Genomic DNA, 42,575 nt, shown 5'->3' with positions numbered 1-42,575 from the left:
AAAACTGAATTTAAATGGAATGAGCCCGACGGAATATCGGGCTCATTATAACAAATCTAATAATTAAATTTGTCTAACTTTTTGGGGGCAGTCCAAATCTAACAGCCCTTTTTGAAATATATTCTGGAGACGCTTACTGTGCGTTAATCACATCAATGGTAAAATCAAGAACAGAGTTCGCAGGTAAACCTCCTCCGCCATTTCCATAGCCTAAACCAGATGGAATGATTAATCTGATTCTGCCGCCTGGCTGGATCAAAGGAATTCCAATTTGCCAGCCTTGAATCAGGCCACCCAATGGAAACGTTACAGCTGTACCTGCAGTCGTATCGAAAATTGTTCCGTTTAATAGTTTTCCGGTATAATTAACGGTTACCTTTGTAGATCCCGAATAGCTCACACTTCCTGTTCCAGGAGTAATAATCTGGTAGAATATTCCAGATTTAGCATCTTTAACTGCAGGAATTTTATTGGCTACTACAAAAGCTCTGATCGCTGTAGTATCAGTCGTAAATTGTGCTGAAGCATCGAAATTATCTTTGCTGTTTTTCTTACAGGCTGTAAATCCTATTGCTGTACAAACCAGTAGTAATAAAAAGTGTCTAGTTTTCATCATAGGCAGCAAATGTAATTTTATTTTTCGAATTTCCAGGCCACCACATTCCATAACTCCTTTTCATCCTGATAAGTACCAATTATCTCAAAACCCATCCGCTGATGAACTTTTAAAGATTTAGCATTTCTGGTCGAAATCTCAGTAACACATAATTGATATCCCTTCCCTATTCTTTCCCTGGTTTCATGATATAAACTACTGAGTAATCCAAGCCCTCTGAAATCATGATGTACACAAACCTGCCCACCTACTATATAATTGTATGCTGCCAAAGGCTTATTATTGTATTTACATTGATCAAATTCACTAAACATAGGAATCAGGCTGGGCAATTCATTTCTCATTGAGGACGGCATAGCCAGATTGTATCCAACTACTTTCTCTTCACTGATTGCAATAACCTGTGGTAAATGAACAGCCATTTTTTTTAACAATTCCAGGTTATGTTCAGCAAATACAAATCCCTGCTGTGCCTGTTGCTCCACACTGATTAAACTATACAGGTTTTCTTTTTGCAATTGTAAAATCTGGTTAAAATGCTGATCAGTTGTTGCAACCTCTAAAACGATGTCCCTTACTGTTAACTTTTCATTCATATTTTATTCTTTTTTCTTCAAATCTCCTACTTTTACACTAACCAGTACAGATACAGTTTAGTCTATTTTCACCATAACAGTTACAAACATGCATCAACCGGACTCTAAAATAAAAATACATTTATACGAAAAAATAGCCACTGATTTAAGTCAGCAGATCTATTCAGGGGTACTGGTTTCCGGTGATAAAATTCCTTCAGTAAGAGAGACATGCCAGCAATATCAGGTAAGCATGAGTACTGTATTACAGGCTTATTACCAATTGGAGAGCAAAAGCCTGATTCGTTCAGTTCCGCAATCGGGCTATTATGTAAGTCACAGACTGCAGACCAGCGGACTGCCAAACAAAAGCAATCCATCCATACACCTAAGCAATGAAGATACCTCTGATATTGTCAGTAAAGTTTACGACGGGATCAGTTCTGATCATATGATGCTTTCGCTGGGTGTGCCTTCAGCAAAATTATTACCGCTTTCCAAGTTAAACAAAGCTTTAAACCATGCTTTACATAGCCTGCCTGAATACGGCTCCGCTTATGAACATGTACTGGGAAACCCCAAACTCCGCCGCCAGATTGCAAGGTTATCGGCTACCTGGGGTGGTCAACTGACTGAGGATGATATTTTGACTACTGCCGGCTGCAGTGGAGCAATGACTCAGGCTATTATCGCTCTGACTCAAAGAGGAGATACTATTGCCGTCGAAAGCCCAGTGTATTTTGGCATTTTACAACTGGCCTTAAGTTTAGGCTTAAAAGTATTGGAACTCCCTACTCATCCCGAAACGGGAATTGAGCTGGAAGCTCTGAAAGCAGCATTCGTCAAAAACAAAATAAAGCTGTGTTTATTCATCAGTAATTTCAGTAATCCAATGGGTGGTACTATGTCTGTTGAGCATAAAAAAGAACTGGTCAGACTCCTTGAGTACTATCATATTCCACTGATTGAAAATGATATGTATGGGGACCTGTATTTTGGGCCTGCCAGACCTACAAACTGCAAAACTTATGATGAGAGCGGCCTGGTCCTTTTATGTAGTTCTATATCTAAAACGCTCGCTCCCGGATACCGGGTCGGCTGGCTTACACCTGGCATATTTACAGAGCAGATCAGAAGGGTGAAATTTGCCACTACTATCTCTTCTGCTACAATTACACAGGAAGCAGTGGCTGATTTCCTTGAAAAAGGTCGTTATGAAAGTCATTTAAAAAAACTAAGAAATACCTTACAAAGCAACTGCCTGAATTATACTGAAGCTGTCAGGACCTGGTTCCCGGAGGGAACAAAAATAAGCAGGCCCCAGGGAGGTTTTATGTTATGGGTAGAACTCGATCCTAAGATTAACACTGCAGCACTATATAATCAAACGATAAAAAGGAAGGTGAGTTTTGCACCTGGAAGAATGTTTACACTGCAGAACCAGTTTAATAATTGTTTACGTCTGAGTTATGGCTTGCCTTGGACGGAGCAGGTCAAAACAGCCATTAAAACCATCGGGACACTGGCTAAATATCAGGAAACATATTAAGATTAATAATCATATGTATATCTTCCGGCTCTTTATGATAAAGTTCTTCGTCCACCTTTTCTGTCAGCAGACTTCCATTTTTTTGATAAAAAGTGACTGCTGATTTTGTTTCAGCCGATGAAATATATAAATACGCAGCTCCTCTTTTTTTAGCTTCGGCGCTGATCATGTTGAGCAGAACTGTTCCTATTCCCTGTCTTCTGAAATTAGCGGATACATACATTAAATCAACATGCAGATGGTCCTGTTTTTCGGCCATAAACCTATTTCCAAGAACCCCAAAGCCAACCAATAGCTCTTCCTGAAATGCTCCAAAAGCCATCCCTCCCTGATTCAGTTCCTGCTTATATTGTTGTTGAATTTGCTTTAGTTCACCAGTATTCCAGCCCAAACTATCCAGTTCAGCAGGAAGCTCTTCCAATTTCCCTTCTTTCAGCTGAAAGGTTGCGTCTATAAATTCTGAACGGTCAATATGGCCAAGCAGATCAGCCATTGCGATTGTCATGGGCTGATAAATAATTTCTTTTTTCATTCAGATTCGTTTATTGGATTTATCAATCCGGAAATTCAAATTACTGCAAAATCCTGCTATCTTTAAGTAAATTAGCCTATATGTTTACAGAGCAACAATTGAAAGCTGCCCATGCCAAAGTTAAAACAGGAACAGACTTTCCTGCCTATATACAGGAAATCAAAAAAGCAGGACTGACTTTCTATGAATTCTGGGTAAAAGACGGACATACCACCTATCATGGATCCGCAGGTCACCGCATCGAATCTGCACCTGTCTATGATCCCCTTAAAATTTCAAACACTTCTTCCGTATCCGCCCTAAAACACACTATTGCAATACATCAGCTAGGCCAGACAGATTTCTCAACTTTTTGTTTTCAGGCTGCATCTGCCGGCGTAGAAAAGTGGGTAATTGATACAGATCATATGATCTGTACTTATTATGACAGAAACGGAGCCAGTCTGGTGGCCGAACCTATTCCTGATGCCGGGTATTAACCTGATTCAGAAAGTCTTCTACAACTGCATTAAATAATTCAGGAGCTTCCATATTTGGCATATGGCCCGTCTGAGGAATACAGGAAATCGAGGCCCCGGGAATCAGATCACTCATCAACTTAGCTATAGGCATAGGAGTAAAATAATCTTCCGAACCTACTATGATCAATGCCTTAACCTTAATCTCAGCTAATACAGAGAGGTGATCCCTGCGCTCTGCCCTGCCCCGATGTGCAGCTGCCGCGCCCTCATCACTGGTTGTTGTCATCATCTGGTATAAATGATGGTAAACCTCCTGGTTATCCCTGGAAACAGGAGCTAAATAATGAAGGATGTGATCATCTGTATATTTTTTAATTCCTTCTTTACTGATCAGTTCAGCCAAGTCAATCCTCTTCTGGTAGCTTTCGGGATTCTCCCCGCGCGCATCAGAATCTGCAATAATGATAGCCTTTACCCTTTCCGGAAACAATCTGTAAAAGTCAAGCAGGATTTGTCCACCCATAGACAATCCGCAGAAGATTGCTTTTTCTATATTCAGTTCGTCCAGTAAATAAGCAATATCCAAAGCCATCTCATCGAGCATTACCTTTGAACCACCCAGATCTGTTTCTCCATATCCACGCAGATCCGGCAGGATCAAGCGATAATTTTGCGCAAAATGTACTGTCTGATACTTCCACATCGAACGGTTGAACGGATGTCCATGTATAAACACTATGGGTTCGCCCGAACCCAGGTCATCATAAGCTATATTTATTCCTCTGATCTTTTTAACGGCCATTTTTTGCTTTCAAAGCTACAGGAATGAGTAGAACAAAAACAGATGCAGACGTTACTATTCTGAGCATAGCAGATGTGTCATCCGGGCCATTCAAAACGCCTTTAACTTATCCTTACATAGCCGAATAATGAATTAATATTTGCCTGTTTTAAAGTAATTATTACCTTTGCGGCCATCAATTGTTATTTAGACTAGCAATAAATAACAATTCAGGATCCATTCCAGATCGCTGATTCAGCATAATAAAATGCCACATAAATTTAAATAAAGCCGGTTATATACACCAGCTAAGGGAGACCAATTAAACACACATATGATTAAATTTTTCACCATTTTAGGAATAGCCATGACGCTTTGCTGCACACTCAGCGCTCAGGTTATCAAAGGAACAGTCTATGATAAAAACACTAAGGAAACTATTATCGGAGCAAGTATCTCCATCCAGGAAAAACCAGGAAAAGGTATAATCGCCGATTCACAGGGTCAATTTAAACTGCAACTGCAACCTGGTGAAACTATAATCGTCAGCATGATCGGTTACAAACAGTTTAAAAAACAATATCCAACAGTTAAAGACGGACAGCAAATCGACATCTTTATGGATCATGGTCTGGAACTGCAAGAAGTTATGGTAACGGCCAGTCTGGCAAATTCGAGAAGCAAAAAGGCTATCGGAACAAATATTGACCATATCAATGCTGCCGCTGTTGTAGCGACAAGTAACCCTTCTTCGCTGGCTGATATAGTGAATGGCAGGATCAGCGGAGCCCAGGTCTACAATACCAACGGTAAAGTAGGTATGCCTATCCGCTTTGACATTCGTTCTTCAGCGACATTCAGTATGGAACGTGATCCTCTGATTTTTATAGATGGTGTACGTTATGGCAGCAGTAATACTTCGGATATTAACTCTTCGCAGGAAGCGATGAGTGCATTGAATGACCTGCCGCTAAATGATATCGAATCTATAGATGTTATCAAAGGCCCTGCAGCTGCTGCATCTTATGGGGCTGAGGCAGCGAATGGTGTTGTGGTTATCCAGACCAAACGCGGATTAAATGGCAAAAAAGGGATAGCAGTTAATGTGAAATATACAGCTGGTTTTAGTGAACTGGCCAGAAAATATGATCAGTTTGTTAACAATGATCCTTTAAATGATTTCTTCAGAAAAGGGGCTGAACAACAATTGTACGCAAACCTTACGTCACAGATCGATGCAAACAACAGCATTTTTCTATCCGCGAATACCACTAAAAATGCAGGAATTGTACCTGGAAACCAGGATAACAGACAAACTATCCGTACCGGGTATGATTTTGTTAAAGACCGTTTTAAATTATCCCTGACAGCAGGTTATGTCAAAGGGAAGCTCAGTATTCCACAATCGGCTTCAGGACGCGATGACGCTATCTGGAACCTGATGCGTGACCGCACACCATGGCCGTTTATCGCCGAAGAAAGCTGGAGAGCGATTCAGAAAGAGTATCAGAATGACCGCTTTACCGGAAGTTTAAAAGTGGCCTATACTTTTCCTTTCGAAATTAAAGCAGAAAGTTTGGTGGGGCTCGACCTCAACCATATTGACGGGTTGAATTATCTTCCTTATGGTTATTTACAGGGAACAAACAATACTGGAAGCAAACAGATCAGTAACCGCCGTAACCAGAATATGAACTGGGATTTTAAACTATCCCGTAATTTTGTCTTTAACCCGAAATGGCAGTTAAACCTATCCTTCCTTTCACAGCTTACACAAGCTTCTGAAAAAGTAAACGGGATCAGTGTAAGGAATTTTGCGGTACCAGGAATCAGTAATATTGCTTCGGCCGCTGAGATACTGGGTGTAACAGATAATACCTTTGAGAAACGTACTCACGGTTTATATGGAGAAGCTTTTTTAAGCTATGATAACAAATTATTTATCAATGCCGGGCTCAGACGTGATGTTTCCAACATGATTGGCAGAAATGTGGCCAGTATCTGGTACCCGACTGTAAGTGTGGCCTATAATATCGCCGATCTGGATTTTCTGAAAGGGAAAGTAGAGGAATGGAAAATCAGAACTGCTTATGGAGAATCCGGCCGTCTGCCTTATCCTGGTGATGCACAAACTGCTTATCTGGTAGAAAACTCCTCTTTCGGAACCATTGTAAAGCCGCTGAGAAAAGGAAATCCAGATATCAAACCTGAACGTACCGGAGAATTTGAAATAGGAACAGACATCAAATTATTTAATCAGAAATTCAGCTTCACCTATTACAGACAATACACCCGTGATGCAATTGTCTATACCACACTCCTTCCTTCATTAGGCTGGCCCTCGAGTTTAAGTGGTGATTATCCTGAAAATATCGGAAAAATACAGGGACAAGGTCTGGAAATCTCTTACAATAGCCGCGTATTTACCAGCAGCAATAAAAAACATAGTCTGGATATTTATGCCATTTTCAATCAGCAATCTAACAAAGTGATCAATTCGGGTGGCAAAGATATCCTCAGTTCAGTGAACCTGATCCGTGCCGGTCTGCCTGCCTTTGCTTTTTATTCTACAGTTTCTGAAGGCCCCCTTTTTGACGCTAAAGGAGTTTATACAGGAGCAAAAGAAAGCTCTCTGCAGGAATTGGGTAAACCCTTCCCTACTTATAATGGTTCATTTGGTTTTGCCTTGCAGTTGTATAACAACTTCCGTTTACAATCTCTTTTCACCTATTCAAAAGGGGCAAAAGTCTACAATATATCGGCAAGAAATGTAGCTTCTCAGGGTAATAACTACGCCGCTAAAGAAACACTGAAAGCGCAGTTAGCTACATTGAGCCCTGGAACTACTGATTATATCTCAACCGCTACAGAACTTTCTAAAGTTGAAGGAGTGAGAGGAGATTTTATTCAGAAAGCAGATTTCATCAGACTGAGCAATCTGACCCTTTCTTATGACCTGGGAGACTGGGCAAAGAAATATACTAAAGGTGTGCTGAAACGCTGCGTAGTTTCCTTAACAGGAAATAACCTGTGGCTGACGACTAACTATGGTGGTGCTGAACCACAGATTGATTCACAGGGAGGTAGCAAAAGAACCAAAGGGATCAGCTACTTATCCTCAGACTGGACAGCTGTTCCTGCTCCGCGTACTTATGCATTTAGTTTAAATATTGGATTTTAATTCAGAAGGTCTCTTCTATTAGATAAGAAAATGATGTTAAAAAAGATAAAAGGATTTTCAGGACTGACAGCGATATTGTTCGCTTTAACTTTTTCTTCCTGCAATAAATGGGTAAATGAACCTAAATCACCAGATAGCACAGTGGATGAATCTCAACTGACGACACTTGAAATGCTGGGCCGTATAGATAAAGGAATCTATGTCAACGGGCCTGTCATAGCAGGGGTATGGCGCGCCGGCGCTACAGCTTCATCAGATTTACTGGTTGCCTCTGGAGCCATTGCCGATGAAATTACTTCTACGGCAGTTCCCAATTCACCATTCTACAAAGAGCTGGACGAAGATAAACTGAGTCCGGATAATACTTCACTTTTCAGTACCTGGTCAAATATCCAGAATTACCGGGCACGTGCAGAAGATGCGATCCGCCTGGCTGATCAACAGCAATCTGCTGAGCCAGACAAAATCAAGATTAAACAAGGTGCATTATTGAATGCCCGTTTACACGCAGGTTATGCCTGGATGCTGCTGGCAGATTATTTCACTGTCAGTGAAACCAACCATGCTGTTTACACCAATCACAACCTGATCAGCCATGAACAGGCTTATCTTAAAGCACAACGCTACTGGGAAGAAGCTTTAACTTTAGCCAATGAACAGGAAAAAAGGTTATTACATTCTTTATTAACCAAACTGGGTATTCATACGCAGAACTATGCATTGGCCATAGCACACGTGAATCAGTCCTTCAATCCACTGGAGAATTTCGCATTCCTGAATACGGTGGGTACTACAAGCAATGCCTTCTTCTCTGCTTTGAGTATTAATGTCAGAGATGCTGCTGTAGATCCGACATTGGTGGCTGTTTTAAAAACCACGGCAGATCAGGTACGTAATCCTGTAGTAAAAGCCCCTAAAGGTCACTGGTCATTAACGCTTTTCAAAGAAAGGGATCTCCTGCTGATCAGTGATTTTGACGAGATGCAATTGATCAGGGCAGAACTGGCTGTCCGGGGCTTATTGCCTGGAAATGCAGTAGATTTTGTCAATACTGTAATTGTAAAATATGACCCGACAGGTAAATCTAATCTTCCGGCTTCGGCTATCCTTACCTTAACAGATATTACTGCGCTGCGCAGAATCTATTTATCATGGAGAGGAACACGTCTAATTGATCTGAGAAGATTTAATATAGACGGTGACCTGAACCCAGGCTTTACCAAAAGAAAATACCACTGGATCGGAGTTCCGGAAATTGAAACCAGATAACCAGACAAAGCGCTTTTCCATCATCAAAGGAAAGCGCTTTTTTTGTTCAGAAATTTGTAATCAGAGTGTCATAGCTTAAATACACATTATTTAGAAAGATTATAAATAAATACCTTTACCAGATAGCCTATAACAATGAGTGAAACAGAAAATGCAAGACCTTCCATTATCCGTGCTGTACTGGAAGTAAAACAGAAAACATATATTACACCGCATTATATCCGGGTTACCTTAACAGGAGATGATGTCCCTGCATTCGCGGATACTACACCAGGAGTGAATAACAAGATTTTCATTCCTCCTGCAGGCGTAAACGATATCCATTTTCCTGATTTCAATTATGAAACAGGCGAATGGACACATCCACCGGAACATTTAAGGCCTACAGTACGCACTTATACCCACAGAGGAATGGATCTGGATCAAAAGGAAATGTACATCGATTTTGTTGCTCATGGAGAAAGTGGCCCTGCCTCGGCCTGGGCAATTAATGCCAAACCGGGCGACCTGCTGGGTGTGGCCATGAAAGCTAAAGAGACTGTCTTATATCCAAAAGCAGACTGGTATCTGCTGGCAGCTGATGCAACAGGAATACCTGTCATTTCAGCTATACTGGAAACCCTTCCTTCAACAGCAACTGGTGTAGTTTATCTGGAAGTCCCATCCATGCAAGATGTACAGGAGCTAAAAACTAAAGCCGACATACAAATCAACTGGATTCCTAATACAAATCCAGGAGAAAACACATTGTTGTCGGACGCAGTCCGGAATACATCCCTGCCAGACCAGGGTACCAATACCCGTTTTGGTTATGTTGCAGCCGAGTTTAGCAGTGTAAAAGATATCCGCCAGTTTCTGCGTAAAGAACAGGGATGGGAACAAACTGAACTCTATGCCTACTCTTACTGGAAATTTGGTGTCAACGAGGACGGATCAGTCACTGACCGTCACCAGGAACAAAAAAGTAATTAACAGCTATTTTTTACCATAGGTAATACCCTTCCAGTCATCGGTTCTGAATGGTGAAGCAGGAAGCCCCGCACTATTATATAAATTACCCTCCGGGTTATTTCCCCAGTCGTAACGAACAGCGACCGGAGAGATAACCTGTTTACAACTTACAATAATCTCTTTGCCTTTAATTACCGCATCTGCCCAGTAAAATTGCTGATCAGCCCCTGCAATGGCGAAACCTTTTAAAGTTTGTCCATCTTTGGTTTGAAGACCAGAATCAGCAAACTTAAAGCTTAATCTGATTTTGCCTTTCTCAATTTTCTGATTTTGCATCAATGGCCCACTATAAATCACAGGCTGATGATAGGTCTGCGCCAGGGCTATCAGGGCAAGCCGGCGGCCAACCTCCTGTTTGTTTTTGGGATGAATATCATCGGCTAAACCAACATCAATGATAGTCGCCATCCCAGTATGCGGTAATGCCAGTGTTTTAAGTTGTGCTTCCCTAAGCTCAGCCCACGCTGAGGCAGCTGGTTTTTCATCCTTTTTCTTGAAATTGGCCAACTGAACAAAATAAAACGGAAAATCTCCGATAGCCCATTTTTCTCTCCAGTTTTTAATCATTGCCGGAAATAGCTCACGGTATTGATAAGCCCTGTCTGCATTAGATTCTCCCTGGTACCAGATGGCCCCACGAATAGAGAATTGAATAAATGGATAAATCATCGCATTATATAAAACCGATGGACGATTAGGGTTCTTTTGCTGAGCTGGTGTAGGTGCTGAATCTTCAACGGCCAAAACCGCCGTTTTAAAATCAGGCATTGTCTTTAATACCGAGGCACTCATCCAGGCTTCAGCAATAGTACCTCCCCAGGAAGTATGAATCAGTCCGATCGGGATTTTTGTCTTCCTGTTCACTTCTAGCGCAAAAAAATAGGCTGTAGCAGAAAACTCTGCAATAATTGCAGGTTTACAGGCTGTCCAACCCCCATTTGCTACACTAACAGCAGCATCAGGTTGATTGGCTGTCATCTGCTTCACTTGTAACAGACGAATTCCAGGTACATCCGCCTTTGCGATTTCCTGTTCATAGTTATCTATCTTTCCCCAGCCTGCCAGAGGCATTTCCATATTGGACTGTCCGGAACAAATCCAGACATCTCCAATCAGGATATCCTTTAACACCAGCAACTCACCATCAGAAATTTTAATATCATAAGGGCCACCATAGGAAGGAGTCGATACACCGATCTTCCAGTTTCCATCAGTATCAGCAATACCCGTATACTTTTTTTCATTCCAGCCAGTACTAATACTGATTTTCATTCCTGGAAGCGCTTTTCCCCAGATGGCTGCGTTGGTTTTCTGCTGCAATACCATATGATCACTGAATACAGCAGGTAAAACAACCTTAGCCTTCACAGACTGAAAAGCACCCGAAAGAACGACTAAGAGCGCAAGGATATAGCGGTTTTTAAACATAATGGATTTATTTTACTTCTTCTAATTTTAAGACAACACTGGTTCTGGATGCATTTACATCGGGATTAAACCCTATTTTCATTAAAAAATCGCCGGTATACTGTTTCGCTCCGTCAATGGTAGACTTTGTTCCCGGATACAGGTTAATTTCAGTGATTTTATATTGTTTGGCTGCATCCAGTCCTTTTAATAAAACCGGCTGTTTACTATTCTCGTCATACCTGTAGTTCACCAGGTAATTAAAAATCACTCCAGTCGATTTATCTTCCGTAAGATACAACATGGAAGCGACAACAGATTCACGTGGATTAGCTAAACGATACTGATCCCCTTGCCATATAATCGATTTAACAGCATTATACTGCTGTATAGCTTCCTGACAGAATTTAAGATCTGATTCAGGTAAATGACTAACTACAATATCAAAACCCAGTTTGCCCATCATCGCTACATCTGTCCGGAATTTAATGGGCTGTTTCCCCCAGTCAGTGACATGATTGGAGCTGGCAATAGCCGGATAAAAATAAGAATACTCCCATTGCATAAAGATACGTTCCAGAGGATCCGTATTATCACTAGGCCAGAACTCCGTAAAATACTGGAGGGCTCCATAATCTATTCTTCCACCGCCGCCAGAACATAACATCATGGGTACTGTCGGATACTTAGCTCTGATCCGTTGCAGGACTTTGTACAAACCCTGTACATAATCCACATAAAAATGTGACTGATCTTTGAGTGTAGCAGAGTGCGCATTATAGATTACCGCATTGCAATCCCATTTGATATAGGCCAGCTCCGGGTTTTTCGTAAAAAGTCCATCAACTATACCAAATACAAAGTCCTGAACTTTAGGATTAGTCAGATCCAGCACCAGCTGATTCCTGAAATAATATTCATCACGCTCCGGTTGTTTAACCACCCAGTCCGGATGTTTGTCATACAATTCGCTTTTTGGATTTACCATCTCAGGTTCTATCCAGATTCCAAATTTTACGCCATTTTCGCGAGCTTCCTTAACCAGGGAAGTGATCCCATTTGGCAATTTCTTCTTGTTTTCCTGCCAGTCTCCTAAACCAGCCACATCACCATTACGGGGATATTTATTACCAAACCAGCCGTCATCGAGTAAAAACAGATCTACGCCCAATTTTTTAGTATCCTTCAGTAAACCCGCGAGTTTATTTTCATTAAAATCGAAATAAGTTGCCTCCCAGTTATTCAATAAAGTTAAACGGGTTCCCTTTCCATCAAGTAATTTATAGTTTCTTGCCCATTGCTGTAAATTCCGGCTGGCTTTACCTTTACCCTGAGTCGAAAGGGTATATAAAAACGCAGGGGTCCTGAGTTCTTCACCTGGCTTTAAAGTATAAGCAGATGCATAATTATTGATCCCTGAAATAATCCTCAGATTATCCTGATTATCTATTTCCAGGTCTGTACGGAAATTTCCGCTCCATTCCAGCCCACCAAACAACACCTCACCTTCGTCTTCTGTTGCTGGTTTATTCAGCGAAACCATAAAAACAGAAGGCTGGAACAGATTCGCCCGGGTACCTAATTTAGAATCCAGAGTTTTAATTCCATGGGTCAGTCTGGATTCTTCAGGCTGCATTTCTTTTGCCCAGTCACCATGATATTGATTTAACCAATAACTTCCACCCCGTAGGTGCAGATTGGCAGAAGCAAATTTATGCAGCGTAACATTCCCTTTTTCCTGCTGCCTGATAGTACACCATTGCTCAATGACATCCTCTTTAAAGTAGGATTTATAATACAATGTCACTTCAAAATTATATACTTTGTCTTTTAAAACAACAGTCAGCAAGGAGACCTGTTCATCCAGTTTTTTTAACGAGGACCTGATATATCTCAGGTCTAGTGAATTATTGCCGTCCGCGTGGGTTACTGTAATTGCAGGCTCGACCAGGTTTCTGGAACCCGAAGGCGTATAAGCCGAATTGAGCAGGCCAGTATAATCAGCGGACTGCTTATACTGGCTGGCTATACTGGTATATTCCTGACTATGCTCCAGCTTTCTGCCCAGGTAAATCATACTCAGGTTTTTCTTTGCATCGACCTGTAAAACCATTGCATTATTTTGTGTTTCAACAGGGAGAACAGTTTGTGCACTGACCGATAAAACAAATCCAAGATTCAGTGCAAACAAAGAGAGAAAACGAAAAGGAGGTAACCAGCTTAAATTCATATTGATAATCTGTTGCTATTCAATTGAATCATGAATATATGATTTAATATTCTACCTTATAATCTTTTTTCACCTCTCCTCCGCTCCAGGCTTTAACAGCGGTCCATGGCGCAGCAGGAGCAGCCCAGAATTCATTATCTGCTGGCAGTCCGAGTGTCAGAAAACCCAGCGTAGCCATATATAAACTGCCAGTAGAAGTATAAACATCGGCCATAGCGGGCTGATGCCCATTAAAGCCCAATACCAACCAGCCATTCTGATCAAAATTCTGGTTGCCCTGATACATGTTCCGGAAAACCTGGGTCAAAGCGCAGCGAACTTGTGCTGGTTTTACATATTCAGGCAATTTCTCAAGCAATGCAGTTTGTGCCAGAGCCTGAAAGGCCGCAGTCCGGTAGGTTACCGAGCGTCCATAAGCCGGATAGGTCCCTTCAGGTGAAATTATTCTTTCGAGATATTCAGCATAACGCACCATGCGTTTCAGGGCCTGATCATAATCAGCTGGCTGTGCTTTTTGATGCGTTGAAAGAATCTTCAGTAAATCGACCATCATTGGATGAATCACATAAGAATTATAATAATCCATACTGAATTTTTCCCCGTCACTATACCAGCTGTCCCCTACATACCATTCTTTCATTTTATTCACGGCAAACTGGACTCTGGCCGGGTCATATTGTTCACCAATACTCAACAAAAAACCCTCTGTCAGACCCGAAAACAGTAACCAGTTATTATAAGCCCCGCTTCTGGTTCTCAAAGATTTGAATTCTTCTATAAAACGGGCTTTTGTTACGGCATCCAAAGGCTCCCATAAAGCCCTTGGTGCGCGGATAAATGCCTGAGCAACATAAGCTGCATCTACAATCGGCTGGCTTTCAATTCTGAAATTCAAATAATCGGGATGTTCAGGATTAACCGCATTCACTAATCCTTTTAAAAGCATATCGCGCATTTCTCTCCGCATTTTACCTTCCTCAGTCTGGTCATCAGGAAGAGCCAGCCAGGGTGCCAGACCAGCCATGGTCCTGCCTACAGCTTCCAGATAAGTTACTCTTTTAAGATTTAATCCATAACTGGCATTAGTTTCGAGTGGCATATTTTTCTTTAGAGTCCCTTCTGCCATATTGTGAACTACCGGATAAGCAATCCGGTATAAAGCTTTTACCCAAACTTGTCTGTCCTGTGCCCCCGTTGTTGTCTTCTTTGGCTGTGCAAAAACAGGAGCAGTAATAACCAGCAGGAAAGCTAATAACAAAGAGGTTTTTATATTTAATATAGTCATATGGTTTTATTTTTATTCAGCGGTTACAAATACCATTTTTTATACCTGGACAATGCTTCCAGGTAGTAATAATCAGCATAAATTAAAGGTACATCGATTTCACTGTCCAGAGGCAGTGCCCCGGTGCTGTGCAATAATAAAAATCCACCGTTTTCACCTAATTTCGCCCGGTATGCCGGAGTCGCCAAAGACCTGAGCATAGTTTCTGCCGAAGAAACAAACTCAGTTTTTTCTTTTCCTTTACTGTATTGTGCCAGTTCGAGCAGTGCAGATGCAGTTATTGCAGCAGCGGAAGCATCCCGTTTAGCATAGGGGATTTTCGGTGCATCGAAATCCCAGAAAGGGACTTTATCAGCCGGCAGATTAGGATGATTCAGAATAAAATGGGCTATTCCCATTGCCTGATCAAGATACTTCTGATCTTTGGTAGAGCGATACATTGCCGTAAAGCCATACAATGCCCAGGCTTGTCCGCGTGACCAGGCCGAACAGTTTGCTGCTCCCTGCCAGGTCGCTTTGCGATATACCTTCCCGGTTGTCAGGTCATAATCTACCACATGATAAGAACTAAAATCAGGCCTGAAATGGTTCTTTAGTGTCGTATTCGCATGTTTAATGGCTATTTCTTTATACCTGGCATCTCCACCATGGTCACTGACCCAGTCGAGCATCTCGAGGTTCATCATATTGTCAATGATCACCGGGCATTTCCAGTATTTACTTTTATCCCAGGACTGGATAGATTCAATTTCCGGGCGGTAACGCGTCGCCAGAGAGGCAGCTGAAGAATTAATCACCTCTTTATAAGCGGGATCTCCTGTCAGTCTATAGGCATTCCCAAAACTACAAAACATCATGAAACCAAGATCATGGTTACCAGTAAATGTTTTATTCGGCTCGATTACTTTTAATGCTTTTTCAGCAGTTTTCCTGATTTCTTTATTTTTAGTCTGCTCATAGATATACCATAAAGAGCCACTGTAAAAGCCACTGCACCACCACTTGATATCATAGGCAATTAATTTATCCTTTTTGGCATCATAACTCTGAGGGGTTAGTCCGGCTGGTATACGTTGATCCAGTACCTTGTATTGTTCAGCTGCAAAATTAAATTGTTCATCAATAAGCTGACTCATCGGCTGAGTTACAGTTTGCTGAGCAAAAGAAGTCGTCCCCGTTAAAAAAAGTAGTCCTGCAATTAAGTTTATTCGTTTCATCGTCTTGTTGTTCTATTATTTTCTGGCTTATTCATTTATGATCATTTTTAACGTAGAACCTGAAAGTGGCCCACCGGGCATTACACAATTCATCTTTTTTACCTTTTTTAATCCCGGTAAGTAGAATTGCAATTGTATCTGACTGTTTTCCTGTGCCGGATCGGCTATATAGATTACCGGAGTTTTAGTGTACAGGCCACGAATCAGAATAGTACAGGCTTTATCCGACTGCATGGTCAAATCACTTGTTTTCAAGACCCCTGGTTTATAGAAAACCAATTGCAAAATATCTGCATCCCGGTTAGCTACAGCCTGGAGGTCTTCCGTATTTTCCAGGATCTGTATTTTAGACAACTCATAACCTTTCCTCATATCAGCTTCTTTCAAACCCGGTACAACGACATAGGCATAATGCCCATTAACAGGCTGATTCCCATGACTTAAAGAAAGCTTAAACACTTGATCCTTCAGCTCGTCCTTTGGCTGAAACTGATTGATGCGGTACCAACTGCCGGTTTGTACCTGACTACTAATGGTTAAATTACCACCAAATGGAAAGAAATAACCTATAGCATCATGCCATACCCATAAAGGATCTGTATTTTTCTGTTCAGCATTTTCTACTGTTTTAATTCCACCTCCCGCAGAAGCTACAATCACCTTCCCGTTTAACCAGCTCTGATTTAAAGTAGTCTTAACTTCCTCTTCAGCAGCACTCTTTATACCAGCGCCCAGACAGACTATTTCCCGGTCAAAAAAGAACCAGGCTTTTTTAGCTCCGACCTGATCATAGGATTGGTCATAAACAGACAACCCGTATAATCCGTCACTGACCCCACCGACAAATGCTGTCGTACCTGGTATGCCCCAGTCCTGTTTAATCGTTGCCCCTTCATCATCAGGATAATCTCTGCAGGTCACTCCAGGGATTTTATCCCATTCCCAGACCGGCATCAGGTTAGCATATTCGTTCCCGCGCAACTGAATGTTAGTTGCCCCGTCTGGCAGAAACTTACCTAAAATATTTTCATTGTTTCCTCTTTCGGTTCTCAGTGTCCTTGAAGAAGCAGTTTGTACACTGAAAGTATAACCAGGACGGATATGCAGTGTATAACCGCTTTTCCAGTACATCCTGTTTGATGGCGTGATCCCATAAGCCGGGGCTTCGGTCTCGGTGATCCGTTTTTCTGCTGCCAGCCAGTAAACTGCATTTTCAGGACTCAGAATTTTTACTTTATCCAGTATTCCACCTGCACTGCCTTTTAAAGAATCTTTACGGCTGATCCCACGTCCCCGAACGTTAAAATCAAAAAAGGATGCTCTCAGGGTATGCAGAAAGGTATCCTTGATATAATTAATCAGGATCTTCAACTGATCATCAGGCATTGCATAACCTGTGCCTCTTAAATAGAATGCTGCATTCACCGAATTACCGGCAAATACAGCTCCATATGTTGCAATTGCCTGCTGTTTTCCATGCTGGAAATAGCTGTTATCCACCTGTACCCCTTCCTTTCCGTCAATAACAGAAACCGGCTCGAATAAATACTTTGAGGCAGAGTCCAGCGTAGATTGACGTTCTGTCAGACAGGCCCTGTACAAATAATGCAGGGCTTCATCCGAAGTATTTGCATAATCTCCCGTTTTTAATTTACGGGTCATCCGAATAATCAATGCTTTTTCCAGACTCACCGGCAAGGGTGTTTTAGCATAACGCATCAGGATCAGAATTTCACCGATTGCTTTAGGATAAAAAATATCATTATACCACCAGTTCTTATTTTTAGGGTTCCGGTCCAGCCAGTACTGAAGTGATTTAACGATAGCTGCATAAGTACGGCTATCGTTATATAATTTATTATTTATCCCACTGTACGCTGTCGCCATCAGCTTAATTCTACCCAGGGGATCATAGTTGGGATTGGAATAATCAATATCCGCCCAGCTGCCATCTTCTCTGAGCAGAGCTACCTGCCCGGAAACCTGTGTCTGGAGTGTTACCTCATTCAGTCCATGATGCAGATCCGCATTGATACGGTCCATAATGAGCTGGTAAGGATCTGCCGCGGCCTTCGCCCCAAAACTGAACAAACACACCACCAGAAATGCAAAAATCTTTAAGCCGGCCTTATTCATAGACCCGAACATAATCCAGTTCATATCTTAGAGGCAGAATCCTGTTATCCAGAGGCCCACCCAAATTACCCTGTTTACCCAGAGCCAGGTTAAGCAGCAGATAAAATGGTTTATTAAAAATTGTTCCCGGATCATAGGCTGCTTTTTTATAGTCAAAAACAAAGTAGAGCAGCTGATCATAGTAAAAGGAGATATTGTCTTTATTCCATTCTATGGCATATATATGAAATCCATCATCAGGAGAACCAACGACTGGCTTTTCACCTTTATAATGATATTTCCCGGTCGTATCAGCATAATGCACAGTACCATAGACCTGAGTAGAATCTTTACCTACATATTCCATAATATCAATTTCACCGCAGTTCGGCCATTTAACCTGCTGACGGTTTTCTCCAAGCATCCATATTGCTGGCCAGCTGCCCAGTCCTTTGGGAACTTTCGCCCGCACCTCTATACGCCCGTACTTAAAATGTTTTTTACCCAGGGTGATCAGACTCGCCGAAGTATATGCTGCTCCTTTATAGTCTTCTTTCCTGGCTTCAATAATCAGATGTCCGTTTTCCACCCTGGCATTTTCCAGACGCTTAACAGTATAATACTGAGGCTCCTGATTACGTACCAAACCACTTTCATAAGTCCATTTGGTACTATCAGGAAGCCCTTTATAATTGAACTCATCAGAAAAGATCAATTTACGTCCGGATCTGTCTTTTCCAGTTTTTTTAACTTGCTGTGCATCAGCATAACTTACGATAACCAGCATCCCCAAAGAAAAGAAACAGGCCTTCACAAAAAATTGTAGTTTCATCTAATGACAATTAATAATCAATATTTAAAATATCTTAATAAAATTAATTAATCCAACCCGGATTCTGTTTAAGATTTGGATTTCTTTCCAGTTCAACCTGCGGTATTGCCCAGGTATAGATATAATCTCCCTTAAATGAATAAGGATAGACAGTATTTCCCCAGATTTGCTTTACACCATTTCCTGTATAAAAAACTTTATCCTTCCAGCTTTTCCAACGCAGTTCATCAAAATAGTTAATCCCTTCATTTGGAAACTCTACACGACGTTCATTTCTGATCCGCTCTCTCATGTCTGTCTGACCTGCCACATAAGTACCCAACGTGCTATTGCCCATTTGCAGCAATGCCGCTCCTGCCCTGCTTCTGACTTCATTAACTTTAGCCAGTGCATCCGAAGTCATTCCCTGTTCATTTAAAGCTTCAGCCCACATTAATAAGACATCGGCATATCTGAGAATCGGAAAATCAGTCGGACCATAAGCCCTGCCCAATGTCTCTGAAGCACCTTCATAAACAAATTTCCTGTATAAATAATAGAAATAACTCTGTGTATCAGTACGTAAATCACCATTTAATGCAGCTTCGGCACGATATGGCCATCTTGAAGTTACTGTCGCATTGATCCCATTATAAACACCGACATAAGTAGAATAAGGAGTAATGACATTGGCGGCTAATCTTGGATCACGATTGGCATAAGCCTGTAAAATACGGGCCTCATTACCGGTTGGAAGATACAGACTCATTTTTGCCCCTCTGGTCGTGGCCGCAGCGATTTCGGCAGCTGTCAGGTTATTCCTTAAAAAATAAACCTCACGTTCAGCTACTGATAAGGCTGAATATCCCTGAATTATACTTTCCCAGCTAAATTTAGAACCATCTGCATTTTCATATAAATCAACCAGGTTCGGAGAGACATGATAAGTATTCCAGCAAGAACCAAATGAAGATCTGCTACCGCAGAAAAACTGTGTGGTTGATCCTGAACCGGCAATGCCGATATTCTGAATCGAGAATATCATCTCACTGCTTTGTTCATTGGCAGTTTTAAACAAAGTGGTATAATTTGGGAACAAGCTATAACCGGCATCTTTAACCTTACTGAAATCGGCCGCTGCCAGTGCCCATTTTTGCTGATAGAGATAGGCTTTACCACGTAAAGCATAGGCTGCTCCTTTAGTCACATGTCCGTATGAAGCATTACCGGCAGGATATCTGTCCGGCAGATTAGGTTCGGCAATACAGGCAGTCAGATCAGCAATAACCTGTGTCCAGACCTCATCTTCGGTTGAACGCGCTTTGGTGGCCTGATCAGCTGTAAAAGGCTCCAAATAAATTGGGACTCCTTTATACAACTGATTTAATCTCAGATAGAAATAAGCCCGCAGAAATTTAGATTCTGCAATATAACGGCTTTTCTTCGTGTCGGCAGAAGGAGATTTCAAAGGGATATTTTTGATCGCATCATTTGCGCGTTGTATCCCTTCATACATATTTTGCCAGGTATTACTGAAGTTTCCGTCGCCAGTAGTAATTGTACCGGTCATCATCGATTCTGCTCCGGTTGTCTGCCCTGTAAAAGCATAGCGGTCCATCTGATATAGTTCGAGTCCAGATGCGCCACTGGTATTAATTCCTAAACGCAGTGCAGTATAAACCCCGCTGATTCCCTGATCAGTCAGATTATCTGTCGTCCACATTTTATCTGATGCCACTGATGAATAAGGTGCAGTGTCCAGATAGTTCTTTTTACATCCCGTCAGGACTGCGAGAGCTGATATAATTATTAAAATCCTCTTCATGTTTTCTAACCTTTAAAATGTCACATTTAAACCCAATGAATACTGGCGCAGCGTCGGATAACTCACCCCTGCTGTTGCATTTGTTGCTCCCAACTCAGGATCAAGTCCCGGATACTTGGTAATTGTCCATAAATTCTCTCCGGAAAGGTATATTCTGGCTCTGCTGATAGCTGCTTTTTTGGTTAGCCTGCCCGGGATAGTATAGCCGATCTGTAAGTTTTTCAATTTTAAGTACGAGGCATTATACAAATAGAAATCACTGGCTACCCCTGCATTCTGAACATCAGTAGTATTTTTCAGCCTTGGATAATGAGCTGTTATATTATTCGCAGGATCAGAAGGATTGGCATCATTGTAATAGTAATGATCATTAGCAATCAGTGTACTTACTGCATTTCCCAGGGATACAATAGAGTTGTTATAACCAGTAACGTTCCAGTAATATTTCATTCCGGCACTTCCGGCCCATAACATAAACAGGTCAAATCCTTTGTAGGCAAAGTTCAGCTGCAAACCGAAATTGTATTTTGGTGTTGAAGAGGCCTTGGTAAAGGACTGGTCATAGGTATTCCCATAGATCCCATCTCCATTATTATCCGCATAGATTAAATCACCATAATAAAGTTTGTTTTTGGCTACTCCGCCAGCCGGCATAAATGTGTATCCTGCGGCGATCATACTTTGTACCCAGGCCATATCCTGTGGTGTACGGATCATTCCGTCCTTAGGCCCACCTTTGATATTCACACTCCCATCGGGATTTGTATAAGTACCGCTGCCCTTGTACACATTATACAGATAGTACTCATTTGCAGTATGTCCTTCGATAATACGGATGACTGTACCATTGGAAACACTACCCAGATTTGAACTGTAAACAGGGTTACCATTTACATCTGTGGTATAGCCCTGTTGTAATGCACCTTTATATTTCTCTACCCGGTTAAAATTATAAGCAAAATTTACCGTCGCACCATATTTGAAATCACCCGATTTCCCATTATAACCCAGGGTGAGTTCTAACCCTTTGTTAGATATCTCTGCAATATTTTTGGTTGCCGCTGTGGCTGTACCAACAGTCAGCGGAATAGTAGGAATGTATAAAATACCATTCGTATACTTGTTGTATAAATCCAGTTCGAAATTAACTGCTCCTTTAAACAGCATCCCGTCCAGACCAATATTAGATAAAGTGGTAGTTTCCCATTTCAGGTCACTATTAGCGAATTTCGACTGGATTAGTCCATTCACCGGCAAACCATTAAAAGAATAGGCCGATGATCCATAAGAGGCCTGATAATCGTAATTACCTCTTGAAGGATCGATATTCATAACGTTATTCCCTGTTTTCCCCCAGGAAGCCCTCAATTTCAGATTGCTGACATAATTGTTCAGCTTTTCCATAAAAGGTTCCTGTGAAATACGCCAGCCGGCCGAGAAGGCAGGAAAGAAACCCCAGCGGTTTGAAGGAGCGAATTTTGAAGAACCATCGTAACGGAAAACCCCCTCCAGCAGATACTTGCTATTAAAAGCATAGTTTAAACGGCCAAAATAAGAACGAATGCTATAATCATAAGCATCTCCATTGATGGATGTCATCGTTGTGGCCGATCCCAAAGTGGTGATCGACTGATCTATTAACCCTGTTTTGGTCGCATCAAAAGTATAATAGTTGTAATAGTTCTGGTTATACCCCAGTAAAATACCAATATCATGTTTTTCGGCAATAGTGGTGTTATACCTTAAAACATTATCGATAGTCGTGCTGTAGTTTTTATTAAAGGCATAAGAAGTACTTAACTGATCTGGCGTTGTTGCCGGAACTTTCAACGTATTTGTGGCAAAGTTCCATTTTTCGAAAGTATTGCTATGCGCATTTTTCTCTTCAAAACGAGTCTGATAATTAAACCTGGTTTCAAAACTCAATCCTTTATAAATATCAAGTTTCGCAAAAACAGTAGTATTGAATCTGGACTCCTGATCTTTTCCACCGGAACTGTATAAATAAGTTAAGATATTATTTGCTGTAGCTGATTCTTCGGCCGCAGAAGGAAAACCATACAATCCATTGTAAACCGGGTAAACTCCTGGTGTGGTCTGACGAAGAAAGTTAAATGCATTGTCTGTGCTGGCTGGTCCGTAATCCTGCAAAGAGGCAAAGGTCTGTGTACCTAGTGTCAGGAACTTAGTGACTTTAGACTGTAAATTAATCCTTAACTGATAGCGATCAGAACCCGTATTAGCCATCACACCCGGATTGTTTAAATAACCTGCCGAAAGTAAAAACTGTGTATTTTCATTTCCACCACTCACTGAAAGATTATGCTGCTGAACAAGGTTATTTTCAAATATTGTTTTTCCCCAGTCAGTATTGGGATAAGCTACCGAATTGGGAATCCCCTGTGCAGTCAATCCGTTTGGGTTTGCATTTGCAGCTGCCCAGAGTGCTATAGTCGCATCAGTATAGACCGGTGTCTGCCCCAGGTTACTATAACCCTGGTTAACCAGTCTCATGTGCGTAATATAATCTGAAACAAATGTCGGGATACTCCCTGGTCTGGCCGAAGAAAACAAGCTGGAATAATTAATATTGAGCTTGTTATTTGACCCTTTTTTCGTTGTAATCAGAATTACACCATTTGCCGCCAGGGAGCCGTAAATTGAAGCTGCTGCTGCATCCTTAAGTAAGGACATACTCTCTACATCATTTGGATTAACCGCATCCATCGTACCGGAAATACCATCTATAATCACTAAAGGGTTATTGTTATTCAGCGTTCCTGATCCCCTGATCCTGATTGTAGCTCCATCAGATCCTGGTTTGCCCGAAGTCTGATTCACTGCTACCCCGGCACTTAAACCGGCAAGTCCGGATGACAAATTAGTAATTGGTCTGTTTTCGAGTGATTTTGCACTGATCGTAGAGATAGATCCGATTACATTTACTTTCTTTTGGGTACCATAGCCCACCACCACAATTTCATTCAACCCTGTACTGGCAATTGATAACCTGACGTCGACCTGTCCGCCAGCTCCTGCCGGTACAGTTTGTGTAGTAAATCCGATAGCTGTAAAAACAAGTTCCGAATTGGCTTCGGCCTGAATTTTATACTTACCGCTACCATCGGTTTGTGTAGATCGTTTAGTTCCTTTAACCACAACAGATACACCAGGAACCGGTAGTTGTTTTTCGTCAGTGACGGTTCCCGAAATTACTTTGCTTTGTGCAAATAAAGAAGAGGGTGTCAACAAGATTAAAGTGCTACAAAAAAACACTATAAACATTAAGTTACCCCTCATAAAATCAAGGTATAGTTTCTTCATAATTAATAATTATTTGGTTAGGTTCTTATGCCCCCTTCTATGCCGAAAAGCGTGGAGGACATAAAACAAACATATACGTCAGGGCGAATTGAGAGGGGGTAATTTTATAATTATATAGGGGTAATTTTATAAAAATTAAGCTTATAATTGCGTAACGAGGCTGTTTATCAAATAATTTACCGGGAAATACCAAAACCATGCACATCAAACTTATCGGGCCAGGCCGCTTCTTCATTTGCTGGCTATTTTTTTGTTTCGTTTGTGGTAACATTCATGCCCAGCAGCCGGTTTTATTTGATCATCTGAACATTGAAAAAGGATTGTCTCATAATGGAGTACTTTCCATTACACAAGACCGGGATGGTTTCATCTGGTTAGGTACTGGCCATGGCTTAAACCGCTATGATGGTTATGGTTTTAAGGTATTCCTGAACAACCCTTCGGACAGCAGCAGTTTAAATGATAATTATATCAATGCACTATACAATGACCGGAAAGGAACGCTCTGGGTAGGTACAGATGCAGGTCTGCAAAAATATAATAACAGTAAGGAGTCTTTTGAACCTATACAGGATAACAGCAGAGTTAAACATCCGGGTGAAAGAAAAATCATTTGTATCTCTGAGGATAAAGCAGGTAATTTATGGGTTGGAACCGAATACGGTTTAAAAATGCTCGATATCAAAAATCGGAAGGCATTTAAAATGTCAGTATATGCTGGTAAAAATCAACTTCCTTCCAATAATATCCGGAGCATATACCAGGACACAAAAGGTGCATTGTGGATTGGTTCAACCAAGGGGCTAACCAGAATTATCTTTTCTAAAGGCAAACCAGTTTTTGAAAATTTCAGCTCCCATGGCTATCCAGGTGACATCAGTGACAACTTTATTACCTGTATAACCGAAGATAAAAATCACGTTTTATGGATCGGGACACAAAACGGAGGGATTAACCGCTATAATCGTCAGGCCAATAATTTCACCTCTTTTAATCATAACGCTGATCCGAAAAGTATAGTCAGCAACGTGATCCGGACAATTATTTCCGATCCTACTGGTAAACTCTGGATCGGAAGCCTGGAAGGGGTCAGTGTCATGGATCCCCAAACCGGCACAGCCATCTCTTATCAGAATGCGTCCGAAAACAGGAAAAGTTTAAGTCAGAATTCGGTTTACAGTATGTTCAGGGATCAAAATGAATCGATCTGGATCGGCACTTATTTTGGTGGTGTTAATATTGCCCATCCTTATATTACCCACTTCATCTCTTATCAGAAAAACAAATATGAATCCAGTATTAGCAACAACGTAATCAGCTCCATTCTCGAAGACCAGAAAAAAAACCTGTGGATAGGAACTGAAGGCGGTGGCGTGAATTACTATAACCGGAAAACGGGCCATTATACAGCTTATTTAAATAATAACATGGACATTTCCAGTTTAGGCTCAAATCTGGTAAAATCTATTTATGAGGATAAAAAAGGTAATATCTGGATAGGCACACACGGTGGGGGCCTTGATCTGTTTAAAGCGGAAACCCAGTCCTTTAAACGTTACTTATATTATCCGGAAACCCCAATCCCGGATGAGATTCATGCGATTACCGAGGATGAAAAACAAAGATTATGGATAGGCACGCAAAGAAGCGGCATAATACTCTCCAACCCACAGAAAACTCGGTTTTATCCACTTAACCTCCCTTATGTTAACCAAAAACTAAAGAACAGGTCTATCAATGTCTTCCTGACTGACAAAGAACGAAATACCTGGATCGGTACTTCAGACGGACTGTTTTTCTTAGACAGATCACGTAAACTCCTGGTGACCTTTAAAACTGGCCTGACCAAAAGTTTAAAATCCAGCAACATTCATTGTCTGATGGAAACCAAAAAGGGTAAAATATGGGTTGGAACCTATTTTGGCGGGATCAGTTATTATGATAAAGCAAACAATCGTTTTATCACTTATACTGAAAAAGATGGCTTACCTAATAACAATGTATTTGGCATCCTGGAAGACGAAGCTGAAAATTTATGGATCAGTACAGATAATGGTTTATCGATGTTTAATCCGGCATCAAAAACATTTAAGAATTATAATGTCAGTGATGGTCTTCCCGGAAACCAGTTTAATCAGAATGCCTTTCTAAAAAGCACTGATGGCGAACTGTTTTTTGGTGGCTATAATGGTTTTACGGGTTTCTTTACCGATAAGATCCAAACCAATATCAAACCTGCCAGAATTGTATTAACCGACTTCAAATTAGAGAACCAATCTGTCGGGATAAACGATAAAAATGAATTACTCCAAAAGAATATCAGTCTGACAGACGAACTTGTTCTGGAACATAATCAAAATACGATCACTATCAATTTTGCTCTTTTAAACTACATCAAACCCGAGAAAAACAGATACAGTTATAAACTGGAAGGTTTTGAAAAAAACTGGAATTCCGTTCATACGCCAGCTGCTACCTATACCAATCTGCCTCCCGGAAATTATGTTTTTTTAGTCAGGGGGTCAAATAATGACGGGGTACAAAGTCTGAATACCAGAAAACTAAAGATTAGTGTACTACCTCCTTTTTACTTAACCTGGTGGGCTTATTTGTTTTATGCCTGTCTGATAGCGGGAATTATCATTCTAGCTTTACGTTATCTGCTAATCAGGGCAGTCCTTAAAAATGAAAAAGAAAACAATGCACATAAACTGGAGTTTTTCACCAATATATCTCATGAGATAAGGACTCCTTTAACTCTAATCATAGGCCCTCTCGAGAAAATTATAGAAGAGACCAGAGCGCAGCCTAATTTGAATAAAGAGTTATTTCTGATTAAAAATAATGCTGACCGGCTGATGCGGCTGACTACCGAATTACTGGATTTCAGAAAAGCAGAAAGTGGTAAAATGGTTTTACAGGCCAGTCCCGGAAATGTGGTTAAATTTTGCAGGGAGATATTTCTGGTTTTTCAGAATATGGCTATTGCTGAACAGATCAGTTATAGTTTTCACACCACACAGGAAGACATCCAGTTATACTTTGATAAAGTTCAGCTGGAAAAAGTATTGTTTAACCTCCTTTCCAATGCCTTTAAATTTACACCAGAAAATGGCCAGATCAGCTTAAAACTGAAAGCCGGACAGGAAACGGTTAAAATTGAAGTCCATAATAGTGGGAAAGGTATTCCTCTTGAAAACCAGCCAAACCTGTTCAATAGTTTTTACCAGGTAGCTCCGATGGGTAATATCGGAACCGGGCTGGGGCTTTCCTTTTCAAAAAGCATCATGGCCCTGCATCATGGAGAAATTTATTTTGAAAGTAAGCCAGACCCGCTGGGGAAACACGGACTTACCTGTTTTACAATAGAACTTAAAACAGGTAAGGATCATTTTAAACCAGCAGAACTGATTACTGATTATATCTATTATGATGATACTTCCAATTATAGTGTTCCTTCACCGGGCACAATCCCTTTAGCCTTAACCGGTGAACAGGATGATACTGAAAAAAAGTACACTATACTACTTGCCGAGGATAATGCGGAAATCAGGGGTTTTGTCAAAGAAGCACTTTCCGCAAAATATAAGATCTATGAATGTGAAGATGGGGCGGACGGATGGGAAATGGCTCCAGACCTGATTCCTGACCTGATTATAAGTGATGTGATGATGCCAGAGGTAGATGGTCTGGAGTTTTGCAGAAGGATAAAAACAGATGAAAGGACAAGCCATATCCCTGTGATCCTGCTCACAGCAAGGTCAGCTTATATCCATCAGGTAAATGGTCTGGAAACTGGTGCTGATGCCTATATTATCAAACCATTTAATATCAGGCTATTGCAGTTAACCATAGATAATTTACTGAATGCCAGAGAAAAACTGCGTCTGAAATATGGACAAACTGTTACCCTGGAACCTCAGAACCTAATCATCAATACAACCGAACAATTTTTTCTTCAGAACCTGATCAGAATCATTGAGAGCCATTTGGGAGATACCGAATTTGGCGTACCTGACCTGGCCGCAGAAATCGGGATGAGCCAGCCTGTATTGTATAAGAAAATCAGGTCATTAACCGGACTGTCGGTAAATGATTTCATTAAATCTTTCCGGCTTAAACAGGCTGCAAGATTACTTAAAACCGGAGGGCTGTCCATTTCTGAAATTGCTTACAGTGTAGGTTTTAACGATAGAAAATACTTTAGTCTGGAGTTTAAAAAGCAATTCGGGATCAGTCCGACTGATTACATACAATCGGAGACTACAGATCGGTAATTGCCTTATACTTTGGCACCAAAGATTTCATGATTATCCATGCCAGAATATAGGATACCGCACAGATAGTAAACATAATAGTATAGCCTGTCTGTGTATGTCCGAGCCCTTTATAATAGTCAAAAAGTGAACCTCCCAGTTTAGACATAAATACACCACCTAAACCTCCGGCCATTCCGCCAATACCAATGACCGATCCTATTGATTTTTTTGGAAACATATCTGATACTGTGGTAAAGATATTTGCCGACCATGCCTGATGAGCAGAAGCACCAATTCCTATTAAAATAACCGGGATCCATACACTGATATGGCCTAATGGCTGGGCTGCCAGTACAACCAGAGGGAAAACAGCAATAATCAGCATCGCTCTCATTCTCGCGTCATAAGCAGCATATCCCCTCTTGATAAAATACATCGGGAACCATCCACCCCCTACACTTCCGATCATGGTCATGCTATATAATACCGCCAGGGGAATCATAATGGCTGTATCATCCATACCATATTGTACTTTTAAATAAGATGGCAGCCAGAACAGGAAAAACCACCATACGCCGTCAGTCATAAATTTTCCCAGGCTAAAAGCCCAGGTTTGTCTGTATCCAAGTAAGCTAAACCAGGACACTTTTTCGGCAGAATCATTCTCTGGTGAAGGAACCATTTTATGCTGATCCGGATCACATAAAATGTAATCGAGTTCGGCTTTAGATAAACGTTTTTGCTTTTCTGGCTTCTCATAAAATATAAACCAGAAAATAAGCCAGAAAAAACCCGCAGCACCAATAATTAAGAATGCGGATTCCCAACCCCAGTGATGCGCAATCCAGGGAACAGTCAATGGTGCTAATACCGCACCTACGTTTGCCCCTGAATTAAAGATCCCTGTAGCCAGTGATCTTTCTTTTTTAGGAAAATATTCGGCAGTTGCTTTAATAGCAGCAGGAAAATTCCCGGATTCACCAAAACCCAGGACTGCCCTTGAGAAGATAAATCCCAGCACAGAAACAGAGACTCCTGTAATGCCAATCACTCCTAACATGGAAGCCAGGCCATGTCCTATGGGAATAGCCTTAGCATGCAGAATAGCACCCAGCGACCAGACTATTAAAGCTACTGCATAGCCCCATTTTGTACCTAACCTGTCCACTATTCTACCGGCAAAAAGCATAGAAATGGCATAAACCAATTGAAAAGCTGAAGTGATATTAGCATAATCGCTGTTGGTCCAGTTAAACTCTGTTTCCAGTCTGGAATGTAACAGGCTCAGTACCTGACGATCAAGATAATTAACCGTTGTCGCAAAAAACAACAAGGCGCATACCGTCCATCGGTAATTGCTCATACTAGTCACTTTCATTCTATTTGGTTTTTGGTTGGTTTAGGTTTTTTTTCAGGGGATTATACTCCTCCGAAAACGGAGAAGCCACCATCTACACATATCATGGCTCCAGTCACGAATTGTGAAGCGTCGCTCAGCAGCCAGATCAATGCACCTTTCAATTCATCCGGGTGTCCGAAACGTTTAAATGGTGTTTGTCTGATCACTAAACCTCCGCGATCGGTATAACTACCATCTTCTTTGGTCAGCAGAGTCCGGTTTTGTTCAGTCAGGAAGAACCCCGGAGCTATCGCATTCATTCGGATGGCCCCTCCATGACGGTTCGCCATTTCTACAGCAAACCATTGGTTATAATAATCAACTCCCGCTTTTCCCAGGTTATATCCGAGTACTTTTGTAATAGCTCTTTTAGAATTCATCGAAGATATATTCACAATACTCCCCTTTCCGGTTGCTGCAATGGATGATCCAAAAACCTGGGTCGGGATAACTGTTCCCCATAAATTCAGATCCATTACTTGTTTCATACCTGCGATATTCATTTTGAAGATATCTTCTTCTGGTTGTAACACACCTTCTGGCTGATTACCACCCGCAGCATTGACCAAACCATCGATCCGGCCGAACTCTGCCAATACCTGCTCCCTGCAGCTGATCAGCTGGTTTTCGTCCATCACATCGGCAACCAGGGCCAGTGCTTTACCTCCAGCTTTATTAATCGCATCAGCACGTTCGTTTGCGATCTTTGCATTTCGGCCCAATATCCCAACCGAAGCACCAGCTTCTACTACCGCATCTACAAAAGCACCGCCTAAAATCCCGGTACCTCCGGTCACCACGATGACCTTACCTTTTAAAGAAAATAGTTCTTCCATTATCTGATATCTTGAATTGCAACCGGATCCATATCTGTGTAATCGAGGTTTTCACCTCCCATACCCCAGATAAAACTATAATTTTTCGTACCACTTCCAGAGTGAATACTCCATGGAGGAGACACAACAGCTTCGTGATTCCCCATCAGCAGATGACGGGTCTGTTGAGGTTCTCCCATCAGATGAAACACCCTTTGATTATCCTCTACATCAAAATAGAAATAGGCTTCCATTCTTCTGTCGTGCGTATGGGCCGGCATCGTATTCCAGACACTTCCATTGGCCAGGATAGTGAGCCCCATCACTAACTGACAGCTCTGTATTCCATCCCTGTGAATGTATTTGATAATCCTGCGCTCATTCGCTGTATCAAGACTTCCCATAACCGCAGAAATTGCGTCAGCATGAACCAGCAAACTAGTAGGATAATTTTGGTGGGCCGGTGTCGACAAACAGTAAAACACAGCGGGGTTGGTTGGGTCTGTACTTTCAAACGCTACCTCTTTAACCCCTTTGCCCAGGTATAGGGCATCCAGTTTATTTACCTGATAAGAGGTTCCATCTGCTACGATTATACCAGGTCCGCCAACGTTAATTATTCCGATTTCTCTTCTTTCGAGGAAGTAATCAGCACGCAGATTTGAATAGTTAGCTAATATCACTTTTTCAGTAACCGGGTGAACCAGTCCTATGATCATCCTGTCATAGTGTGAATAAGTAAAGTTGGCCTTATTTTTTTCTTTTAAATCAGTCAGCAAAAAACGTGATCTGATCTTCTCTGTATCATAAGTTTTAAAATCATCCGGATGTACCGCATGTAATGCTTTCATAGCTTTCATCTGTTTATATCTATTGTTTTTCATTTGTCAGATGGAGCCTTTGATGATTAAAATAATCATTGCCCTGCGTGCTTAATGATTATTTTAATCATGTCGGGTTCATCTGTTTATATCTATTGTTTTTTAGCTGTTATTTTTTCCTGGCAGGGATCAATCCCGAAATCCAGTTGACCAGATCAGCACCCGCTTTAAAATTATCGTATGCAGCCGGGAGTCTTCTGCCATCTACATATTCATTATATAACCAGGGATCACCGACAACTATAACTGCTCCTCCACCCAATTTTGACAGTGCAACGACGATATTCCCATCCTTATCTTTCAAAACAGGCTTTGCCGGAGAGGTTATAGCCAAACTACTAAATTCCTTAATAAATAATTGTCTGGCTGTTTTAAAAACAGGATCACCGGCTGGTATCCTAATTTTACCCATGTCAAACTGATCGTCGGTAACCGTCCCCTTACTATCCAGATTAAACTGAATCCCGAAAACTTTAGCCAGTTTATTGGTATGTTCCAGTTCGGCATTACCTATATCGTTGCCCATCAAAACCAGTACCCCTCCTGCTTTTACCCAATCGGTAATGACCTGAATATGATCAGCCTGTATAAATTTAGGATCACTGCTTTCTTTTTCTGTATCAGGGTCGACGATAATATAAACCGAAGAGCCATTTAAACTTTCTGCTGTTGGTGCGGTATAAAGTGTCGAAGTCCGGAACCCTGCATGATTGAACTGTCCTCCCCAGAAAGAAAATCCACCATTAGAACGCTCGTCCCATTTATAATGCCAGGACACCTTGTTTCCACTTTGGTCTTTCCTGCTTTCATCATTAAAATAAGAATCGAGCATCACTGTTTTTCCGGTTCCTGTTTTAGCCATTGCTGCGATTTCCATTTCATTACAGGCTAATAAATAAGCCCCGGTAGCTTCAGCGTCTTTTGAAAATGTATGACGCTGAAGTCCTTTAAAAATATGCTTTGCCAGTTCCATTTCCTTTGGTGAAACGTATCCTTTACGGGCAGCTTTTGCCATGACATAAACAAACATAGCTGAAACAGCAGGTTCCTCTCCTTTTAACTTGCTCATGGAGCCTGTTAACTGATTTAGGCTGGTCAGCAATGTACTTCTTTTGGAATGTTCCGCTGGAAAATAATCCAGTACATCGACCAGGGCAATTCCCAGTCTTGCTTTATTTTGAACCGAACTGTTTTGTTTTTGCTGGCTGATCAACTGGTCGGCCAAAGGGCCAAATGCGTTTTGATCTTTAACCAGATCTGCATATTCAGCATAAAAAGCTGCTGTACCGGCTATATTCTGAGCTGTGGATGATTTTAACTGGCTCAGTAGTGCTGTTGCCGCTTTAAAATATTTAGGTTGTCCGGTTACTTTATACAAGGTTAACAGAGAAGCTGGATTTTCAGTTTTTTGCAGCCAGGAAAAGTATTTTCCTTCTGCCCTGTTTTTCCATACCCCATCAATTCCTTCGAATGCCAGAACAGAAGGATCTTTCCCTGGCTCCATTACCAGGGCTGCCGTCTCATCAGTTAATATCTTTGGTGATACACCATTATTTTGTGCATTTGTCTGCAATGCAGTAAACATCAGAATACCTGAAGCTATTAAATGGAGTTTATTCATAAATATTTGGTTTGCTGTCCACTAGTCAATGACTAACAAGTCTACATAGTTTTAACGCAGAATAAAACAAAAAGCTTTAAAATAAGTGTGCAATCGTTCCCGGCCATGTTGCGCAATTACCCTCAGAATTTTGTAGACTTGTATGATTTAAATAATGTTATGTTCGAGCCCTATACTTTAAAAGATATAGCCAAAGCACTAGGCCTTTCTACTTCCACGGTTTCAAGAGCCTTACGTGACACACATGAAATCAGTGCTGAAACCAAAAGAATTGTTCTGGAATATGCTCAAAAAATAAACTATCACCCCAATCCTATTGCTTTAAGTCTGAAAGAACGCCGGAGCAGATCAATCGGAGTTTCCCTGAGTGAAGTAGCTAATCATTATTATGCCCAGGTGATTAACGGAATTGAATCTATTGCCTATGACCGGGGTTATCATGTCATCATTACCCAGACCCATGAATCGTATGACCGGGAGAAGGTCAACATTGACCACCTGGCTTCCAGATCAGTAGATGGGCTGCTGATATCTTTATCTGCCGAAACCAGCGATACTTCTCATCTTCATCATTTACATCAGCGAGGTCTGCCCATGGTCTTTTTTGACCGCGTTGCAGCAAAAATAAATACCCATAAAGTAACTGCAAATAACGAAAAAGGGGCTTTTGAAGCAACTGAACATCTGATCAAACAAGGCTGCAAACGAATTGCTCATTTGACAAGCCCGGATCATTTATCCATTAGCATTGAACGTTTGAACGGGTACCGGCAGGCATTGGAAAAATATAACCTTCCCCTGGAAGAAACTTATATCAAATATTGTCCTCAGGGAGGGAAATCAAGACTCGAAACTGAAAATGCAATCCGCGAGCTGATGAACCTCAGTGAGAAACCTGACGGTATTTTTGTAGCCAGTGACCGCTTGAGTATAGGTTGCCTGATTGCGTTTAAAAAACTTAAGATCAGCGTCCCTGAAGATATAGAAATTACAGGATTCTGTAATTCTGATGTTTTGGATCTGATAGAACCAACATTAACCTCCGTTAGCCAGCCCGCATTTGAAATGGGTCAGCTCGCAACTGCCATGTTAATTGATCTGATAGAAAGCAAGTACCCGGTATATGACTTTGAAAAGAAAATACTGGATACCAGCTTATATATACGCAATGCCTAGTCGATGTGGAATGCCCTTCTGGCTATAATCTTCCAGTCTTTTTTCTGTTTTTTCAGCACCAATACAATTCCCAGTGTGATATGAGCGGGTTTTCCTCCATCATTGGTATCCGCAGTTAAAATGTGACGTACAATAGCGATATTATCCTGGATCGTGACAGACTGTTTGGTTAATTCAATCGTCTTAAAATCTGATCGTTTAGAAGAGATATCATCGACAAAACCCGCCTTATTCTGAACTTTACCACTGGAATGACCATAAGTTAAATCATCAGTAACCAGACTTTCCAGTTCAGTCTTATTTCCGCTGATCATCGCTGCTCTCAGCTTCTCTACTACCGCAGTAACTTCGGTTTCTTCTTTGGTGGTTGAACCTGTTTGCTGTGCTTTCACCAGTACACAGGACATCATTAAGAAAAGGGATAGAATTATTGTTTTCATTATAATATTTGGTTTAAAGATTTAGCGGCTTAAATTACTCTTTTCCAGTACATGATGCGGAATAAAAATATATAAATTTGTCTATGCTAAATTCATTTGTTCCATCGTCTACCATGTTCCAGTATATGCTGAAGTGTTTAATCGGAGCGGCTATTTGCTATGGTTTATACGTTGGTATCCCACAGTACCCCTTTTACTGGAGCCTGGTTTCACTGGTAGTTGTCATCACCCCGGAACATAAAAATGACCTGGCCTATGACCGTATGAAGGCAAATGTACTGGGCTCTGTAACAGGACTGGCTCTCTATTTCATTCCCGTTAATAATCTTCTTTTAATCCTCGCCGGGATTATACTGGTTATCTATCTGGGCACAGTCCTGAACCTGCAAAATGCTATCCGTACAGCTTTGGCAGCATTAGTGATCGTACTGATCCAGGAAGAAACCGTCAAAGACTGGACAGTCGCCTTTGAACGCGTGGTTTGTGTAATTACAGGTTGTCTGATCGCTTTACTGATCACTATTGTCTTTTCAAAATTAAAATGGAAAGGACTCCTGACGAAATAATAGACAGGAAGCTGAAAATTTATTGATATTTGATCAATCGATGAATAACTACAGCAAATTACTATCTATCTTCTTCCTTACCATGAGTACAATTATTCCATTGAATTCTGAAGCACAGCAGTTGTATCCATGGTTAGCTAAAAACGGTCAGTTCGGTTATTGTGACAGTACCGGAACCATACTCATTCAACCAAAATTTGATGCTGCCGAACTATTTAAAAATGACTATGCACTGGTGCAGCAAAAAGATAAGTATGGCGTAATAGATCAGCATGGTCATTACATCATCCGGCCTAAATACCCTCATGCTGAACTGTTTTCAAAGGACTTATTTACATTGCTGATTGCAAAAAAAGAACATAATGCCTGGTGGACTGTCTGGAAATGGAAGTTATGGCCCAATTTTAATATTCTGAGTACCAGCAACCGCGGGCCTTTTTTAGTGACCAGAGTTCCCAAAGCTAAATGGGCGGTCCTTTCAATACCAGACCGGCAGCTGATATTTCATCAAAGCGGATCTGATAATGGAAACAATATTCCGTCCAATTTCCGGATCACCACGGCTGGAAAATCATTGATTGTACAGGATAAAGCTTATCAGCTGCATACCGGACATAAACTTCAAAAAACTACTGATCAGGTTTTTGAAGCTTTAAGTGACAGTACATTACTGATCAGAAATGGCCAGACCTATAGTCGGGTAAACAGCAATAACAAACCCGCAGATGCATTAAAATACACCGAACAGCAAGAGCTTGTATTTGACTATCCAAATAAAGAGAAAGCTGTTCTCAGGAAGTATGCCGACCACGCAATGATTAATTACCCGGCCATCAGCTCCCCTATATTTAAAGATGACCAGGGGCATACTTATTTATCTCCCGATTTTTCAAAACCACTTCCGCAAATCATTCAGGAATACAAAGGTACTTTAGAAGCCGTTACCTCAGCAGAAATCATTAAGAACACCGTAATGATGGCATCTATTCCTGGAAGTAACTATTTCTTCTTTCTGGCTGTTGTCGGAAAAAATGCAGAAAGCCGTTGCTTCCTGCTCGACACGGCAGGAAACTGGAATACAGCAGTTCCGGCTTATGAAGGCCTGAATGAAATGCTGGATGACGGAAGGTTAATATTTACCAGAACTAAACTAAGAGGGGTACTTAATCCTGATTTATCCTTTTTTAAATTGCCACTTGAATATCCCGCTACCTGCGAATCTTCCCCGTACTGGTATATGGGTAAGGACCTGGTCACAGCAAAATATGGAGTTTACGATGTGCAGCTACAGCAATGGCAGGTCAAACCGGAATACGATTATTTACAGAACGAAATAGCCACGAATATTGCCGTTTATAATCTCATTAAACCGGATGAAAAGGGAATAAAAAGAGAATACAAGGGCCTGATTGATATCAAAAATAATCAAATCATTACACCTGCTATCTATGACAGTATCAGTGCTGATGGTGCAGTGGGTAAAACAGAGCACGGGCAGAGCATCTCATTTTATATTAATATCCATACCGGAAAGGAATACAGGGAAATTTAACTCAAAGAAATCTTGCTTTTTATGTAAGGATAACTGCCCCGCAACGACTAAGTAGAACACTTAGTTCATCAACCGTATGAAGCACCAGTTTTACGATAATCAAAGTCAGGGTAAGTTTATTTTAAATCAGGGAAATATTTCTTTAAAAGGAGATGGATTCAGGAGCGAAAAAAGAGAAACCATAAACACTATTGCCTATAACAGTTTAGCGGGCCAGCAGGTTACCATAGATCAGATCACTTATACCATGCCGCAAGATACGATATTACCATTGGTAGCTAATCAGCATTTCGTTTTTGAGAAACCAGAGAATATTGTGGCCTGGCAATTCAACAGGGATTTCTATTGTATTGCTGATCACGATGCAGAAGTTGGTTGTGTAGGATTTCTTTTTTATGGTATACAACATCCATTTTTTGTTCATTTAACTCCCGAAGAAGCCATACAGATTACTGCTATTGAGAAATTTTGTCTAGAAGAACTGGCCGTAACTGATAAAATGCAGGGCGAAATGCTCAGGACATTGTTAAAGAGGTTAATTATCAAGATAACCCGTATTGCCAAAAAACAGACTGATAACTACACCAGTGTTAAAGATGATAAAATGGATATCATCCGTGAATTTAATCTATTGCTGGAATGTAATTTCACCAGACATCATGATGTGCAGTTTTATGCATCAGCAATGAATAAATCCCCCAAAACACTATCCAATATCTTTGGTCTTTTTAATTATCCCCCTCCTTCCAAACTGATCCAGAACAGAATTATTATCGAAGCAAAACGCTATTTAAATTACACTAATAAATCTGCAAAGGAAGTAGCTGCCGGTCTCGGTTTTATAAGTCCGGCTCATTTCAGTCGTTTCTTTAAATTATACACCGGTATTAATTTCTCTGAATTTAAGAACAGGCCATCCCATGTGCTGTGACAGCCTGCCTCTGATCTTATTTTAAAATTACTCTGATCATATTGGAGATATCAGGCAAAGTCGTGAACGGATTGGGATTAGGAACAGCTGTTATTGGTTTGCTGGTCACTAATGGTGTTCCGGCAAGATTAAATTGTGTAATCCCTGCTCCCGGGAACTGGTCGATCGCCGTTCCATTATCAAATAATTTAATACTGGAAGAGATATCTCCCTTTTGCGTCGCATCTACGCCATTATCAACCGAGGCAAAAAACCAGTCATTAGAGAAACCATACATAGTTGCAATTGCCAGACGATCTCCGGATGAGACGGTAAGATCCTGTGACACCATACCCCCGGCTTTCCCATCAATCACGGGTAATAAAACTTTAGTACCTGGTGCCTGAAGTACATATACAGCTTTAATACCGGGTTTACCTTTCAGATAAGCAGCCAGTGTATCTGCATTTCCCTGCTGAGCCAGTGGCTTGAGTCCCTGACCACGGTCATTTTCACCTGTTTTATATATTGGATTTTCAATGCCATTATAAACGACAACCAAGATTGGCGAAAGAGGGGTAAAAATCCCCGTAATACTTTTCAGATAGGTATTTAAAACTGAATTATCACCCGCCTCCGCGATATTAGTCAGGCCGTTTGCACTAGGCTGACCACTGGTAAATAAAGGTGCTGGATTCCTTAACTGCCCACCAACAATATAGGATACAGCCCAAACTCCCGGACTTAACGGGGTCTCATTGATTGTTCCGCCCGAAATATTCTGTAATGTCAGGGTAAACAGCGAATTGCCATTATACTTCAGACTGGCCTTCACCAGCTTTGAGGCCGCCAGGTAAATATTTCCCTGCGCGTCAGTTCCGTTTACTTCTGTCACACTCTTGCTTTCGGCTGTTCCGGGATGATTAACAGCAGCACCAGGGGCCTGATTTACACGTGTACCATTATCCCATAATTTAATCTGAGCAGAGACATCCCCCTCAATCGGATTTCCAGTAGCATCATAAACCAGAATACCTGGGTTTGCCGGTGCAAAAAACAAATCGTTTGACCACCCATACATGGAGGCAAAAGTCAGAGCCTCACCTTTAGCAGCAGAAAATTGAATACTAACAGATTGCCCTGGTAAAATCAGAGGGGATGCTGTACCCTGATAAGTACCCGACTCTACCAAAGGTTTAGAATTTAAAACATTTTCTACAGTGAGGGTTGTACCTGAGCTGTTATTTCCTCCGGTGTTATTATTATCTTTTTTACAGGCTGTAAATGCCAATGGCAGAAATGCCAGCGCGCTCCAATGGTTGATTTTCATAATTGATTTATATATAAGCAAACCTATAGAATAGGGATAAACCAGTAAATGACAATACTTCCCGAATAAATATCCATTTGTCCGGCAAGCCGCATTACATTTTGTGGTAGAAATACAGAAAACCAAGGTAATAAAACAGTGACACTCAGTACAGACAGCCAATGGGTTAATGCTTATTATACCCCTGGAGACCTGCTTTTAAAAGAAAAGACATTATTAATTGGCGGATAGCAGGGAGATAAGCTGTAACAGTGTTGCATTTATTCTCTATTATGATTAGATTTGATGAAGAATCTGATCATAACGTATAATATACTAATGAAAAACAGTATCCGTCATAGTATACTATCCTGCTTTTTCCTGTTATGTTTGATTACGGGTCAGGTGATTATTTATGGCCACTCGCACCAGGATAACACTGTTTCAGCTTTCCATCATACGCAAAAGCCAAGACCTGCAAGTACAACACAGGCCAGGTGTCCGGTTTGTGACCTGGCTATCCACTCTGTTATTGCCATTGAATATGCCAGCTCACCATTTATACTGGATAGCGCTGTCTTTTACTGGCAGGATATCCTTCAGCATTACAAAGGTATTTTCCTGGGCCATTCTGATGGGCTCTCCCCTCCTTTAGTTCAATCCTGATTTTAAACCCTGTCTGGGTTCTGCCAAATATTTTATAGATGGCCTTTTGAACTATATATCCTATTTGTATAAATTTATGAAACATAAAACATTATATACAGGACTTTTTATGCTCCTGCTTTTCTCTTTTTTTAAGCTCTCTGCCCATGCGGGAAATTTCCCCGAGAACACACTGACAGGCTCTCTAACAGGGGTTATAACTGATAAGGCCGATAATAAACCTATTCCCGGAGTGACAATCACAATTCCTGATCTGAAGATCGGGACCATTACAGATGCCAATGGTAAATATATCCTGAACCATGTGCCTAAAGGCGCTTATCTGGTACAATTCAGCATTATAGGATATTCTACAGTTGTCCGTACAGTTGATCTTTCCAAAATCAGCAGTTTAAATATCCAGATGGAGACCGCCACCATTGAAGCGGGTGAAGTTGTAATTACAGGTGTAAGTAAAGCCACTGAATTAAAAAAGAGCCCTATTCCAATTGTTGCAGTAGGTAAAGTTTATTTGGATCAGCGTGCAGCTTCTGGAAACGTCATCGATGCTATAGCCAATTTACCCGGGATCAGCGCACTGACTACAGGTCCGAATGTTTCCAAACCCTTTATCCATGGACTGGGCTATAACCGTGTGGTTACCTTACAGGATGGTATCCGTCAGGAAGGACAACAATGGGGCGATGAACATGGTATAGAAGTAGATCAGAATTCTATTGACCGGATAGAGGTTATTAAAGGCCCGGCCAGTTTATCCTATGGCTCTGACGCGATAGGTGGTGTGGTTAACCTGATTACCCCTCCTGCGGTCCCTGAAGGTAAAATACAGGGCTCGCTACAAGGTACTTATGGTACAAACCAGGGGCTGGTCAACGGATCATTCAGGCTGTACGGAAACCAGAATGGCCTGGTATGGGGTACCATCCTTTCAGCTAAACAGGCCAAGGATTATCAGGATCAGCATGATGGCAGGGTTTACAATACCGGGTATCAGGAAAAGGATGCCAGAGTCATGGTAGGCCTGAATAAATCATGGGGATATACGCATCTCAATGCCTCAATTTTTGATGATTTACAGGAAATACCAGATGGAAGCCGTGATCCTGCAACCCGCAAGTTTACCAAACAGATCACAGACGACGATGCTTTCAGGCCTATCGTTTCTCCTTCAGAGCTAGATTCCTACAAGATAACGCCTTTACATCAGCATGTTCAGTTATACCGGGTCTATAGTAATAGTAATTTCATCCTGGGGAACGGAAATCTGGTGGTTAATTTAGGTTATCAGTTTAGTCACAGAAGAGAATATACGCATCCGACTGAGACCAGTATACCTGGTTTAAATCTCAACCTGACTACCTATACTTACGATGCAAAATATAACTATAACCTGGGGAATGGTTATGAAACGTCGGTCGGATTAAATGGAATGTATCAAAAAAACACATTGGGCCAAAGTACTGCTTTCCCGATACCAGCCTATAATCAATTTGATATTGGCCCCTTCGTTATTGTAAAAAAGAGTTATGGCAAACTGGATCTTTCGGCAGGTGTAAGATATGATAGCCGTTCATTTAACGGACAGGCGGCTTATATTGATACAACGAAAGCTTTCTATCCGGCACTTTATAATGGCCCGGATCCAACCTCCACTCCCAATGTAGTTTCACAGTTCAGTGCCTTAAAGAAAACGTTTTCAGGTCTTTCCGGAAGTCTGGGCGGAACCTATAACTTTTCAGATAAATTCCTGGTTAAGGCAAATATCTCAAGGGGTTTCCGGGCACCGAGTATAGCTGAACTTTCTGCCAACGGACCTGATCCAGGTTCTCAGATCTATCATATCGGCAATACTAATTTCAAACCCGAATTTAGTGTACAGGAAGATATTGGCGCCATACTTAACTTATCAAATATCTCATTGAGTTTAGAACTATTCAACAATAACATTCAGAACTATATCTTCCAGCAGCAGGAATTAAACGCTGACGGCTCACCTGTAGTGACTCAAGGCTATAACACTTTTACTTATGTACAGAGTAAAGCCAGAATTAATGGTGGTGATTTCAGCCTGGATATCCATCCATTACCATGGCTTCACTTCGAAAATTCACTGACCCTGACTTATGGTCAGAACCTGGGAAATGGTGGCCCGGTACCGGATAGTCTGAAATATCTGCCTTTTATTCCGCCATTGCATACGCATAGTGAACTGAGAGGAAATTTTAATAAAGCATTCGGAGGTAGTATCAGAAATTGTTATGCCTTTGTAGGATTTGATCATTTTAGCGCTCAGGATCATTTCTTCAGTGCATATGGCACAGAGACCTATACAGCTGGTTATAATCTGCTGAGCGCAGGCATAGGCGGTAGTCTGGTCAATAAAACTGGCAGAACAATAGTGCAGTTATTCATTGAAGGCCGGAACCTGGCTAACGTGAATTATCAGTCAAACGTAAGCAGACTAAAATATTTTGATAATCCTGTCGTACCGGCTGGTGTGCAGCCTGGTATTTTTAACATGGGACGAAATATTAGTTTTAAAGTAGTCGTTCCATTTGATCTGTCTGCGCATTAAAAACAGCCGGTATCAATAGAGGGATGTGTCTGTGTTGTCTTCGGTGTTGGAATAGGGTTGGTATAGCCAATCGCTATTCCAACCCTATTCCAACACCGAAGACAACACAGACAATTACCTGACTGTCCTATACTGAGATAAGTTTACAGTAAAAAGTGAATTACTGATTTGTGTTTACAATGATAGTTTTAATTCCTGTTTGTTGTTTACAATGATT

The 42,575-nt window shown here is 41.2% G+C and carries 30 protein-coding genes; 12 read left to right on the top strand and 18 right to left on the bottom strand.

All coding sequences use genetic code 11. From position 1 onward, the window contains the following. Positions 1–133 precede the first annotated feature (133 nt). Both HDF25_RS25470 and HDF25_RS25465 read right to left on the bottom strand, forming a co-directional pair. Complete coding sequence (locus HDF25_RS25470; protein WP_221451025.1) at positions 134–616, bottom strand: FKBP-type peptidyl-prolyl cis-trans isomerase; 483 nt, start codon at positions 614–616, stop codon at positions 134–136. 17 nt (positions 617–633) lie between these two features. After that, positions 634–1,212, bottom strand: a complete 579-nt coding sequence (locus HDF25_RS25465) for a GNAT family N-acetyltransferase (protein WP_184629239.1) — start codon at positions 1,210–1,212, stop codon at positions 634–636. Between the two features lie 88 nt (positions 1,213–1,300). On the opposite strand from HDF25_RS25465, the gene HDF25_RS25460 reads away from it, so the two are divergent. Next, complete coding sequence (locus HDF25_RS25460) at positions 1,301–2,740, top strand: PLP-dependent aminotransferase family protein (protein WP_184629238.1); 1,440 nt, start codon at positions 1,301–1,303, stop codon at positions 2,738–2,740. On the opposite strand, the gene HDF25_RS25455 is transcribed toward HDF25_RS25460, so the two are convergent. Continuing rightward, positions 2,718–3,272 carry a GNAT family N-acetyltransferase gene (locus HDF25_RS25455; RefSeq protein WP_184629237.1) on the bottom strand — a complete coding sequence of 185 codons (555 nt, stop codon included), beginning with the start codon at positions 3,270–3,272 and terminating at the stop codon, positions 2,718–2,720. The genes HDF25_RS25460 and HDF25_RS25455 overlap by 23 nt on opposite strands. 80 nt (positions 3,273–3,352) lie before the next feature. Here HDF25_RS25455 and HDF25_RS25450 point away from each other — a divergent pair, with 80 nt between their 5' ends. Next, the gene (locus HDF25_RS25450) at positions 3,353–3,751 is read left to right on the top strand and encodes a DUF1398 domain-containing protein (RefSeq protein WP_184629236.1); all 399 of its coding nucleotides are present in this window, start codon (positions 3,353–3,355) and stop codon (positions 3,749–3,751) included. On the opposite strand, the gene HDF25_RS25445 is transcribed toward HDF25_RS25450, so the two are convergent. Continuing rightward, the gene (locus tag HDF25_RS25445) at positions 3,729–4,535 is read right to left on the bottom strand and encodes an alpha/beta fold hydrolase (protein ID WP_184629235.1); all 807 of its coding nucleotides are present in this window, start codon (positions 4,533–4,535) and stop codon (positions 3,729–3,731) included. The genes HDF25_RS25450 and HDF25_RS25445 overlap by 23 nt on opposite strands. Positions 4,536–4,848: 313 nt before the next feature. Here HDF25_RS25445 and HDF25_RS25440 point away from each other — a divergent pair, with 313 nt between their 5' ends. From HDF25_RS25440 to HDF25_RS25430, 3 genes are all read left to right on the top strand, one after another. Further along, positions 4,849–7,695 carry a TonB-dependent receptor domain-containing protein gene (locus HDF25_RS25440; RefSeq protein WP_184629234.1) on the top strand — a complete coding sequence of 949 codons (2,847 nt, stop codon included), beginning with the start codon at positions 4,849–4,851 and terminating at the stop codon, positions 7,693–7,695. Positions 7,696–7,725: 30 nt separating this feature from the next. Then, complete coding sequence (locus HDF25_RS25435; RefSeq protein ID WP_184629233.1) at positions 7,726–8,964, top strand: hypothetical protein; 1,239 nt, start codon at positions 7,726–7,728, stop codon at positions 8,962–8,964. 135 nt (positions 8,965–9,099) lie between these two features. Then, positions 9,100–9,936: a siderophore-interacting protein gene (locus HDF25_RS25430; RefSeq protein ID WP_184629232.1), complete on the top strand. Its 837-nt coding sequence runs from the start codon at positions 9,100–9,102 to the stop codon at positions 9,934–9,936. A 3-nt stretch (positions 9,937–9,939) separates the two neighbouring features. Here HDF25_RS25430 and HDF25_RS25425 read toward each other — a convergent pair whose 3' ends face one another. From HDF25_RS25425 to HDF25_RS25390, 8 genes are read right to left on the bottom strand one after another with little or no spacing between them, the layout of a single operon-like run. Next, entirely contained in the window at positions 9,940–11,403 is a 1,464-nt protein-coding gene (locus HDF25_RS25425) for a sialate O-acetylesterase (RefSeq protein WP_184629231.1), read from the bottom strand. A gap of 7 nt (positions 11,404–11,410) precedes the next feature. Next, positions 11,411–13,612 (bottom strand): alpha-galactosidase, encoded by a 2,202-nt coding sequence (locus HDF25_RS25420; protein WP_184629230.1) that lies wholly within the window; start codon positions 13,610–13,612, stop codon positions 11,411–11,413. A 43-nt stretch (positions 13,613–13,655) separates the two neighbouring features. Beyond that, positions 13,656–14,897, bottom strand: coding sequence for a DUF2264 domain-containing protein (locus tag HDF25_RS25415; protein WP_184629229.1), 1,242 nt, complete (start codon positions 14,895–14,897; stop codon positions 13,656–13,658). Between the two features lie 23 nt (positions 14,898–14,920). Beyond that, positions 14,921–16,114: a glycoside hydrolase family 88 protein gene (locus HDF25_RS25410; protein WP_184629228.1), complete on the bottom strand. Its 1,194-nt coding sequence runs from the start codon at positions 16,112–16,114 to the stop codon at positions 14,921–14,923. Positions 16,115–16,141: 27 nt separating this feature from the next. After that, a complete protein-coding gene (locus HDF25_RS25405) occupies positions 16,142–18,274 on the bottom strand; it encodes a polysaccharide lyase family 8 super-sandwich domain-containing protein (protein ID WP_184629227.1) in 2,133 nt (710 codons plus the stop codon). Further along, a complete protein-coding gene (locus HDF25_RS25400; protein WP_184629226.1) occupies positions 18,243–19,061 on the bottom strand; it encodes a family 16 glycosylhydrolase in 819 nt (272 codons plus the stop codon). The genes HDF25_RS25405 and HDF25_RS25400 overlap by 32 nt, the downstream gene beginning before the upstream one ends. 43 nt (positions 19,062–19,104) lie before the next feature. Beyond that, on the bottom strand, positions 19,105–20,865 hold the full coding sequence (locus tag HDF25_RS25395) for a RagB/SusD family nutrient uptake outer membrane protein (protein ID WP_184629225.1): 1,761 nt from the start codon (positions 20,863–20,865) through the stop codon (positions 19,105–19,107). A 12-nt stretch (positions 20,866–20,877) separates the two neighbouring features. Further along, entirely contained in the window at positions 20,878–24,189 is a 3,312-nt protein-coding gene (locus HDF25_RS25390) for a SusC/RagA family TonB-linked outer membrane protein (protein ID WP_260409471.1), read from the bottom strand. Positions 24,190–24,386: 197 nt separating this feature from the next. Here HDF25_RS25390 and HDF25_RS25385 point away from each other — a divergent pair, with 197 nt between their 5' ends. Further along, positions 24,387–28,466 carry a hybrid sensor histidine kinase/response regulator transcription factor gene (locus tag HDF25_RS25385; protein ID WP_184629224.1) on the top strand — a complete coding sequence of 1,360 codons (4,080 nt, stop codon included), beginning with the start codon at positions 24,387–24,389 and terminating at the stop codon, positions 28,464–28,466. Here HDF25_RS25385 and HDF25_RS25380 read toward each other — a convergent pair. The 4 genes from HDF25_RS25380 to HDF25_RS25365 form a co-directional block, all read right to left on the bottom strand. Next, a complete protein-coding gene (locus tag HDF25_RS25380; RefSeq protein WP_184629223.1) occupies positions 28,453–29,826 on the bottom strand; it encodes an MFS transporter in 1,374 nt (457 codons plus the stop codon). The genes HDF25_RS25385 and HDF25_RS25380 overlap by 14 nt on opposite strands. A 41-nt stretch (positions 29,827–29,867) precedes the next feature. Next, positions 29,868–30,683, bottom strand: coding sequence for an SDR family oxidoreductase (locus tag HDF25_RS25375; protein WP_184629222.1), 816 nt, complete (start codon positions 30,681–30,683; stop codon positions 29,868–29,870). Further along, positions 30,683–31,513, bottom strand: a complete 831-nt coding sequence (gene kduI / locus HDF25_RS25370) for a 5-dehydro-4-deoxy-D-glucuronate isomerase (RefSeq protein ID WP_184629221.1) — start codon at positions 31,511–31,513, stop codon at positions 30,683–30,685. Before kduI ends, HDF25_RS25375 begins: the two co-directional genes overlap by 1 nt. Before the next feature lie 139 nt (positions 31,514–31,652). Continuing rightward, entirely contained in the window at positions 31,653–33,164 is a 1,512-nt protein-coding gene (locus tag HDF25_RS25365) for a glycoside hydrolase family 88 protein (protein ID WP_184629220.1), read from the bottom strand. Between the two features lie 105 nt (positions 33,165–33,269). On the opposite strand from HDF25_RS25365, the gene HDF25_RS25360 reads away from it, so the two are divergent. Then, complete coding sequence (locus HDF25_RS25360; protein ID WP_317618252.1) at positions 33,270–34,340, top strand: LacI family DNA-binding transcriptional regulator; 1,071 nt, start codon at positions 33,270–33,272, stop codon at positions 34,338–34,340. Here the strand turns inward: HDF25_RS25360 and HDF25_RS25355 are convergent. Beyond that, complete coding sequence (locus HDF25_RS25355; RefSeq protein WP_184629219.1) at positions 34,337–34,780, bottom strand: nuclear transport factor 2 family protein; 444 nt, start codon at positions 34,778–34,780, stop codon at positions 34,337–34,339. The two genes, HDF25_RS25360 and HDF25_RS25355, sit on opposite strands and share 4 nt — an antisense overlap. A gap of 83 nt (positions 34,781–34,863) precedes the next feature. Between HDF25_RS25355 and HDF25_RS25350 the strand changes: the two genes are divergently transcribed. The 3 genes from HDF25_RS25350 (at position 34,864) to HDF25_RS25340 (ending at position 37,829) form a co-directional block, all read left to right on the top strand. Next, positions 34,864–35,346, top strand: coding sequence for an FUSC family protein (locus tag HDF25_RS25350; RefSeq protein WP_184629218.1), 483 nt, complete (start codon positions 34,864–34,866; stop codon positions 35,344–35,346). A 40-nt stretch (positions 35,347–35,386) separates the two neighbouring features. Next, positions 35,387–36,898, top strand: coding sequence for a WG repeat-containing protein (locus HDF25_RS25345; RefSeq protein WP_184629217.1), 1,512 nt, complete (start codon positions 35,387–35,389; stop codon positions 36,896–36,898). A 76-nt stretch (positions 36,899–36,974) separates the two neighbouring features. Further along, on the top strand, positions 36,975–37,829 hold the full coding sequence (locus HDF25_RS25340; RefSeq protein ID WP_184629216.1) for a helix-turn-helix domain-containing protein: 855 nt from the start codon (positions 36,975–36,977) through the stop codon (positions 37,827–37,829). A gap of 16 nt (positions 37,830–37,845) precedes the next feature. Here the strand turns inward: HDF25_RS25340 and HDF25_RS25335 are convergent, their stop codons facing one another. Continuing rightward, complete coding sequence (locus HDF25_RS25335; protein WP_184629215.1) at positions 37,846–39,138, bottom strand: spondin domain-containing protein; 1,293 nt, start codon at positions 39,136–39,138, stop codon at positions 37,846–37,848. A gap of 285 nt (positions 39,139–39,423) precedes the next feature. Here HDF25_RS25335 and HDF25_RS25330 point away from each other — a divergent pair, with 285 nt between their 5' ends. Both HDF25_RS25330 and HDF25_RS25325 read left to right on the top strand, forming a co-directional pair. Then, the gene (locus tag HDF25_RS25330; RefSeq protein WP_184629214.1) at positions 39,424–39,783 is read left to right on the top strand and encodes a hypothetical protein; all 360 of its coding nucleotides are present in this window, start codon (positions 39,424–39,426) and stop codon (positions 39,781–39,783) included. Positions 39,784–39,859: 76 nt separating this feature from the next. Next, positions 39,860–42,358 (top strand): TonB-dependent receptor, encoded by a 2,499-nt coding sequence (locus tag HDF25_RS25325; RefSeq protein ID WP_184629213.1) that lies wholly within the window; start codon positions 39,860–39,862, stop codon positions 42,356–42,358. Positions 42,359–42,575 lie beyond the last annotated feature (217 nt).

The organism is Pedobacter cryoconitis, assembly GCF_014207135.1.
GTDB classification, from domain to species: Bacteria; Bacteroidota; Bacteroidia; order Sphingobacteriales; family Sphingobacteriaceae; genus Pedobacter; species Pedobacter cryoconitis_D.
This window is presented reverse-complemented; position numbering and strand designations above follow the sequence as displayed.

What these genes read in the sequence shown, in the direction of transcription:
- HDF25_RS25470 (WP_221451025.1), bottom strand. Translation starts at nt 616, where the DNA reads ATGATGAAAACTAGACACTTTTTATTACTACTGGTTTGTACAGCAATA.
- HDF25_RS25465 (WP_184629239.1), bottom strand. Translation starts at nt 1,212, where the DNA reads ATGAATGAAAAGTTAACAGTAAGGGACATCGTTTTAGAGGTTGCAACA.
- HDF25_RS25460 (WP_184629238.1), top strand. Translation starts at nt 1,301, where the DNA reads ATGCATCAACCGGACTCTAAAATAAAAATACATTTATACGAAAAAATA.
- HDF25_RS25455 (WP_184629237.1), bottom strand. Translation starts at nt 3,272, where the DNA reads ATGAAAAAAGAAATTATTTATCAGCCCATGACAATCGCAATGGCTGAT.
- HDF25_RS25450 (WP_184629236.1), top strand. Translation starts at nt 3,353, where the DNA reads ATGTTTACAGAGCAACAATTGAAAGCTGCCCATGCCAAAGTTAAAACA.
- HDF25_RS25445 (WP_184629235.1), bottom strand. Translation starts at nt 4,535, where the DNA reads ATGGCCGTTAAAAAGATCAGAGGAATAAATATAGCTTATGATGACCTG.
- HDF25_RS25440 (WP_184629234.1), top strand. Translation starts at nt 4,849, where the DNA reads ATGATTAAATTTTTCACCATTTTAGGAATAGCCATGACGCTTTGCTGC.
- HDF25_RS25435 (WP_184629233.1), top strand. Translation starts at nt 7,726, where the DNA reads ATGATGTTAAAAAAGATAAAAGGATTTTCAGGACTGACAGCGATATTG.
- HDF25_RS25430 (WP_184629232.1), top strand. Translation starts at nt 9,100, where the DNA reads ATGAGTGAAACAGAAAATGCAAGACCTTCCATTATCCGTGCTGTACTG.
- HDF25_RS25425 (WP_184629231.1), bottom strand. Translation starts at nt 11,403, where the DNA reads ATGTTTAAAAACCGCTATATCCTTGCGCTCTTAGTCGTTCTTTCGGGT.
- HDF25_RS25420 (WP_184629230.1), bottom strand. Translation starts at nt 13,612, where the DNA reads ATGAATTTAAGCTGGTTACCTCCTTTTCGTTTTCTCTCTTTGTTTGCA.
- HDF25_RS25415 (WP_184629229.1), bottom strand. Translation starts at nt 14,897, where the DNA reads ATGACTATATTAAATATAAAAACCTCTTTGTTATTAGCTTTCCTGCTG.
- HDF25_RS25410 (WP_184629228.1), bottom strand. Translation starts at nt 16,114, where the DNA reads ATGAAACGAATAAACTTAATTGCAGGACTACTTTTTTTAACGGGGACG.
- HDF25_RS25405 (WP_184629227.1), bottom strand. Translation starts at nt 18,274, where the DNA reads ATGAACTGGATTATGTTCGGGTCTATGAATAAGGCCGGCTTAAAGATT.
- HDF25_RS25400 (WP_184629226.1), bottom strand. Translation starts at nt 19,061, where the DNA reads ATGAAACTACAATTTTTTGTGAAGGCCTGTTTCTTTTCTTTGGGGATG.
- HDF25_RS25395 (WP_184629225.1), bottom strand. Translation starts at nt 20,865, where the DNA reads ATGAAGAGGATTTTAATAATTATATCAGCTCTCGCAGTCCTGACGGGA.
- HDF25_RS25390 (WP_260409471.1), bottom strand. Translation starts at nt 24,189, where the DNA reads ATGAAGAAACTATACCTTGATTTTATGAGGGGTAACTTAATGTTTATA.
- HDF25_RS25385 (WP_184629224.1), top strand. Translation starts at nt 24,387, where the DNA reads ATGCACATCAAACTTATCGGGCCAGGCCGCTTCTTCATTTGCTGGCTA.
- HDF25_RS25380 (WP_184629223.1), bottom strand. Translation starts at nt 29,826, where the DNA reads ATGAAAGTGACTAGTATGAGCAATTACCGATGGACGGTATGCGCCTTG.
- HDF25_RS25375 (WP_184629222.1), bottom strand. Translation starts at nt 30,683, where the DNA reads ATGGAAGAACTATTTTCTTTAAAAGGTAAGGTCATCGTGGTGACCGGA.
- kduI (WP_184629221.1), bottom strand. Translation starts at nt 31,513, where the DNA reads ATGAAAGCATTACATGCGGTACATCCGGATGATTTTAAAACTTATGAT.
- HDF25_RS25365 (WP_184629220.1), bottom strand. Translation starts at nt 33,164, where the DNA reads ATGAATAAACTCCATTTAATAGCTTCAGGTATTCTGATGTTTACTGCA.
- HDF25_RS25360 (WP_317618252.1), top strand. Translation starts at nt 33,270, where the DNA reads ATGTTGCGCAATTACCCTCAGAATTTTGTAGACTTGTATGATTTAAAT.
- HDF25_RS25355 (WP_184629219.1), bottom strand. Translation starts at nt 34,780, where the DNA reads ATGAAAACAATAATTCTATCCCTTTTCTTAATGATGTCCTGTGTACTG.
- HDF25_RS25350 (WP_184629218.1), top strand. Translation starts at nt 34,864, where the DNA reads ATGCTAAATTCATTTGTTCCATCGTCTACCATGTTCCAGTATATGCTG.
- HDF25_RS25345 (WP_184629217.1), top strand. Translation starts at nt 35,387, where the DNA reads ATGAATAACTACAGCAAATTACTATCTATCTTCTTCCTTACCATGAGT.
- HDF25_RS25340 (WP_184629216.1), top strand. Translation starts at nt 36,975, where the DNA reads ATGAAGCACCAGTTTTACGATAATCAAAGTCAGGGTAAGTTTATTTTA.
- HDF25_RS25335 (WP_184629215.1), bottom strand. Translation starts at nt 39,138, where the DNA reads ATGAAAATCAACCATTGGAGCGCGCTGGCATTTCTGCCATTGGCATTT.
- HDF25_RS25330 (WP_184629214.1), top strand. Translation starts at nt 39,424, where the DNA reads ATGAAGAATCTGATCATAACGTATAATATACTAATGAAAAACAGTATC.
- HDF25_RS25325 (WP_184629213.1), top strand. Translation starts at nt 39,860, where the DNA reads ATGAAACATAAAACATTATATACAGGACTTTTTATGCTCCTGCTTTTC.